Source organism: Pseudomonas sp. URMO17WK12:I11 (assembly GCF_007677725.1).
Taxonomy (GTDB): domain Bacteria; phylum Pseudomonadota; class Gammaproteobacteria; order Pseudomonadales; family Pseudomonadaceae; genus Aquipseudomonas.
The window spans coordinates 112695-167374 of record NZ_VEDF01000009.1; the positions used below are offsets into that span (position 1 = coordinate 112695).

Sequence of the window (54680 nt, forward strand, 5' to 3'; positions counted from 1 at the left end):
CCCGATGCGCCAGCGCCTGGTGATCGGTGAAGAGCGTCCGCCGAAGCTCTACACCTGGAACAGCGACGGCCGCAGCCCGCTCAAGGGCGAGAAACAGCGACTGCCCAGCGACCAACTGGACCTGCGCAACCTGTCGGCCCTGGGGATCGACCCGCGCACCGGCCACCTGCTGGTGCTGTCGGCCGACTCCAACATGCTGCTCGAACTCGACGAGCAAGGCCGGCAGGTCAGCTTCATGACCCTGCTGGGCGGCTTCAACGGCCTGCAAAATACCATTCCCCGCGCCGAAGGCGTGGCCATGGACGAGCAAGGCACGTTGTACATCGTCAGCGAGCCTAACCTGTTCTACCGTTTCAAGAAAAAGCAGTAGCGCGATCGGTCCATGCCGATTTTAAGATTCGCTTCAGTGGCCCATGGTTAGATTCGTCATCTTCTTGTCGAGTCTACCGTGATGCGTCGATTTGTTCGTCTGCCTGTACTGCTGGGGTTGGCTGCGTTGTTGCTTGCCGGGCTGGCCGCCCAGGAGTTTCGCTTGTTCGAACGGGGCTGGTTCAACCTCAAGCAGTGGTGGCAGCCAGCCGCGCAAGGGATCGGCCTCGATCGCTACCGAGTGGTGCTCGAGGCGCAACCTGTCGAGGGGCTGGACGATGATCTCTCCGCGCTGACCTACGACCCGGACCGTAGAACCCTGTTCACCGTCACCAATGCCCGTTCGGAGCTGATCGAGCTGTCGCTGGAGGGGCGCATTCTGCGTCGCGTGCCGCTGACCGGCTTCGGCGATCCGGAGGCGGTGGAGTATGTGGGCCCCAACACCTACGTGATCACCGATGAGCGTCAGCAGCGGCTGATCCTGGTGCGTCTGGAGGACACCACGCCGTTTCTCGATGCCGCCGACGCCGAGCAGTTGAGCCTGGGTATCGGCCTCAACGGCAATAAGGGCTTCGAAGGGCTGGCCTATGACTCGGCCGGGCGCCGTCTGTTCGTGGCCAAGGAGCGCGATCCAATGCTCATCTATCAGATCCACGGGTTTCCCCATCGCGACCCCAAGCAGCCGTATGCGGTGCATGTGGTGCAGGACCGCAAGCGCGATGCGCGGTTGTTCGTGCGCGACCTGTCGAGCTTGCAGTTCGATGAGCGCAGTGGGCACCTGCTGGCGCTTTCTGACGAGTCACGCTTGGTACTGGAGCTGGATGTCGAGGGCAAACCGCTGAGCAGCCTGTCGTTGCGCAAGGGTTATCAGGGTTTGCAGGCGACGGTGCCGCAGGCTGAGGGGATCGCCATGGACGAGCAAGGCACCATCTACATGGTCAGTGAGCCGAACCTGTTCTACGTGTTCAAGCCGCTGGCCGATTGAGCCGCTGCGGGGCAACGCGACTTGCCCCGCAGCAAGCCATCACTGGGCCTTGAGGGTTTTCACGCCTTCGCTGGTGCCCAGCAGCAGCAGATCGGCAGGGCGGGCGGCGAACAGGCCATTGGTGACCACGCCGACGATCGCATTGATCTGCGCTTCGAGCTGCACCGGGTCGGTGATCTGCAGGTTGTGCACATCGAGAATCACGTTGCCGTTGTCGGTGACCACGCCTTCGCGGTACACCGGGTCGCCGCCCAGCTTGACCAACTGACGCGCCACGTGGCTGCGGGCCATTGGAATGACCTCGACCGGCAGCGGGAAGGCACCCAGCACGGGCACCAGCTTGCTACCGTCGGCGATGCAGATGAAGGTCTTGGCCACCGCCGCCACGATCTTCTCGCGCGTCAATGCGGCGCCGCCGCCCTTGATCAGGTTCAGGTGCGCGTCGCTCTCGTCGGCACCATCGACGTAGAACTCCAGCTCACTGACGCTATTGAGCTCATACACCGGGATGCCATGACCCTTCAGACGCTCAGCGGTGGCCTCGGAGCTTGCCACCGCGCCATCGAAGGCGCCCTTGTGCTGGGCTAGCGCGTCGATGAAGAAGTTGGCAGTCGAGCCGGTGCCGACGCCGACGACGCTGTTTTCATCGAGCTTGGGCAGAATGAAGTCGACAGCGGCCTGGGCGACGGCCTGTTTGAGTTGGTCCTGGGTCATGCGGGCTCCGGAAGGGGCAGGGCGGTGTGAAAAGAGCCTAGTATACCGGCTCGGGTGGCTTTGCTGTGGTCGCCCGACGTAGCGCTGCGGTAGACTCGCAGCCCTCGTCCCGCGGCCAGTGATGCTTTCCCGATGCTCGAACAGTACGTCAAGAAGATCCTCACCTCGCGCGTCTACGACGTCGCTGTCGAAACCCCCTTGCACGCTGCCGGGCAGCTGAGCAAGCGGCTGGGCAATCAGATCCTGCTCAAGCGCGAAGACTTGCAGCCGGTGTTCTCGTTCAAGATTCGCGGGGCGTACAACAAGCTCGCGCAACTGACCGAGCAGGAGCTGGCCCGTGGCGTGGTGACCGCTTCGGCCGGCAACCATGCCCAGGGCCTGGCGCTGGCCGCGCGGGAATTGGGCATCAAGGCGACCATCGTGATGCCCAAGACCACACCGGAGATCAAGATCGAAGGCGTGCGCTCGCGTGGCGGCAAGGTCGTGCTGCACGGCGATTCGTTCCCCGAAGCACTGGCCTATTCGCTGAAGCTGGTCGACGAGAAGGGCCTGGTCTATATCCATCCCTACGACGACCCGCACACCATTGCCGGGCAAGGCACCGTGGCCATGGAGATCCTTCGCCAGCACCCTGGCCGTCTGGACGCGATCTTCGTGCCGGTGGGCGGCGGAGGGCTGATTGCCGGCATTGCCGCCTACGTCAAATACCTGCGTCCGGAAATCAAGGTGATCGGCGTCGAGCCGGACGACTCCAACTGCCTGCAGGCGGCCATGGCTGCCGGTGAACGGGTGGTGCTGCCGCAGGTCGGTCTGTTCGCCGACGGCGTGGCGGTGGCGCAGATCGGCCAGCATACCTTCGACATCTGCCGGCATTACGTGGATGACGTGGTGACGGTCAGCACCGATGAGATCTGCGCGGCGATCAAGGACATCTATGACGATACCCGCTCGATCACCGAGCCTGCCGGGGCCTTGGGCGTGGCGGGCATCAAGAAATACGTCGAACTCACCGGCGTCAGTGGCCACACCCTGGTCGCCATCGACTCGGGCGCCAACGTCAACTTCGACCGCCTGCGCCACGTGGCCGAGCGCGCCGAACTGGGCGAGAAACGCGAAGCCATCATCGCGGTGACCATTCCCGAGCGCCCCGGTAGTTTCAAAGCGTTTTGCGAGGCCATCGGCAAGCGCCAGATCACCGAATTCAACTACCGCAAGCACACCTCCGACGAGGCGCACATCTTCGTTGGCGTGCAGACGCATCCGGAAAACGACCCACGTGCTGCGTTGGTGCAGAACCTGATCGAGCAGGGCTTCCCGGTCACCGACCTGACCGACAATGAACTGGCCAAGCTGCACATTCGTCACATGGTCGGCGGCCATTCGGCCGGTGCCAGCGATGAAATGGTGCTGCGTTTCGAGTTTCCCGAGCGGCCGGGGGCACTGTTCAACTTCCTCAACAAGCTGGGCGGGCGCTGGAACATTTCGATGTTCCACTACCGCAATCACGGTGCGGCCGACGGCCGCGTGGTGGCCGGCCTGCAGGTGCCTGCCGAGGAACGCCATCTGGTGCCGGCAGCGCTGGCCAAGATCGGTTACCCCTACTGGGACGAGACCGACAACCCGGCGTACACGCTGTTCCTGGGCTGAGCGGCTAAGCTTGGGCTGATGGCCCGTTCGAGGACACCCCGCGCATGGAACACCTGACCACCCTGAAAATCCTCCACACCGTCGCCGCCGCGCTGCTGCTGCTCGGCGGGCTGGGCCTGGCGATCTGGACCGTGCGCGGCCGTCGCCGGGGTGACGCCCAAGCCTGCGCCAAGCTGCTGCGCTGGCCGTTGCTGTGGGTCTGGCTGGTGATGGTGCTGGCGCTGCTGAGCCTGCCGGTGAGCGGTTGGTGGTTGGTGCATCGGATCGGCTGGCCGCTGGGACAGGCATGGTTACTGGGCTCCAGCATCCTCTACACCCTGGGCGCCGGTGCCGTCTGCTGGTTGCTGGTGCGCTTGAACCGGCTGCGCCAGGCCGAGGCGGTGGGTTTGCGCCTCACGCTGGCCCTGGCCGTGTTCAGCGGCGTTTGCCTGCTTGGCACCGCGGCCCTGATGGGCGCCAAGCCGGTCTGAGCGCGCGCCGGCGCCCCCAAACCCGCGCGATACCTGCAAACATGCCGTGTTCTCTGCGCCGCACATAAGCGTGGCGGGCGCGTTGCTGCGCTCGCAGGCTTTGTGGAACAATGCGGTGACATGCGTTTGCGAGGTTGCTGCCGTGATCGACCCGGATGGTTTTCGCCCCAATGTCGGCATCATTCTGACCAATGATGTCGGGCAGGTGCTATGGGCTCGACGGATCAACCAGGATGCCTGGCAATTCCCACAGGGTGGTATCAACCCTGACGAGACGCCGGAAGATGCCCTGTACCGTGAGCTGAACGAAGAAGTTGGCCTTGAACGCGAAGATGTGGAAATTCTTGCCTGCACCCGCGGCTGGTTGCGTTATCGTTTACCCCAGCGGCTGGTCCGCACCCACAGCCAACCGCTGTGCATCGGCCAGAAGCAGAAATGGTTTTTGCTGCGCCTGGTGAGCAATGAGCAACGGGTGCGGATGGACCTGACCGGCAAGCCTGAGTTCGATGGCTGGCGTTGGGTCAGCTACTGGTATCCGCTGGGCCAGGTGGTGACGTTCAAGCGTGAAGTCTACCGCCGCGCCTTGAAAGAGCTTGCACCGCGTCTTTTGACGCGCGACTGACGACGGAGTTCGACCCCGAGCCATGCTCAATACGCTGCGCAAGATCGTCCAGGAAGTGAACTCCGCCAAAGATCTCAAGACGGCGTTGGGGATCATTGTCTTGCGCGTCAAGGAGGCCATGGGCAGCCAGGTCTGCTCGGTGTATCTGCTCGACCCCGAAACCAATCGCTTCGTACTGATGGCCTCCGAAGGCCTGAACAAGCGCTCCATCGGCAAGGTCAGCATGGCCCCCAACGAAGGCCTGGTTGGCCTGGTCGGTACCCGGGAAGAGCCGCTGAACCTGGAAAACGCCGCCGATCACCCGCGTTACCGCTATTTTGCCGAAACCGGCGAAGAGAAATTCGCCTCCTTCCTCGGTGCGCCGATCATCCACCATCGCCGGGTGGTGGGCGTGCTGGTCATCCAGCAGAAAGAGCGCCGCCAGTTCGACGAGGGCGAAGAAGCCTTCCTGGTGACCATGAGCGCGCAGCTGGCCGGGGTCATCGCCCACGCCGAGGCGACCGGCTCGATCCGTGGCCTCGGCCGCCAGGGCAAGGGCATTCAGGAGGCACGCTTCGTCGGTGTGCCAGGCTCGCCGGGCGCAGCTGTCGGGCGTGCGGTGGTGATGCTGCCACCGGCGGACCTGGAAGTGGTGCCGGACAAGACCGTCGATGACATCGATGCGGAGCTGAAACTGTTCCACAACGCCCTCGAAGGGGTGCGTGCCGACATGCGCAAGCTGTCGGCCAAGCTGGCCACCCAGCTGCGCCCGGAAGAGCGCGCCTTGTTCGATGTCTACCTGATGATGCTCGAAGACGCCGCCCTCGGTGGCGAAGTGATCCAGGTCATCAAGACCGGCCAATGGGCCCAGGGCGCGTTGCGCCAGGTGGTTGGCGAGCACGTCAACCGCTTCGAGCTGATGGATGACGACTACCTGCGCGAGCGCGCCTCCGACGTCAAGGACCTGGGCCGGCGCTTGCTGGCGTATTTGCAGGAGGCCCGCTCGCAGTCGCTGGTGTATGCCGAGAACACCATCCTGGTCAGTGAAGAACTGACCCCGGCGATGCTCGGCGAAGTGCCCGAGGGCAAGTTGGTCGGCCTGGTGTCGGTGTTGGGTTCGGGTAACTCCCATGTTGCCATCCTGGCCCGCGCCATGGGCATTCCCACGGTGATGGGCCTGGTCGACCTGCCGTACTCCAAGGTCGATGGCATCGAAATGATCGTCGACGGCTACAAGGGCGAGGTGTTCACCAACCCCAGCGATGTGCTGCGCAAGCAATACAGCGACGTGGTCGAAGAGGAACGCCAGCTGGCCCAGGGCCTCGATGCCCTGCGCGAACTGCCCTGCGTCACCCCTGATGGCCATCGCATGCCGCTGTGGGTCAACACCGGCTTGCTCGCGGATGTCGCCCGTGCTCAGCAGCGCGGCGCCGAGGGTGTCGGGCTGTACCGCACCGAAGTGCCGTTCATGATCAACCAACGCTTCCCCAGCGAGAAAGAGCAGCTGGCGATCTATCGTGAACAACTGGCAGCGTTTCACCCCTTGCCAGTGACCATGCGTACCCTCGACATCGGCGGTGACAAGGCGCTTTCGTACTTCCCGATCAAGGAAGAAAACCCGTTTCTGGGCTGGCGCGGCATTCGCGTCACCCTCGATCACCCGGAAATCTTCCTGGTCCAGACCCGCGCCATGCTCAAGGCCAGCGAGGGGCTGAACAACCTGCGGATTCTGCTGCCGATGATCTCCGGCATCCACGAGTTGGAAGAAGCATTGCACCTGATCCACCGCGCCTGGGGCGAGGTGCGCGACGAGGGCACCGACGTGCCCATGCCGCCAGTGGGCGTGATGGTGGAGATCCCCGCTGCCGTGTACCAGACCAAGGAACTGGCGCGTCAGGTGGATTTCCTCTCGGTTGGCTCCAACGACCTGACGCAATACCTGCTGGCAGTCGACCGCAACAACCCGCGGGTTGCCGACCTGTACGATTACCTGCACCCGGCCGTGCTTCAGGCGCTCAACACCGTGGTGCGAGATGCCCACGGCGAGGGCAAGCCGGTGAGCATCTGTGGCGAGATGGCGGGCGACCCGGCGGCAGCGATCCTGCTCATGGCCATGGGCTTCGACAGCCTGTCGATGAACGCCACCAACCTGCCGAAGGTGAAGTGGATGTTGCGTCAGGTGAACATGAGCCGCGCCAAGGAGCTTCTGGAAGAAGCGCTGAGTCACGACAACCCGCAAGTTATCCACAGCTCGCTGCAGCTGGCGCTGAAGAACCTTGGCCTGGCACGCATGATCGGGCCAGGCGCCAACAAGCCCCTCTGATTGGCGTAGGTTGCCTGGCGGGCTATTGGCCCGCCAGGCAGGCAGGCTCATACCTCCAGGCTGACCTCCCGCAGTTGCCCGCCGAAGGGGCCGAAACTGCGCTCGACCAGTCGCCTTGTTCCCTGATCATCGACCATTAACACGGTGCTGGCCCGGGTGCCGTAGGTCTGGCTGGCGATGAACACACTCGAGAGCAGTTTCTCTGTCGCCATGCCCTCCCCCGTCTCTGGCAACTCCGCGTCCGCCGCTGGCGCGTCATCGGCCAGCAGCTCCAGCAAACGCTGTGGATCTGCTGCGTCCAGCAGGCGCTCAAGACCGCTGCGTGCCTTGATCAGCTTCGGCCATGGCGTATCCAGGCCGGCATTGGACAGCCCGTAGGTCCCGGGCTGGAGCAAACGTGGCATGCCCTGCCGGGCGTTCAGGTAAGCCAATTGGTGATGATCGCCAGCCAGCAGATTGAAGCCGCTATAGAGCCCTCGACGGCTGGCCACCTGTTCAAGGTAAGCCGTTACGCTGAGCGTGCCTTGCAGGTAGGCGGCCACCAGTTCGCCACGCGAGCGCGAGCCAAGCGGCTGGCCTGGCTCCCGGATATTGGTAAGGGCCGCAAAACGTCCCTGCGGACCGACGCCCAGCCAGGTACCGCCCGCTTCCAGGTCACGCCCTGCGTACACCCCAGGTGCATCTTCCCAAGCTGCCAGGACCTGAGTGGGGCGAGCATAGAATTCATCGCGGTTGGCGGCAACGATCAGCGGCAGGGCATGCCCCGGCCGCCAGGCGAAAACGATCAGGCACATCGCTTGTGGCCTCCGTGTGTTTTGCCCACTGTACCCACTGAACAGGCAGCGATCCATCCTGTCACAGAGTTCACTAGAGGCCCGGGGTCGGCTTCCGTTACCATGCCGGATCGTTTTCTCGGGGAAGCCGAATGGAATTCGTGCTCTATCTGCTCTTGGGCGCTTGCGCCGGCGTGCTGGCCGGCCTGTTCGGTGTGGGTGGCGGCATCATCATCGTGCCGGTGCTCGTGTACAGCTTCACCTTGCAAGGTTTCGATGCCTCGGTGCTGACCCACCTGGCGGTGGGCACTTCGCTGGCGACCATCGTCTTCACGTCGATCAATGCCGTGCGCGAGCACCACCGCAAAGGGGCGGTGCAATGGCCGATGTTCGCCTGGATGACGCTGGGCATCCTCATCGGTGCCGGTATCGGCGCCAAGACCGCATCGTTGATACAGGGGCCGCAGTTGCAGAAGATCATCGGCGTCTTTGCCTTGATCGTCGCTGCGCAAATGGCGCTGGATCTCAGACCCAAGGCCAGCGGCGGCAAGCCTGGCAAGCCTGCGCTGATGGGGGCTGGCGCAGTGATCGGCTGGGCTTCGGCAATCTTCGGTATCGGCGGCGGCTCGCTGACCGTGCCATTTCTGACCTGGCGCAGCCTGCCGATGCAGCAGGCGGTCGCTACATCTTCGGCCTGTGGCCTGCCGATCGCGGTGGCCAGCGCCTTGAGTTTCATGCTGTTGGGTTGGCACGATGCCGATCTGCCGCCCCACAGCCTGGGTTACGTGTACTTGCCGGCGTTGATCGGCATCGCCGTGACCAGCATGTTTTTCGCCCGCTTCGGCGCACGCCTGGCACACCGGTTGTCGCCACGGCTGTTGAAACGCCTGTTCGCAGCCTTGCTGTTCTGCGTAGGCCTCAGCTTTCTGATTTGAACCAAGAGGACGTTCCATGCTGCCTTACCCGCAGATAGACCCCGTTGCCGTAGCGCTCGGGCCCCTGAAAATCCACTGGTACGGCCTGATGTACCTGGTCGGCATCGGCGGTGCCTGGCTGCTGGCCTCGCGTCGGCTGCATCGCTTCGATCCCACCTGGAACCGCGAAAAGCTGTCCGACCTGGTGTTCTGGTTATCGATGGGGGTGATCGTTGGCGGGCGCCTGGGCTATGTACTGTTCTACGACCTGCACGCCTACCTGGCCAACCCGACGCTGATCTTCGAGGTATGGAAAGGTGGCATGTCGTTCCACGGTGGCTTCATCGGCGTGATGCTGGCTGCCTTGTGGTTCGGCAAACGCAATAACAAGTCGTTCTTCGAGCTGATGGACTTCGTCGCGCCGCTGGTGCCGATCGGCCTGGGGGCAGGGCGCATCGGCAACTTCATCAATGCCGAGCTGTGGGGCAAAGCCACTGACGTGCCGTGGGCGATGGTATTCCCACCGTTCAGCGATCCGGCGCAACTGCCGCGTCACCCCTCGCAGTTGTATCAATTCGCCCTGGAAGGCGTGGCGCTGTTCGTCATCTTGTGGCTGTACTCGCGCAAGCCGCGGCCAACCATGGCGGTGTCCGGCATGTTCGCGCTGTTCTACGGGATCTTCCGTTTCGTCGTCGAGTTCGTCCGCGTACCCGATGCGCAGCTGGGCTACATCGCCTGGGGTTGGTTGACCATGGGTCAGATTCTCTGCGTGCCGATGATCCTCGCTGGCCTTGGCCTGATCTGGTGGGCTTATAATCGCAAACCCACGGCGAAAACCGCCTGATTTTTTCCACGGCAGGGGTGATCCCTCTGCCGTTTTCGTTACAGGTAAGCCATGAAACAGTATCTGGACCTGGTCCGCGACGTCATCGACAACGGTACGCTGCAGGAAAACCGTACCGGCATCCGCACCATCAGTCTGCCGGGCGCCATGCTGCGTTTCGACCTGCAGAAGGGCTTTCCGGCCATTACCACGCGCAAGCTGGCCTTCAAGTCGGCGATCGGCGAAATGGTCGGTTTTCTGCGTGGCGTAAAGAACGCCGGCGAATTCCGCGACCTGGGGTGCAAGGTCTGGGACCAGAACGCCAACGAAAACGCCCAGTGGCTGGCCAACCCGTTCCGCCAGGGGCATGACGATCTCGGCGAGATCTACGGTGTACAGTGGCGCCAATGGCCCGGCTACAAGCGCATCGCGCTGAGCAACCCGGCCGCCATCGAGATGGCCGAGCAGGCAGGTTTTCGTCGCATCGCCCAGGATGAGGAGCACGGCGAAGCCTTCGTCGTGATGTACAAGGCGATCGACCAGGTACGCCAGTGCCTGGACACCATCGTCAACGACCCAGGCAGCCGACGCATCCTGTTCCACGGCTGGAACTGCGCCCAGCTCGATGAAATGGCCCTGCCGCCCTGCCATCTGCTGTACCAGTTCCATCCAAATGTGCAGACCAGGGAAATTTCCCTGACCCTCTACATTCGCTCCAATGACCTGGGCCTGGGCACGCCGTTCAACCTCACCGAAGGCGCGGCGCTGCTGTCGCTGTTCGGTCGCCTGACGGGCTACACCCCGCGCTGGTTCACCTACTTCATTGGCGATGCCCACGTCTATGAAAACCACCTGGAGATGCTCAACGAGCAGCTCAAGCGCGAGCCGCTGGAGGCACCCAAGCTGGTAATCAGTGACCGCGTGCCGGCATTCGCCACGACCGGCAAGTACGAGCCGCAATGGCTGGAGCTGATCGAGCCGAGTGATTTCAGCCTGCAAGGCTATGAACATCACGCGCCGATGACGGCGCCGATGGCGGTTTGACGGGCCTGTACGCCTGGAGGTGAGCCTCTGCGGGCTCGCTTCAATGCCCATGACTCCTGCCGACATGGGAGTGTTCCACGTCGGGCATCGATACTGCACCGTTGGTTTCCAGTTGCTGCAAGATCGCGCATTCGTTTCCCTGGGCGTTGCAGCGCCTGCGCAATTCCACCAGTTGCGCCTGCAGGGCCACCAGCCCATCGATCCTGGCTTGAACGTGCTCGATATGCTCATCGATCAGCGCATTGACGCTGCCGCATGCGCCCTCCGGGCTGTCGCGCAGGCGCAGCAGGCTGCGGATTTCGTCCAGGGTCATGTCGAGGGTGCGGCAGTTGCGAATGAAGGTCAGGCGCTCGACGTGGGCCTGGTTGTACTGTCGATAATTGCCCTCGGTGCGCGCGGGCGCCGGCAGCAACTGCTCGCGCTCGTAGTAGCGAATGGTTTCCACGGCGCAATCAGTCGCTTTGGCCAATTCTCCGATCTTCATCACGGCATCTCCACAACATGGCTTGACCCTATAGTGGCTACAGGGTGTTCACTTGGCAACAGGCTCATTTTAAGGATGTCCCATGAACTCGCCTGTCAGCCATGACCACACGCATGACCATCACGCCCATCGCTGCTGCAGCGCTGCGCCGGCCCCTGCTACCGTGCAACTGCGCGAGCAGACCAGCGCTCACGCCCGGCTCAGCCGTTTCCGCATCGACGCCATGGACTGTCCCACCGAGCAAAGCCTGATTCAGGACAAGCTCGGCAAGCTGGCGGGTATCGAGCAGCTGGAATTCAACCTGATCAATCGCGTGCTTGGCGTGCATCACACCCTGGCCGATACGGGCGATATCGAGCGGGCGATCGCCAGCCTCGGCATGCACGCCGAACCGCTCGACGGCGCCGACGCGGCCTCGACCCCGGCAGCTGCGCCGCCGCGCCGCTGGTGGCCACTGGCGCTGTCGGGTGTGGCCGCCCTCGCCGCCGAGATAGTCCATTTCGCCGCATTAGGCCCTGAATGGCTGGTCGCCCTGCTGGCGTTGCTGGCAATCATCGGCTGCGGTTTGGGCACCTACAAAAAGGGCTGGATCGCCCTGAAAAACCTCAATCTCAACATCAACGCGCTGATGAGCATCGCCGTCACCGGTGCGGTGCTGATCGGCCAATGGCCCGAGGCGGCCATGGTCATGGTGCTGTTCACCGTGGCCGAGCTGATCGAGGCGCGCTCGCTGGACCGGGCGCGCAATGCCATTGGCGGGCTGATGCGACTGGCGCCGGACATGGCCACCGTGCAGCAGGCCGATGGCACGTGGCAAGAGGTGGCGGTCGGCGCGGTGGCACTGGGTGCCTTGGTGCGGGTGCGCCCGGGCGAACGCATCGGGCTGGATGGCGACGTGGTGCAAGGGCAGTCCAGCGTTGACCAGGCGCCGATCACTGGCGAAAGCTTGCCTGTGGAAAAGAGCATTGGTGACAAGCTGTTCGCCGGCACCATCAACCAGGCCGGCGCGTTGCACTATCGCGTCACTGCCGCCGCCGGTCAGTCGACCCTGGCACGCATCATCAAGGCAGTCGAAGACGCCCAGGGCGCGCGAGCGCCAACTCAACGCTTCGTCGACCGTTTCTCGCGCATCTATACCCCGGCAGTATTCCTCGTCGCCCTGGCAGTAGCGGTGCTGCCGCCGCTGTTCATGGCGGGCGCCTGGTTCGACTGGGTCTATCGCGCCTTGGTGCTGCTGGTGGTGGCGTGCCCCTGCGCGCTGGTGATCTCTACGCCGGTAACCATCGTCAGCGGCCTGGCGGCGGCCGCGCGCAAGGGCATTCTGATCAAGGGCGGTGTGTACCTGGAGGGTGGGCGCAAACTGGATTATCTGGCGTTGGACAAGACCGCCACGCTGACCCACGGCAAACCCGTGCAAACCGACATGAAGGTGCTCGATCCGGCGTTCGAGGGGCGTGCCCAAGCGCTGGCGGCAAGCCTGGCCGAACGCTCCGACCACCCGGTTTCGGGCGCTATTGCCCAGCTGGCCAAGGCGCAGCGCTTGCCGTTGAGTGAGGTGAGTGACTTTGTCGCCTTGGCCGGCCGTGGCGTGCGTGGCGAAATTGCAGGGCAGACCTACCACCTGGGCAACCACCGCCTGGTGGAAGAGCTAGGTTTGTGCTCCCCGGCACTCGAAGCGCAGCTCGAGACCTTGGAGCGTCAAGGCAAGTCCGTGGTCCTGCTGCTTGACCAGGGTGGGCCGCTGGCTGTGTTCGCGGTGGCTGACACGGTCAAGGACAGCAGTCGTCAAGCCATCGCCGAGCTGCACGCGCTGGGGATCAAGACCGTCATGCTGACCGGGGACAATCCGCATACTGCCCAGGCGATCGCAGAGCAAGTTGGCATTGATCGCGCCGAGGGCAACCTGCTGCCGGCCGACAAGCTGCAACGCATCGAACAGCTCTACGGCGCAGGTCACCGTGTCGGCATGGTGGGCGATGGCATCAACGATGCGCCCGCTCTGGCCCGCGCTGAGATTGGCTTTGCCATGGCGGCAGCCGGTACCGACACCGCCATCGAGACTGCCGATGTGGCACTGATGGATGACGACCTGCGCAAGATTCCGGCCTTCGTCAGGCTGTCGCGGCAAAGCGCAACGATCCTGACGCAGAACATCGTGTTGGCGCTGGGCATCAAGGCGATTTTCCTGGCAATTACCTTCGCTGGCATGGCTACCATGTGGATGGCTGTGTTCGCCGACATGGGTGTAAGCCTCTTGGTGGTATTCAACGGCTTGCGTCTTCTGCGCAAATAAGGCCACCCCCGGCGGTTGCTGGATCAGATCTGTGCAACCAGCGCCTCGAGCTGCGCTTGGCGCTCAGCCTGATTGAGCTTCGCCCCTGGGTTGAGCGTGGACCACTGTGGATGTGCACGCGCCTTGTGCAGGGCTTCCGGTAGCTTGCCCTCGCGCCAGGCCTTTTCGTCCAGCGCGTCCAGGCGGATGCGTTCCTGGGCCGCATGCCCGCGGTTGTCCAGTGCCGCCATCAGCCGTTGCTGGCGCAGTGCCAGCAGGCGCAACACCGGATCGTCTACGGTCAGCTCACGCTGACCTTTGAATTTGCCCATCAGCCGCGAACCATAGTTGCGCGCGGTCTGCAGTGCCCCACCGGCAATCGCCCCGGCCAAGGCGGCTGCGCCCATTGTCAGTCCACCGACCAGCAGATCGACACTGGCGCCTGCCGCGGCGCCTGCCGCCACCCCGCTGCCCAGCCGCACGCCCAGCAACTTCAGGGTTTCAGGGTTGAACAGATCATCGCCCCAGCGGCCGTCCAACAGCGGTAGCTCATCGGCATTGGCATCTTCACGGCGGAACGCATACAGCTTGAGCAAAGCTTCGACACAGCGCTGCTCGCGCTGGCGTATTTGCTGGCGCAGCGCTTCGATGGCCGCTGCCTGCGCCGCTGGCTCGGTTGCCACACTACGGCGGCAAGCGGCGCAGTCGAGCAGCAATTCGGCTATCAGGCGCTTGCCGCTGTGCTGGCGCGCCAGGCGCTGCGCTTGCTGATCGTCGATCAACCGCTGCAGAGCGGGGCGTGCATCCTCCAACAGCAGCGCGAGGCTTTCATACAGGCGTCGCTCACCATCTTCGGGAGGGGCCACGCTGTCGAACCGCACCAGGGCGTGCAGGCCAAGCCGAGCAAGGGCTTCACGCCACTGCGGCTCGCGGTGCTGGTCGCTGGCGACGAAGTTGAGCACCGGCAGCAAGGGTTTACCGCAGCTGGCCAGCACTTCCAACTCGTCACGGTATTTGGCCAGCACCGGCTCGCGGGCATCGATGACGTACAGGCCGGCGTCGCTGGCAAGCAGCTGGCGCAGCACCTTGGCTTCCTGCTCGAGGCGCTGGCGAGCCTCGCTGCCCTGCAGGAAACGCTCGAGGCGCGCTGGCCCGTCCAGGCGTTCGCCAGGGCGCTCGAGGCGCTCGAGATGATCGAGCAAGGCGATGGCGTCTTCCAGACCGGGCGTGTCGTACAGTTCGAGCAACGCTTGGCCGTCGACCGATAGCCGTGCCCCTTCGACGTGACGGGTGGTGCTGGGGCGGTGCGATACCTCGCCAAAGCCGACATCGCGCGTCAGCGTGCGCAGCAGTGAAGTCTTGCCGACGTTGGTGTGGCCAACCACGGCCAGTTTCAGCGGCTCAGTCATGGCCATGCTCCAACCAGTTCAGAGGCAGGGTATCGACGTGGACCAGACCCAGGCGATCAAGTGCCGCATGCCAGTCCCCTAGGCGCTCGGCATCCAGGGTCTGGCCCGTATCTGCCTGGAGCAGCCAGATGCGGGTGGCGCCGGCATTGCGTGAAAGCTCCGCAAGCAGCGCCAGGCTGCCACGGTCAGGCGAGCGCTGCGGGTCGCAGGCGATGGCCAGGCGGGCGGGGGCGAAGCGGCTGAGCTGCTCGAGCAATTTGTTGCGAGATTCGCGGCTATCGAGGATCCCGGCATCGGCCACCCCTGCAGGCAAAGCAGGAGGCCAAGGGCGCTGGTCATCCAGTTCCAGGCCTACCAACAGCGCGCCGCTGCTGCTGGGTGCGTGCTGATCAGCGCAAAAGTGCGGCAGCGCATCGGGAGCGGCGTCGTGCACGCCAATCCGTTCGCTGCGGGGCATCAAGGCATCGCGTAGTTGCGCATAACCCGGCAGGCTGAGGTCCAGGCTCAGGCGCGCCCGACCCTGGCGCCAGCGCCACAGGCACAGTGCCGCCAGCAGCAGGCGCGGCAGTACGCCATACACCAGCACTATGCCCAGCAACCAACTGGCCCAGGCTTGCCGAGCGCTATCCACAGCCGTCAGCGTGTCGCCGCTGGCGCGGATCATTGCCTCGTCAGGCACGGCGAAACCCAGCAGCGCAGGCAGTGCGCCCAGCCCTTGGGTGAGGGTGATGAACGGCTCGGCGGCGAGCAGGGTCGTCTCCCACACAAAGCCGTAACGGCGCGTAGCCAGCAAGGCCACTAGCATTGCCAGCGCCGCGGCCATCGCCAGCAGCCACAGGCTGTGCACCAGCAGGCCGAGCAGCCAGCGGCTCAGGCGCTCGCGCTGCAACAGCACCAGCAGGGCAGGCGCCAGATGCGCGGCCTTGGCATCGCGGGCCAGACGCTCGCTCAACCACAACCACAGGCGCCCGAGGATGGCGCCGTGCTCGCCACTCAGGGCAAACCCGACGGCCCAGCCGAGCAGCATCAGCAGGTTCAGCCCCAACAAACTGCCCAACGCCCAGAACACATTGACCGGGCGCAGGCCATCGCCCAGGGCGGCGAACGCAAGCCCCGCGCCGCTGCCAAGGGCCAGCAGCAACAACACCAGCAATGCCAGCCGAGCGCCTTGCTGCCAATGGCGCAGGGCACCAGTGGTGCCGTCGCGTTCGGCAAGAAACAGTGCGCGCGTCTGAATCCGCGCGGCCAGGTCGCCGCCGTGCTGGCGGGCGTGGCGGTTGGCCTCCTGATCGTCGAGCAGGCCCGCGTGTTCTTCGCGCAGGCGTATCGCTTCGGTGAGCCAGCGCTTGTCCAGTGCAGTCAGTGCAGTCACAGGGTCTTCCAGTACGTGGTTCAGTGCAGAAGCATAACCCAGACGCCCGGTGCTATCCTCGCGGCTATGAATACATCACTTCCCCTCAGCCTGATCGCGGCTCACGCCGAGAACCGCGTGATCGGCATCGACAATTCCATGCCCTGGCACTTGCCTGGGGACTTCAAGTACTTCAAGGCCACCACCTTGGGCAAGCCGATCATCATGGGGCGCAAGACCTGGGATTCGCTTGGCCGACCCCTGCCCGGACGGTTGAACCTGGTCGTCAGCCGCCAGCCGGGTCTGCAGCTGGCAGGTGCCGAGGTGTTCGCGTCCTTGGAAGCTGCCGTGGCGCGGGCCGAGCAGTGGGCGTTGGAGCAGGGCGTCGGCGAGCTGATGCTGATCGGTGGGGCGCAGCTCTATGGGCAAGCGCTGCAGAAGGGGCTGGTCAGCCGGATGTACCTGACCCGGGTGGAGTCATCACCGCCAGGCGATGCCTGGTTTCCCGAGTTCGACAAAGGCCAGTGGACCTTGAGCGCGAGCCAGGCACAAGCGGAAGAGGGCAAGCCTGTCTACCATTTCGAGGTGTGGGACAAGCGCTGAGTGAAAGGGGCTGCAAGTTACCTAGCAGCCCCTTTGCCGTCAGGTACGGCTCAGCTCGGCATGCTCGTCTTCGGCCATGACCTGCTTGTCGGTTTCCTTGAGCAACTGGCTGGTGACCACGCCTGCGGTCATCGAGCCATTGACGTTCAACGCGGTGCGGCCCATGTCGATCAGCGGCTCCACGGAAATCAGCAGCGCCACCAGTTCCACCGGCAGACCCATGGCCGGTAGCACGATCAGCGCGGCGAAGGTCGCACCCCCACCCACGCCGGCAACACCTGCCGAACTCAGCGTGACGATCGCAACCAAGGTGGCGATCCACAGCGGGTCGAAGGTATCGATGCCCACCGCTGGCGCGACCATCACCGCCAACATGGCCGGATAAAGGCCGGCGCAGCCATTCTGGCCGATGGTAGTGCCGAAGGATGCGCTGAAACTGGCGATCGACTGGGGTACGCCCAGGCGCCGGGTTTGCGCCTCGATGTTCAGCGGGATGCTGGCCGCGCTCGACCGGCTGGTGAAGGCAAACGTAAGCACCGGCCAGACCTTGCGCAGAAAGCGCAGCGGATTCACGCCGGTACCGGCCAGGATCAAGCCGTGCACAACGAACATCAACGCCAGGCCCAGATATGACACCAGCACGAAGCTGCCGAGCTTGAGAATGTCCTGCAGGTTCGAGCTGGCCACGACCTTGGCCATCAACGCCAGAACGCCATAGGGCGTGAGCTTCATCACCACCCGCACCAGGCGCATGACCCAGGCTTGCAAGGTGTCGATGGCCGACAGCGCGCGCGCGCCCTTGTCGGCGTCGTCTTTGATCAACTGCAACGCGGCGAGGCCGACGAAGACGGCGAAGATCACCACGCTGATGATCGAGGTCGGCTTGGCTTTGGCAAGGTCGCCAACCGGGTTGCTCGGGATGAACGAGAGCAGCAACTGCGGGACATTGAGGTCGGCGACCTTGCCCGCGTAATCACTGTGGATCACCTGCATGCGTGCGCTTTCCTGAGCGCCCGCCACCAGGCCCTCGGCGCTCAGGCCGAACAGGTTGGTGAGGAGGATGCCGATCAGTGCGGCGATGGCGGTGGTGAGCAGCAACGTGCCGATGCTCAGGACGCTGATCCGGCCCAGCGACGAGGCATTGTGCAAGCGCGCCACGGCGCTGAGGATAGAGGCGAAGATCAGCGGCATGACGATCATCTGCAACAGACCAACGTAGCCGTTGCCGACCAGGTCGAGCCAGCCGATGGTGGCCTTGAGCACCGGATGGCCGGCGCCATAGACGCTGTGCAGGGCCAGACCGAAGGCCACGCCCAGGGCCAGCCCCAACAGGACCTTCTTGGCCAGGCTCCAGTCGGTGTGGCGGGTTCGCGCCAGGCCCAGCAGCAGGACCAGAAATGCCAACAGGTTGAGAGACAACGGCAGATTCATTGAAGCTCCAGGTAAAAGCAGAAGAGGCATCGCCTCTGTGAGCGATTGCGAACGGAAATGCTAACAGCCTGAAAACAAACGAATTTATATCTAAAGGTTATTTGCTTAGTCGCTTATGGAATAACAGGTTGTCGGTTTTGGCAATGAACACGTCGTTTACAACTGTTTCCACGTCGTTGTGAGCGACCGCAAGCGGCCAAAGTTGCACTAGCGTTGATGGGTCAACCCAGGAGAATCGAACATGAACGTCAGGCGCAATGCTGTCGCGCTGGGGCTGTCGCTGTTGTTTACGAGCACAAGCTTCGCCACCGAACTCAAGCACTGGCCTGCCGATGCGGCCAGGCAGCTCGATGCCATGATTGCCGCCAATGCGCACAAGGGTAACTACGCGGTGTTCGACATGGACAACACCAGCTATCGCTACGATCTTGAAGAGGCGCTGCTGCCGTTCATGGAGAACGAAGGCTTGCTTACCCGCGACAAGCTCGATCCCTCGCTCAAGCTGATCCCTTTCAAGGACACCGCCGAGCACAAGGAAAGCCTGTTCAGCTATTACTACCGCCTGTGCGAAATCGACGACATGGTCTGCTACCCCTGGGTAGCGCAGGTGTTCGCAGGCTTCACCCTCAAGGAACTGAAGGTTCAGGTCGATGCCTTGATGGCCAGCAGCAAACCCATTCCCAGCACCTACTTCGAGGGCGATCAAGTCAAGGCCATCGAGGTGCAACCGCCGAAGGTCTTCACTGGCCAGGCCGAGTTGTACAACAAGCTGATGGAGAACGGCATCGAGGTCTACGTGATTTCGGCAGCATCCGAAGAACTGGTACGCATGGTCGCTTCCGATCCCAAGTACGGTTACAACGTCAAGCCGCAGAACGTGATTGGCGTCAGCCTGCTGCTCAAGGACCGCGCCAGCGGGCAACTCACCACCGCGCGCAAGCAGATCGCCGCCGGACAGTACGATGCCCAGGCCAACCAAGACCTGGAGCTGACGCCCTATTTATGGACCCCGGCAACCTGGATGGCCGGCAAGCAGGCGGCGATTCTCACCTATATCGACGAATGGAAAAAACCGCTGCTGGTGGGGGGCGATACCCCAACCAGTGATGGCTACATGCAGTTTCACGGCGTGGACGTGAACAAGGGCGGCATCCACCTGTGGATAAACCGCAAGGCCAAGTACATGGATCAGCTGAACGGCATGATCGCCAAGAACGCAGCGGCCCAGTCCAGGGCAGGGTTGCCGGTGACGGCAGACAAGAACTGGGTGATCGTGACGCCCGAGCAGATTCAGTAGGCCGCAGGTCTGTGCCGCTCGGCATGAATGTGACAGGCATAAAAAAACCGGCGCTCAAGGCGCCGGTTCTGTTCAACACGCCCAAGAAAGCCTCACAGCCCTTCGAGCATCGCCTTGTTACGCACCGCACCTTTATCGGCGCTGGTGGCCAACAGGGCATAGGCTTTCAGCGCGGTGGTCACTTTGCGCGGGCGCACTTCAGCCGGTTTCCAGCCTTTCTGGTCCTGCTCGATGCGCCGCTGGGCCAGTTCTTCATCGCTGACCAGCAGGTTGATCGAACGGTTGGGGATGTCGATCAGCACTTTGTCGCCGTCGCGCACCAGGCCAATGGCGCCGCCAGCGGCAGCTTCCGGCGAGGCGTGACCGATCGACAGACCCGAGGTGCCGCCCGAGAAGCGACCGTCGGTAAGCAGGGCGCAGGCTTTGCCCAGGCCTTTGGACTTCAGGTACGAGGTCGGGTAGAGCATCTCTTGCATGCCCGGCCCGCCTTTCGGACCTTCGTAACGAATGATCACGATGTCGCCGGCCTTCACTTCGTCAGCGAGGATGCCGCGTACCGCGCTGTCCTGGCTTTCGAAGATCTTCGCAGTGCCTTCGAACACGTGGATCGACTCGTCGACACCTGCGGTTTTCACCACGCAACCGTCCAGGGCGATATTGCCGTACAGCACGGCCAGGCCGCCTTCCTGCGAGTAGGCGTGCTCGAAGCTGCGGATGCAGCCGTTTTCACGGTCGTCGTCGAGGGTTTCCCAGCGGGTCGACTGGCTGAACGCGGTCTGCGTCGGGATGCCGGCCGGGCCTGCCTTGAAGAACGTATGCACGGCTTCGTCGTCGGTCTGGGTGATGTCCCACTTGGCGATGGCTTCTTCCATGCTGCGGCTGTGCACGGTCGGCAGGTCGGTGTGCAGCAAGCCGCCGCGAGCCAGCGACCCGAGGATGCTGAAGATGCCGCCAGCGCGGTGCACATCCTCCATGTGGTACTTCTGGATATTCGGCGCCACCTTGCACAGCTGCGGCACTTTGCGCGACAGCCGGTCGATGTCGCGCAGGTCGAAGGCCACCTCGCCTTCCTGGGCCGCAGCCAGCAGGTGCAGGATGGTGTTGGTCGAGCCGCCCATGGCGATGTCGAGCATCATGGCATTTTCGAACGCCTTGAAGTTGGCGATGCTGCGCGGCAGCACCGACTCGTCGTTGTCCTGGTAGTAGCGTTTGCACAGCTCGACGATGGTGCGACCGGCAGTGAGGAACAGCTGCTCGCGGTCGGCGTGGGTAGCCAGGGTCGAGCCGTTGCCCGGCAATGCCAGGCCCAGGGCCTCGGTCAGGCAGTTCATCGAGTTGGCGGTGAACATGCCAGAGCACGAGCCGCAGGTCGGGCATGCGCTGCGTTCGTACTCGGCGACTTTCTCGTCGGAGGCGGTAGAGTCAGCGGCAATGACCATGGCGTCGACCAGGTCCAGGCCGTGGCTGGCCAATTTGGTCTTGCCGGCTTCCATCGGCCCGCCAGAGACGAAGATCACCGGAATGTTCAGGCGCAGGGCGGCCATCAGCATGCCAGGGGTGATCTTGTCGCAGTTGGAGATACAGACGATGGCATCGGCGCAATGGGCGTTGACCATGTACTCGACGGCGTCGGCGATGATCTCGCGGCTGGGCAGCGAATACAGCATGCCATCGTGGCCCATGGCGATGCCATCGTCGACCGCGATGGTGTTGAATTCCTTGGCCACGCCACCGGCGCGTTCGATCTCGCGGGCAACCAGCTGGCCCAGGTCCTTGAGGTGCACATGCCCCGGGACGAACTGGGTGAACGAGTTGGCGATGGCGATGATCGGTTTCTTGAAATCTTCGTCCTTCATCCCGGTGGCGCGCCACAGGGCACGCGCGCCGGCCATGTTGCGGCCTTGGGTGGAGGTCTTGGAACGATAATCAGGCATGAAACACTCCTGGCGGCTTAATCAGGTCACAAAAAGGGAGTGAGCTTCTCTTGTCCTCTGCGCCGCAGGTCGGTTGCCACTGGCACGGATGGGGCCGAAGACCGCGCGGGATCGCCGCGTGCTTGGCCAGAGCTCATAAACCCGCCGGGGATGACTGGCGATGAATAGGCCGATTCTACACCGCTCTGGCGGTGAGGGAATGAAGATGTGTCTGGACGGTGCCTTGGGGCGAATTCCCGGTTGGCTGTAAGGGGCTTCCGAAAAGCCGTTCAAGGGGCAGACCTGATCCGCGCTGCTGTCTATCATCCGCCGCGCCGCATGAGCGGTTTGACGAGAAAACCCATCCATGGACCTTCCCAGTTTCAGTTCATCGCGAACCTGCAAATTGGCACTGAACGCGTCGACGTCAGCGCCTGCGGCGGCCTGAACGCTTCAGTTCGAGTCTCGTGGGCGCCAGCGTTGGCGCCTGGAGACTCACATGCTGTCTGACTGCACAACCTGCACCCACTGCAAACAAACCCTGACGCCTGAACAGACCAGCGCGGCGCTGGAACGGCAACGGCAGGAAGCCACCGAAGACTTCCACAAGGGCGCATCGATCACCAATCACGTGGGCAACCTGCGCCAGGCTACTGTTGGCCTGCTGTACCGCAAGCGCGTCCTGTGGTTGGTGCTGTTGGTGTTCGGCAACCTGTTTTCCGGCGCAGGCATTGCCGCCTTCGAGGAAACCATCGCTGCACATATCGTCCTGGTGTTCTTCCTGCCGCTGCTGGTAGACAGCGGTGGCAATGCCGGCGCGCAATCCGCGACGTTGATGGTGCGGGCGCTGGCGACCGGCGAAGTGGTCATGCGTGACTGGCTGCGAATGCTGGGACGCGAGTGCGGGGTGGCCCTGGCGCTCGGGGGCACCATGGCCCTCGCGGTGGCGTCGTTGGGGGCACTGCGTGGTGGGCCTGAAATCGCCGTGATCGTGGCCAGCAGCATGCTGGTGATCGTCTTGATCGGCAGCCTCATCGGCATGAGCCTGCCTTTTTTGTTCACCCGCCTGAAGCTCGACCCAGCCACCGCCAGTGGCCCGCTGGTGACCTCGATTGCCGATGCGGCGGGGGTGCTGGTGTATTTCGGGATCGCCTCGCAGGTACTGGACATCTGATACCGGCCGGGGCGCAGGGCGCCCCAGCCGCAGGCGTCAGCTGTTGGGCAGCAGGCGGCAGGTGATGCTCTTGATGTAGCGGGTTTCGGCAATGGCCGGGTGTACCGGATGGTCAGGGCCCTGGCCGCCGCGTTCGAGCAATTGCAGGTTGCGGTCCAGGTGGCGTGCGCTGGTCAGCAGGATGTTGTGCAAGTCATCTTCGGGCAGGTGCATCGAGCACGACGCGCTGACCAGGATGCCATCCTTGTTCAGCATGCGCATGGCCTGTTCGTTGAGGCGGCGGTAGGCGCCTTCGCCGTTTTTCAGGTCTTTCTTGCGCTTGATGAACGCGGGTGGGTCGGCAATGATCACATCGAAGCGCTCTTCAGCGGCCTTGAGCTCGCGCAGGGCCTCGAACACGTCGCCTTCGATACAGGTCAGCTTCTCACCGATACCGTTGAGCGCGGCGTTGCGCTCGACGCCATCTAAGGCAAAGCCTGAGGCATCGACGCAGAAGACTTCGCTGGCGCCGAACGCCCCAGCCTGCACGCCCCAGCCACCGATGTAGCTGAACAGGTCGAGCACGCGCTTACCTTTGACGTAAGGCGCCAGGCGCGCGCGATTCATGCGGTGGTCGTAGAACCAGCCGGTTTTCTGACCTTCACGCACCGGGGCTTCGAACTTCACGCCATTTTCTTCCAGTGCGACCCAGTCCGGCACCTCGCCATAGACCGTCTCCACATAACGCTGCAGGCCCTCGGCGTCGCGCGCTGCGGAGTCGTTCTTGAACAGAATGCCGCTGGGTTTGACCACCTGCACCAGGGCGGCGATTACCTCATCCTTGTGCGCTTCCATGGTGGCCGAAGCCAGTTGCACCACCAGGATGTCGAAGAAACGGTCGACCACCAGCCCCGGCAGCAGGTCGGAATCGCCGTAGACCAGGCGATAGCACGGCTGCTCGAACAGGCGCTGGCGCAGCGACAGGGCGACGTTCAGGCGGTGTACCAACAGCGACTTGTCCAGCGCCAGCTTGCTGTCGCGCGACAGCAGGCGGGCACAGATGAGGTTGTTCGGGCTCAGGGCGACGATGCCCAGCGGTTTGCCGTTGGCAGCTTCGAGCACTGCCTGCTGGCCGGCCTGCAAGCCCTGCAACGGCGTCGCGGCCACGTCGACCTCGTTGCTGTAGACCCACAGGTGGCCGGCGCGCAAGCGGCGGTCGGCATTGGCTTTGAGGCGAAGGCTGGGCAGGGACATGAAGTCGCTCCGGGAAAAAAGAGCGGAATTATAACGCGTTGGCCCAGGCCACGCTGCATGCCATGACCGCGACACGGCCACGCTGGACACCAATTGTCTGAATTTTCTACTGCACTCATTGATCCCAGCAATTGGTATGCCGGCGGACTACGGCGTTAGAATTCCCCGTCCTTCACGAGTATGTACGCATGTCCCAAGAACTCAGCGCCGAACAGATCCAGCAAGCCTTGCAGGGCATCACCATTCCGCCGCAGCCGCAGATTATGGTCGACCTGCAGTTCGAGCAGTACATGCCAGACCCCGACCTGGAAACCATCGCCAAGCTGATCGCCCAGGACCCGGGCCTGGCCGGTGCCCTGCTCAAGTTGGTCAATTCGCCGCATTTCGGCCTGTCCAACAAGATCGGTTCGATCCAGCGGGCGGTGAACCTGCTGGGCAGTCGCTCGATCATCAACCTGATCAACGCCCAATCGATCAAGGGTGAGATGAGCGACGAAACCATCGTCACCCTCAACCGTTTCTGGGACACCGCGCAGGACGTGGCCATGACCTGCCTGACCCTGGCCAAGCGCACCGGCATCCAGCCGGCCGATGAGGCCTACACGCTCGGGCTGTTTCATGATTGCGGTGTGCCGCTGATGCTCAAGCGCTTTCCTGAGTACATGCAAGTGCTGGAAGAGGCCTATGCCAAGGCAGACGAGCAGACCCGGGTGGTGGACACCGAGAACCGCGCGTTCAACACCAATCACTCGGTGGTGGGCTATTTCACCGCCAAGTCATGGCGCCTGCCGGAACACATCAGCGCCGCGATCGCCAATCACCATAACGCCTTGGCGATCTTCCGCGAGGAGTCCTCACGCAACACCCAAAGCCAGCTCAAGAACCTCCTGGCGGTGCTGAAAATGGCCGAACATATCTGCGCCTCCTACCGCGTGCTGGGCAACCAGAGCGTTGACCACGAATGGCTGGCCGTCGGGCCAATGGTGCTGGACTACATCGGTCTGTCGGAGTACGACTTCGATAACCTCAAGCAGAATATTCGCGAGATGGGCGGGCACTGATCGATGCCGGAACTTCCTGAAGTAGAAACCACCCGCCGCGGCATTGCCCCGCATCTCGAAGGTCAGCGCGTCAGTCGGGTGGTGGTGCGCGACCGGCGCTTGCGCTGGCCGATCCCGGAAGACCTCGACGTGCGTCTATCCGGGCAGCGCATCGTCAGCGTCGAGCGACGCGCCAAGTACCTGCTGATCAACGCCGAGATCGGCACCTTGATCAGCCACCTGGGGATGTCCGGCAACCTGCGCCTGGTCGAGATGGGCCTGCCCGCCGCCAAGCATGAGCACGTGGATATCGAGTTGGAGTCAGGCCTGGTGCTGCGCTATACCGATCCACGGCGCTTTGGCGCCATGCTCTGGAGCCACGACCCACTCAATCATGAGTTGCTGTTACGCCTGGGCCCAGAGCCGTTGACCGAGTTGTTCGATGGCGAGCGCTTGTTCCAGCAGTCACGTGGCCGTTCGATGGCAGTCAAACCGTTCATCATGGACAACGCCGTGGTCGTGGGTGTCGGCAACATCTACGCAACCGAGGCGCTGTTCGCAGCCGGCATCGACCCTCGTCGGGAGGCAGGGGGAATTTCGCGGGCGCGTTACCTGAAGCTTGCTGTCGAGATCAAGCGCGTGCTGGCAGCCGCGATCGAGCGCGGGGGCACTACCCTACGCGACTTCATCGGTGGTGATGGCCAGCCAGGCTATTTCCAGCAGGAATTATTCGCCTACGGCCGTGCCGGGCTGCCCTGCAAAGTGTGCGGCACGCTCTTGCGCGAGGTGAAGCTCGGCCAACGTGCAAGCGTGTTCTGTCCGCGCTGCCAACGCTGAAGCAGGCTGTAGCGCTGCCGCTGGGCAGCGCTGGCCCGAGCGACTTCAGGCTTTGCCAGTGATCCGGCGGTACTTGGCCATCAGTTGCTCTTCGGTTTCCGGGTGCGCTTCATCCAGTGGGATGCAGTCGACCGGGCACACCTGCTGGCATTGCGGCTCGTCGTAATGACCCACGCACTGGGTGCACAGGTTCGGGTCGATCACGTAGATCTCTTCGCCTTGGGAGATGGCCTCGTTCGGGCACTCGGGTTCGCAGACGTCGCAGTTGATGCAATCGTCGGTGATGATCAGGGACATGGGGGCTCCGGCCAGGGCTCTGCGCCCAGGCATGTTCAACGCTGTGGGCACAATTGTGCCGCATTCGCGTCCGCAGTGCACGCGGGCGCGACGTTCAGCTGCGCGAGGTCACTTCTTGAAACGTTCGGTCAAGGCCGCGGCCACCGCCGGGTGGACGAACTTGCTGATATCGCCGCCCAATGCCGCTATTTCACGGACCAGAGTCGAGGAAATGAACGAGTAGCGCTCGGACGGTGTGAGGAACAGGCTTTCGACGTCTGGGGCCAACTGCCGGTTCATGTTCGCCAGCTGGAATTCGTACTCGAAGTCCGACACAGCGCGCAGGCCGCGCAGGAACACGTTCGCGCCCTGCTCCTTGGCAAAATGCGCCAGCAGCGACGAGAAGCCGATGACCTCGACATTGGGCAGGTGCCGGGTGACCTCACGGGCCAGCTCGACCCGTTGTTCCAGCGGGAACAGGGGGTTTTTCTTCGGGCTGGCCGCCACCGCGATGATCACGTGGTCGAACAGGCGCGAAGCGCGCTCGACCAGGTCGCCGTGACCTTTGGTAATGGGGTCGAAAGTACCCGGGTACAACACTCGGTTCATCGCGTCATCCTGGCTGGAGTGCGTTGGGGAGTCGGATGGTAGCGCAGCGACTGCTGCCCGGCCAAGTCATGCGGCCGGCCGATGGCACTATAGACAGAGGGGCGATTCCTTGTCATCAACGGATGAACAGCTTGTAGACCAAGCGTTGCAGGGCTTTGCCATACGGTGGGTAGATCAACTTCGCCGCGTTGAAACGCTGTTTGGCCAGCACCGCCTTGGCCTTGCTGAAGGTCAGAAACCCTTCGCGTCCGTGATAGTGGCCCATTCCAGAGGGGCCGACACCGCCAAACGGCAGATCATGCTGGGCCACATGGACCAAAGTGTCGTTCAGGCATACCCCTCCGGAGTGGCTGTGCTGCAACACGTGCTGCTGCTCGTCGCGGTCATAGCCAAAATAATAGAGCGCCAGGGGGCGGGGTCGCTGATTGACGTAGGCCAGGGCATCGTCGAGCTTCCTGTAGGGCACCAGCGGCAACAGGGGGCCGAAGATCTCATCCTGCATCACCTGCATGCTGTCGTCAGTGTGGGTCAGCAGGTGCGGTGGTAGGCGTCGACCCTGGCGCGGCTCATGGGCATACAGGTCAAGCACTTGCGCACCTTTGCCGCGGGCGTCGTCGAGCAAGTGCTGCAGGCGCTGCAGCTGCCGTGCGTTGATGATCGCACTGTAGTCGGGATTGGCGGCGATGCGCGGGTACAGGCGGCGCATCGCTTTGCCGTATTCATGGGCAAATTCGTTCAGGCGCTCCTGGGGCACCAGGACGTAATCAGGTGCAACGCAGGTCTGGCCGGCGTTGAGGGCCTTGCCGAAGGCGATACGCTCGGCGGCAGTGGCCAGGGGCACGCTGGCCGAAACGATGGCCGGCGACTTGCCGCCCAGCTCGAGGGTCACCGGGGTGAGATTGTGCGCCGCTGCCTGCATCACCTGACGCCCCACGCTGGTGGCACCGGTGAACAACAGATGATCGAAAGGCAAACGGGCGAAGGCCTGCCCCACTTCGACTTCGCCCAGGACTACGCTGACCAGGTCGTCAGGGAAAACCCGTTGCAGCAGCGCCTTGAGCGTCTTGGCGCTGGCCGGGGCAGCTTCGCTGAGTTTGAGCATGACCCGGTTGCCGGCGGCCAGTGCGCAGGTCAACGGACCGATGGCCAGAAACAACGGGTAGTTCCACGGCACCATGATCCCGACCACCCCCAGTGGCTGGTATACCACCTTGGCGCTGGCCGGTTGGAAGGCCAGCCCTGCGCGGCGTCTGGCGGGGCGCATCCAGCGCTGCAGATGACGCTGGGCATGGCGAATGCCTTGCATGCAGGGCAGCAGCTCGGCCAGCAGCGTTTCATCGGCACTGCGCCCGGCAAAGTCCTGGTCGACGGCGGCGATCAATGCCTGCTGATCGCCAAGCAGCGCCTCGCGCAGGCTGTGCAGCCATTGCTGGCGCTGCGCCGCAGGCGGCATGGGGTTGCTGGCGAAGGCCAGGCGTTGGGCGGCGAAGGTTGTCTCAAGGTACGTGTCGCTGCTCACGGCAGGCAGAGTGATTGGCGAGGTCAAGGCAGGGCTTCCGGCTGGGCTGCAATGCCTAGAGCCTATACGCAAAGCGCGCGCACGGTGAGGGTTTTGCATCGCTATCCGAAGGTGCATCGGCGGGCGCATTCGCCGTAAGATGAGGTCATTGCAAAGAACGCAGACTGGAAGCCGAGCATGGCCCCGCGCAGCAAAACCCGAGAGCGCATCGTGCAGAACAGCCTGGAGCTGTTCAACCTGCAGGGCGAGCGCAGCGTCAGTACCAACCATATTGCCGCGCATATGGAGATCTCGCCCGGCAACCTGTATTACCACTTCCCCAACAAGCAGGCGATCATCGCCCAGTTGTTCAACCAGTACGAAGAACTGGTGGACAGCTTCCTGCGCCCGCCCCAGGGGCGGCCTGCTACCGTGCAGGACAAGCGCTTCTACCTCAAGGCATTGCTCGCGGCGATGTGGAACTACCGCTTCTTGCACCGCGATCTCGAACATCTGCTGGACAGCGACCCGGACCTCGCGGCGCGCTATCGGCGCTTCTCCAGGCGTTGCCTGCAGCAGGGGCAGGCGATCTATCGCGGCTTCGTCGATGCCGGGATCCTGAGCCTGGACGCTGCCCAGGTGGAGTCGCTGACCATCAATGCCTGGATCGTGCTCACCGCCTGGGTGCGTTTTCTCAGCACCACCCGCGAACATGCCGCGCACTTGAGTGAAGAAGCGTTCAAGCGCGGTGTTTATCAGGTGCTGGTGCTGGAATCGGGTTTCGTCACGCCTACCGCGCGCGCCGCGGTGGATGCCCTGTGCGAAGAATTTCATGTCTCGTTCAACCAGGCCCTGGAGCAGTGACCGGGGTCATCGTGTCATCGATCAGGAGATTGTCATGCCGCTTGCGCAATTGATCACCCCGCAGCAGTTGGCCGAGCGCCAGGGCTCACCCAAGCTGGTGATCCTCGACTGCCGGTTTGCCTTGGAAGATGTCGATTATGGCCAGCGCAGCTATGCCGAAGGGCATATTGCCGGGGCGCACTTCGCCGACCTGGAGCGTGACCTCAGTGGCCCGGTGCACAAAGGCCAGACCGGCCGCCACCCACTGCCGGATCCGCAGCGGTTGGTCGAGCGCCTGCGTGAGTGGGGCATGGATAACGACAGCCAGGTGGTGCTGTACGATGATGGTCCGGGGGCTTTCGCCGCGCGGGCATGGTGGTTGCTGGCCTGGTTGGGCAAACGCAGCGATGTCGCCATCCTCGACGGTGGCCTCAAAGCCTGGCATGCCGCGCATCTTCCGCTGAGTCTGGATGCACCACCCAAGCGCGAAGGGGCCTTCAGCGGTGAAGCCGACCCGCAGTTGCTGATCGATGCCGAACAGTTGGCCAAGCGCCTGAAGGATCCGACGCTGACCTTGCTCGATGCGCGGGCGCAGCCGCGTTTTCGCGGTGAGGTGGAGCCCATCGATCCCGTGGCCGGTCACATACCTGGCGCGCAGTGTGCGGCATTCAGCGAAAACCTCGATGACGAAGGCCGCTTTCTGTCGCCGCAGGCGCTCAAGCAACGGTTCGCCAAGCAACTGGCCGGACGCTCGCCTGAGCAGGTGGTCGCCTATTGCGGTTCGGGGGTCACCGCATGCCATAACCTGTTTGCCCTGGCCTTGGCCGGTTATCCGATGGGTACCTTGTATGCCGGGTCCTGGAGCGAGTGGATCAACGATCCCCAGCGTGCTGTCGCCACGGGCGATTGAACGACAACCGAGCGTCGAGGCAGCACTTGGGGTGCGCTCATTGGCCGTTGGTCAGCCACTGCGGAATTCTGCGCTCCAGGTAATACCGCGGGTTGCGCAGGCTGCCCTCGACGAAGCCTACGTGGCCCCCCTGCGCATGGAGTTCCAGGTGCGTTTGCGGCGCCAGCTCGTCGGCAGTTGGCAGGCTCTGAGTGCATACGAAGGGATCATCATGGGCGTGGATGATCAGCGTCGGGGTGCGATTCTGGCCAAGGTAATAGCGGCTCGAGGCACGGCGATAGTAATCGTGCACATCGGCGAAGCCGTTGAGCGGCGCAGTGACCTTGCCATCGAAGTCCCAGAACGTCTTCAACTTGCCCAGTGGCCCCAGACGCTGCAACTGCGCCAGCCCTTCATGCTGGCCATGCGCTTGGAAATGACGTTGCTTGAGCTGCACATAAGCCGTCATTTCCCGCATGAAATGCGCTTGATAGACCTTGGAGAAACCTCGGCCAATGCGGTCGGCGCACTGGTCCAGGCGAAATGGCACCGACACCGCTACCGCCGCTTGCAGCTCACTGGCCGCCGCGCTTTCGCCCAGGTACTTGAGAAGTATGTTACCGCCTAGCGAATAGCCAACGGCGTATAGCGCGGCCAGGGGGCGTCGGGCGCGAACGTGGGCGATCACTTCGGCAAGGTCTTCGCTGGAGCCGGAATGGTAGCTGCGCGGCAGCAGGTTCGGCTCGCCTGAGCAACCCCGCCAGTTCACCGCCACGCTAGCCCAATCAACGGCCTGCAAGGCTTGCTGAAGACCTTTGACATAAGGTGAATCCGACGAACCGGTCAGCCCGTGCAGCACCAGTACCACCGGCGCGTCGATGCGCTGCGGGCCATGCCAGTCGAGGTCGAGAAAGTCGCCATCGGCGAGCCACAGGCGCTCCCGCTTGCGCGGCAGCGCCGGCAGTTTGCGCCACAGCGGCCCCCATAACGTCTGCAAGTGGGGGTTGGAGAGGCCGATGGCCGGGCGGAAGCTGACAGGAAGGCTAGGCATGCTGGGCAACTCATGAAGTACCGGCCTAGAGTGCCATGAAACCGCTCGGCTGTGTCTGCGCTATCGGTCGGTCGTGGGCGGGGTGGGCAAGGGCGCTTGTGGCGCCGCTGGCCCTACGCTGATCTTCACCAGGCCTTCGAGGTCGAGGCGGCGTCGGAGGGTCTCGCGTACGGCCTGCGGCGTAAGGCTGGCCAGGCGCTCGGTAAACGTGTTGAGGTAATCGGCAGGCTGCTGTTGATGCGCCAGCTGTGCCAGCAACCCGGCCAGGCTTTTGTTGCGGGCCACGCTGCGCAGCAGTTGCCCAGCGAGTTGTTGACGCGCCAGTTGCAGTTCGGCCGCTGTCGGGCCTTGGTCGATGAAGTCGGCGAGCAGCGTCTGCACCAGCTCCTGCGCTGCCTCTACATAGGCTGAGGCGATATCCCACTCGATGAGAAACACACCGCCTGCCCGTAGCGGCGACAGGCTCGAATGCACACCGTAGGTCAGCCCCCGGCGCTTGCGCAGTTCGGCGTTCAACCTCGATTGCAAACCCGCACTCAACACATGGTTGGCCAAGCGCAGGGCCAGATACTGGGGATCATCGGCGGGAACCGCCACAGGCATCGCCAGGCAGACTGCAGTACTGGCGCCTGGCCGTTCGACATGAATCTTCGCCGCCCCGGCTGTGGTCGCCGCGGTTGGCTGCGCGGCGGCCCAGCCTTGGGGCAGAGCTTGACTGAGCTGGTCTGTGAGACTGCGTGCTCGTTCCAGGTCCAGGTCGCCAACCAGGCTGATCTGCAGGTTGCTGGCGCTGTAGGCGATGCGGTGAAAGGCGCGAAGGTCTTCAACGGTGACGGCATCCATGCCTGCGGCCGTACTGCCCAGCAGATTGCCGTACGGGTGTTCGGCGAACAGCTGGCGGTAAGCGGCAATCCGTCCGGCCACCGCTGCGATGGCCTGCTGCGAGCGATTGTGGGTGTGCAGCTGTTGCTTGAGCCGAGCCAAGGCAGGGGCCGGAAAATCGGGCTTGGCCAGCATGCTGGCGAACAGTGCCAGCGCTGGCTCGAGCAGCGCCGGGTCGCTCAGGCTGCGCAGGCTGAGGGTGGAATAGTCCATATGAACGCTTTTTGTCAGCACCACACCCAGGCCTTCGACGCGCTCGGCCTGTTCAGCGGCGTTCCGGCCGTCGGTGCCTTCATCGAGCATGTACAGGGTCAGGGCGGCCAGGCCGGACTTGGCAGTGTCCTGCGCGAAGCCTGCGCCGAAGCGCAGCACCAGATCGACGATCGGCAGGCCGCTGGCCTCGACGAACCGCACGTCGGTGCCCGAGGCGTTGGTCCAGCTGTGAACCTGGGTCTGCGCGCTTTCCAGCAGATCCAGATCAAGCCCCTGCAGCGAAGTCAGCCCGGAAGGGCGGGTCGATGTGTCAGCCATGGTTGCTCTCCTGATCGTGCATCAACGTCGTGCTGAGGCGGCTTTGCTGCAGATAGTCATGGGCAGCCTGTTGTAGCTGCTGGCCGGTGACGGATTCGATGGCCTTGGCTTGGTCAACCAGCGTCAGCGGGTCGAGACCGCAGGCGGCAAAGCGCCCAATGGCGGCGGCCTGCTCGGCGATGTCATCGCGCGCAAAGGCTCGGCTGGCGCGCAGTCGGGCCTTGGCACGTTCGATTTCGCTGCTGCTGGGCGGCGCCTGGCGCAACAGTTCCAGCTGCTGCATGATCTGCTGCGCGGCCTGCTGTGGGCTGGCGTGAGCCGGATTGCTGAAGGCGTAGATGCGCAGCAGGCTGTCGCCTCGCAGGTAAGGCTGGTAGTCGGCTCTGAGCGCTTGCAGGATGGGTTGTTCTTGTATCAGTGCGCAGCGCAGCCGCGATGCCGTGCCTGCGCTGAGCAGTTCAGGGATCAGTTGCAGGGCGTGCGCCTGGGTCGGGTCATTCGCGGTGACCAGGCTCGGTACGTTGAAACTCATGATCACGCCTTCGCGCAGGCCGGCGATGCTCAGCCGCTCGGTGCGCTGGGCAAGTGCCGTCGGCCTTAGCGGCCCCAGTGGATCGGGCAAACGGTTGGCCGCAATGGCGGCAAAATGGCGCTCGACCAGCGTGCGCAGCCGTTGCAGGTCGGTAGAGCCTGCAATCACCAAGGTGGCATTGTTGGGGTGATACCAGCTTCGGTACCAGGTACGGGCCGCCGCAGCGGTCATGTGCTGCAAGTCCTGCTGGTGGCCGATCACCGGCGTTGCATACCGGCTCTGGCCATGCGCCAGGATCAGGTTGCGTTCAAGCGCCAAGGCTAGCGGGTAGTTGTCGACGTTCGCTCGGCGCTCTGCCATGACCACAGCCAGTTCGCGCGCATAGGGCGCATCGTCCAATGTTGCGCTTGCCATCGCATCGGCCATGGCCTCGAGCGCCACTTCCATGCGGCTGGCCATGAGCGTGATGGGGTAGACCGTGGCGTCTTCGCCGGTGTAGGCATTGGGTGCGCCACCCAGGCGGGTCATCAGCGTCACGTATTCGCCGGGTGCCAGCTTGCTGCTGCCCTCGAACATCAAGTGCTCGAGCGCGTGGGACAGGCCCGAATGGCCATCGGGCTCATAGCTGGAGCCGACGTGGTACCACAGCTGTACGCTGACCAGCGGCGCCCGGTGGTCTTCATGAAGGAATACGCGCAGGCCATTGGCAAGCGTGAAGTGTTGCAGGGAGGAAGGTAGGTCAGGGCCGTCGAGCATGGCTGAAACGCTCCTAGGGGGAGGAGGGAGCAGCTTCAACCATCTCGAGGGGTGGGTCGGGGTACTTAGTTGATACCGGTCAGCCCCGTTGCCATAGGGCGTAGTGCACCTGGCCGGTTTTCTTCTCGCGGTGCAGGCGCCAGTTGCCTGGCAAGGTCAACGTCGAAGGAGCCGCCTCGCTTTCGGTGTAGATCCAGGCCTGGTCGCGCAGCCACTGGTTCTGCTCCAGCAGGTTGCAGGCATTGGCCAGCAGGTCCTGGTGAAATGGCGGGTCCAGGAACACCAGGTCGAACTGTTGCTTGGCCGGGGCATTCAAGTAGCGCAAGGCGTCGGTCTGCAGGATCTGCCCGCGAGGGCAGCGCAGGATCTCGAGGTTGTTCTTCAGGTTGGCGATGGCCGCAGGGTTGCTGTCCAGCGCCACCGCATCTTCGGCCCCGCGCGACAGGGCTTCGAGTACCAGGGCGCCGCTGCCGCTGAAGGCATCGAGGACATGCGCACCCTCGATGTACGGCGCCAACCAGTTGAACACGGTCTCGCGCACGCGATCAGGGGTGGGCCGCAGGCCTTCGCCATCGGGGACCGCCAGGCGGCGACTACGCCACTCGCCGGCGATGATGCGCAGGTGACCCTGGCCCTTGCTTTGGCCCTGAGCAGAGCGGGCGGGAGGGGTGGATCTAGGCATTAATGCTCCGGTACGCCGAGCGGCTGCTCGGACGGTTTGTCAGTAGGCGCCGGCAACGGCTTTTGCGGCACTTTCGGGCCGACGGTAACGATCACCAGTTTATCCGACGCCAGATGCTTGTTCATCGCCGCCTTGACCTGCTCGACGGTCAGGGCCTGGGATTGCTGCATGAAGTCTTCGAGCCAGGTCAGCGGCAGATTGTAGAAGCCGATCGCCCCCAGTTGTCCGACGATGCTGGCGTTGCTGGCATTGGACAATGGGAAGCTGCCGGCCAGCTCGCGCTTGGCATCGTCCAGTTCCTGCTGGGTCGGGCCACCCTTGAGGTAGTCGGCAAGGATACCCTGCACCAGTTTGAGCGTGCCTTCGCTGAGCTCGGCACGGGTCTGCAGGTTGATCATGAACGGACCACGGACCTGCATCGGGCTGAATGACGAGTAGACGCCATAAGTCAGGCCACGCTTTTCGCGCACCTCGCTCATCAACCGGGTGCCGAAGGCGCCGCCACCGAGGATCTGGTTACCCAGCGACAGTGCCGGCCAGTCCGGGTCCTGGCGATCGATACCGAGCTCGGCGAGCATCAGGTGGGTCTGGTTGCTCGGGAACTCGATGTGCGTGCTGCCGGCCTTGGGCTCAACCGGTTGCGCCGGTGCGGCCAGCGCTGGCCCCTTGGGCAGCGCGGCGGATACCTGGGCTGCGATGGCTTCGGCTTCGTCTCGGCCCAGGTCGCCCACCAGCGCGATCACCGCGTTACCCGCGGTATACGCCTTGGCATGGAAGGCGCGCAGCTGCTCGGCGGTGATCCCCGGGATGCTTTCAGGGGTGCCATCGCTCGGCTGGGCATAGGGGTGGTTGCCGTAGAGCTTGGCGTACAAGGCCTTGCCCGCGATCTTTGCAGGGTTCTGCTTTTCGTATTCGAAGCCCGCCAGGATCTGGTTCTTGATGCGTTTGAGCGCATCCTGCGGGAATGTCGGTTTCCCGGTGACTTCGGCGAACAGCTTGAGCGCCGGCTCGCGTTTGTCCTTGGCGCTGAGGCTGCGCAGCGAGGTGACCGCCATGTCGCGGTACGAACCGTTGCCAAAATCGGCGCCCAGGCCTTCGAAACCTTCGGCGATGGCAGTGACGTCCTTGCCGGTGACGCCTTCGTTGAGCATGGCGTTGGTCAAGGTGGCCACGCCCGGCGTCTTGCCATCTTGACTGCTGCCGGCGGCGAACGTCACGCGCAGGTCGAACATCGGCAGTTCGCGGGCTTCGACGAAGAGCACCCGTGCGCCTTCGGCAGTGGTCCAGTTGTGGATGTTCAGCGTGCGCCGGCTGGGCGCCTTGCCGTCGAGCTCTGCCAGCGACTGCAAGGTGTTGGCCGGGCGGGCGGCACTGCTTTCGGCCTCGGCGTGCGCCAGCTGTGGCAGCACGGCGGTCAGGGCGACAGCCAGGCCTAGGATGCCGGCGCCGAGCAGGCTATGACGTGGTGCGCTGCGATCACTCATCGGCGGACTCCTCGGGCAGTACATGGGCAACGCTCAGGCGTTCGCGGGTGAAATAGGTCTTGGCGGCGTTCTGCACATCCTGCGCGGTGACCTGCTTGAGTTCGTCCAGTTCGCTGTCGATCAGTTTCCAGGACAGACCGACGGTTTCCAGCTGGCCAATGGTGGTGGCCTGGCTGCTGATCGAATCGCGGTCGTAGACCAGGCCGGCGATGACCTGGGCGCGCACGCGCTCGAGTTCTTCGGCGCTGGGCGGGGTGCTCTTGAGCTCATCGAGCAACTGCCAGACGCCTTTCTCGACGTCGGCCAAGGTCTTGTGCTGCTGCACATTGGGCGTGGCTGAAATCAGGAACAAGCTGTCGCCGCGGGTGAAGGCGTTGTAGCTCGACGATGCCCCGGCCACCAATTCCTGGCCACGCTCCAGGCGTGCCGGCATGCGGGCGCTGTAGCCACCGTCGAGCAGGGCCGATATCAGGCGCAGGGCATGTGCAGTGCGTGGGTCCTTGGCCGTGGCCAGGCCTGGCACGTTGAAGCCGTAGATCAAGCTTGGCAGCTGTGTGCGCACATGCAGCGTGAGCTGGCGTTGGCCGGGTTCGGCAAGCTCCAGCGGTAGCTTGGCGGGCGGCACGCTACGCTTGGGAATGTTGCCGAAGTACTTCTGGGCCAGATGCTTGACTTCATCGGCGGTGACATCGCCGACCACCACCAGCGTCGCGTTGTTCGGGGCGTACCAGGACTCGTACCAGTGGCGCAGTTCCTCGACCTTCATGCGCTCGAGATCGGCCATCCAGCCGATGGTCGGGGTGTGATAGCCGCTGGCCGGATAAGCCATGGCGCGGAACAGCTCGAAGGCCTTGGACGTCGGCTGGTCATCGGTGCGCAGGCGGCGTTCTTCCTTGATCACCTCGATCTCGCGGGCGAATTCGTCGGCCGGCAGGCGCAGGCTGCCCAGGCGATCGGCTTCAAGCTCCAGTGCCACCGGCAGGCGGTCACGGGCCAGCACTTGATAGTAGGCGGTGTAGTCGTCGCTGGTGAAGGCGTTTTCTTCCGCGCCAAGGTCGCGCAGGATGCGCGACGCTTCGCCTGGGCCGATCTTGGCGCTGCCCTTGAACATCATGTGTTCCAGGGCATGGGACAAACCGGTCTGGCCTGGGGTTTCGTAGCTGGAGCCGACCTTGTACCAGATCTGCGACACCACTACCGGCGCACGATGGTCTTCGCGCACCACCACCTTGAGGCCGTTGTCGAGGATGAATTCGTGAGTGGGTTGCACATCGGCGGCGAAAGCTGCCAGTGGCAGGCAGAGCGTGCTGAGCAACAGGCCAGCGGCGCGGCGGGCTAGAGCATTCATACGGTGATTAACCTGTTCGGCGGCCTGCTGGTTTAGCGTCGGCGGGCCAGGAGGTGCTAGGATACTGATCCGGTTGCCTGGCGACCATGCCTGTCGCCGTTCTGGCCCACAGGTCCATTAAGACAAAACATTGCGCATGAACCAGCCGGCTTCAAAATAGTCTGTTCTGCGTTGAGAGAATTCCCGATGCGCCAGTTGCTGGCCCATCGCTACCCTGAGATAGCCGTCTTCCATGTTTGGTTCCAACGACGACAAAAAAGCGCCGGCTGAGGCTGGCGAGAAAAAAGGCCTGTTCAGCTGGTTTCGCAAGAAGCCGCAGCCACCTGTGCAAGCGGATTCGCCCGCCGAAGAAGCCCCTGCCGTCGAGCAACCTGCAGCCCCTGTTGTCGAGGAGTCTGCAGGCCATGCGCCACAGGTCGCTGAACCCGTCCGGGCCCCGCAACCCCTGCCGGCCGCTGAAGCAGCAGCGGCGCACGAACCGCAGGCAGCGCCCGAGCCAGTTGCCAGCGTACCTGTGCCAGCCACACCGGCAGAGCCTGCTGCACCCGTAAGCAACCTGGTGCTGCCGGTGGCCGAGGAGCCTGTGGCGCTGGTACCGGACCTGGAGCCGACGCCGCCGCCTGCGATCCCGGTGCGCCCAGCACCAGAGCCTGCCGTGGCCGCGCCTGTGGTACCTGCGCCGGTCGCAGCGCCCGCATCGCAGCCCGCCGCTGAACCTGTCGCGGCGCCTGAAGCCACTCCTGAAGTCGTTGCGCAGCCTGAGCCAGCGCCAGTGGCGGCCGCTGTCGAGCCAGCCAAGCCGGGCTTCTTCGCCCGCCTCAAGCAGGGTCTGTCCAAGACCAGCGCGAGCATCGGCGAGGGCATGGCCAGCTTGTTCATGGGCAAGAAGGTCATCGATGACGACCTGCTCGACGAAATCGAAACTCGCCTGCTGACCGCCGACGTTGGCGTCGAGGCGACCTCGGCCATCGTGCAGAACCTGACGCAGAAGGTTGCCCGCAAGCAACTGGCCGATGCCGACGCCCTCTACAAGTCGCTGCAGGAAGAACTCGCCGCGTTGCTGCGCCCTGTCGAGCAACCGTTGCAGGTCCAGGCGCAGAACAAGCCGTACGTCATCCTCGTGGTCGGCGTGAATGGCGCAGGCAAGACCACCACCATCGGCAAGCTGGCCAAGAAGCTGCAGCAGGAAGGCAAGAAAGTCATGCTGGCTGCTGGCGACACCTTCCGCGCCGCGGCAGTGGAGCAGCTGCAGGTGTGGGGCGAGCGCAATCAGATCCCGGTGATCGCCCAGCATACGGGCGCCGATTCCGCCTCGGTGATCTTCGATGCGGTGCAGGCTGCCAAGGCCCGTGGTGTCGATGTGCTGATCGCCGATACCGCCGGGCGCCTGCATACCAAAGACAACCTGATGGAAGAACTGAAAAAGGTCCGCCGGGTGATCGGCAAGCTCGATGCCGAGGCGCCGCACGAAGTGCTGTTGGTGCTCGACGCGGGCACCGGGCAGAACGCGATCAGCCAGGCCAAGTACTTCAATCAGAGTGTGGCGCTGACAGGCCTGGCGCTGACCAAGCTCGATGGCACCGCCAAGGGCGGGGTGATCTTCGCCCTGGCCAAGCAGTTCAAGCTGCCGATCCGCTTCATTGGGGTCGGCGAAGGCATCGACGACCTGCGTACCTTCGAAGCAGAGCCGTTCGTCAAGGCCCTGTTCGCCGAGCGAGACTGACCATGATCCGATTCGAGCAGGTTGCCAAGCGCTACCCCAATGGCCATGTCGGCTTGCATGAGCTCAGTTTTCGGGCGCGGCGGGGTGAGTTCCTGTTCGTCACCGGGCACTCGGGGGCAGGCAAGAGCACCTTGCTGCGTCTGCTGCTGGCCATGGAGCGCCCAACCAGCGGCAAGTTGATGCTGGCCGGACAGGACCTTGGCCAGATCAGCACCGCGCAGATTCCGTTCCTGCGTCGCCAGATTGGCGTGGTGTTCCAGAATCACCAGCTGCTGTTCGATCGCACGGTATTCAATAACATCGCCCTGCCGCTGCAGATTCTTGGCCTGTCCAAGGCCGAGATCGCCAAGCGCGTCGACTCGGCACTCGAGCGGGTGTCGCTGTCCGACAAGGGCGAGCTGTTCCCGGCCGACCTGTCGACCGGGCAGCAGCAGCGCGTTGGCATTGCCCGGGCCATCGTCCATCAGCCAGCGCTGTTGTTGGCGGACGAACCGACCGGCAACCTCGACCCGCGCCTGGCCGCCGAGATCATGGGCGTGTTCGAGGACATCAACCGGCTGGGCACCACGGTGCTCATCGCCAGCCACGACCTGGCATTGATTGCGCGTATGCGCCACCGCATGTTGACGCTGCAGCGCGGTCGTCTGATCGGCGACGGGGAGGCCGGGCAATGAGCACCACACGTACACCCAAGGTTTCCGAGCGCGTGGCGCCCAAGGCTGCCGATCCGCAGCCCGGTAAAAAGAAACGCGGCGATCACGACGACGACGGTCCGGATTTTCGCACCCTGCTGCATGCCTGGCTGGAAAGTCACCGTGCCAGTCTGGCCGACAGCTTGCGGCGCCTGGGCAAGCAGCCGATTGGCAGCTTCTTCACCTGCCTGGTGATGGCGGTGGCGCTGAGCATGCCCATGGGCCTTTCGCTGCTGCTCAAGAACGTCGAGAAGCTCGGCGGCTCCTGGCAGCGGGCGGCGCAGATCTCGCTGTACCTCAAGCTCGATGCCGCTGACCAGCAAGGCCAAGCCCTGCGCGATGAAATCCTGCGCATGCCGGGTGTCGCCGAAGCGCAGTACATCAGCCCCGTACAGGCGCTGGAAGAGTTCCAGCAGCAGTCCGGGCTGGGCGAAGCCCTGCGCGAACTGCCCGACAACCCATTGCCTGGTGTGGTGGTGGTAACCCCGACCGAGGTCGACAAGCCTGCTCTGGAGGCCTTGCGTCAGCGCCTTGCCGAGCTGCCGCGGGTGGAAAATGCCCAGCTCGACCTGGTCTGGGTCGAGCGCCTGGCAGCCATCCTGAAGCTGGGTGACCGTTTTGTGTTCGGTTTGGCGGTGATGCTTATTTCGGCACTGCTGTTAGTAATCGGTAACACAATTCGTCTACATATCGAGAACCGGCGCATCGAGATCGAGGTGATCAAGTTGGTCGGGGGCACCGACAGCTACGTACGCCGGCCTTTCCTCTACATGGGGGCCCTGTATGGCTTGGGTGCTGGAGTGCTGGCGTGGGGCATCCTGGCGTTCGGCCTGAACTGGCTGAACGATGCCGTGGTAGGGCTCTCGGGCTTGTACGGCAGCGATTTCGCCCTTGCAGGCGTGCCGGCATCAGATGGGTTCTCGCTCTTGATCGGGGCGGTATTGTTAGGGTATATCGGTGCCTGGATTGCGGTCGCACGCCACCTGAACGAGCTGGCACCGCGATAGTTTTTACTCGCCAGTATTGACAAATCATTCACAAGGGAACTTGTATAGTGGTTCCCTGGTCAATGTTGGTAGCGCTCACAAGGCGCGAATCTAGCAAGTCGGAGGTTCTTGAATGACCACATCGTTGCAACCTGCCTATGCCCTGGTGCCTGGTGCAAACCTGGAAGCCTACGTGCACACGGTCAACAGCATCCCGCTGCTGTCTGTCGAGCAGGAGCGAGATCTGGCCGAGCGTCTCTACTACGAGCAGGATCTTGAGGCCGCTCGGCAAATGGTGATGGCCCACCTGCGCTTCGTCGTGCACATCGCGCGCAGCTACGCAGGCTATGGCCTGGCCCAGGCTGACCTGATCCAGGAAGGCAACGTTGGCCTGATGAAGGCGGTCAAGCGTTTCAACCCTGAAATGGGTGTGCGGCTGGTGTCGTTCGCCGTGCACTGGATCAAGGCCGAGATTCACGAGTTCATCCTGCGCAACTGGCGCATCGTCAAGGTCGCGACCACCAAGGCGCAACGCAAGTTGTTCTTCAACCTGCGCAGCCAGAAAAAACGCCTGGCCTGGCTCAATAACGAAGAGGTGCATCGCGTTGCCGAAAGCCTCGGCGTCGAGCCACGTGAAGTGCGCGAGATGGAAAGCCGTCTGAGTGGCCAGGACATGGCCTTCGACCCGGCCGCCGAAGCGGACGACGACAGCGCCTTCCAGTCGCCGGCACACTACCTTGAAGACCACCGCTACGATCCGGCGGTACAGCTCGAAGACGCTGACTGGAGCGACAACTCCACCAGCAACCTGCATGAAGCCTTGCAGGGTCTGGATGAACGTAGCCGCGATATCCTCTACCAGCGTTGGCTGGCAGAGGAGAAAGCGACGCTGCATGAGCTGGCAGACAAGTACAGTGTCTCGGCGGAGCGCATTCGTCAGCTTGAGAAAAACGCCATGAACAAGGTCAAGGCGCTGATCGCCGCCTGATCGACCTTGGTTGCAAAAGAGCCGCTCGCCCTCATGGGTAAGCGGCTTTTTTTATTGCTCGTGACCTCAGACGGGCCGTTATAGCTTGCGCGAGGTATCCAGCTGCATGAGATAGCCGGGGCCGCCAAGCTGGCTCATCTGCCGGCGAATCCACCCGGCCCGGCTGGCCACATAGGCGCTGGGTCGGCCGGCGCTCCATTTGATCGGGCTGGGCAAAACCGCCGCCAGCTGTGCTGCCTGCTGGCGACTCAGGCGGCTGGCGTCGGTGCCGAAGTGATAACGTGCTGCAGCCTCGGCACCGAAGACGCCCGGGCCCCATTCGGCGCTGTTGAGGTAGACCTCGAGAATGCGCTCCTTGGACCAGAACAGCTCAATCAGCGCCGTGAACCAGGCTTCCAGCCCCTTACGCAACCAACTGCGGCCGGACCATAGGAACAGGTTCTTGGCCACCTGCTGGGTCAGCGTACTGGCCCCGCGGATGTTGCCGCCGCGTTCGTTGTAAGCCAACGCAGCCTGGATCGCGGGAATATCGAAGCCCCAGTGGCTGGCGAACTTCTGGTCTTCACCGGCGATTACCGCGACCTTGAGTTCATCCGAGATGTTTTCCCAGGGCTGCCAGTCTCGCTGCAGGTCGATGGCTTCGCCGCTGAGCCAGGATTGCACCTTGCGCTCGACCATCAGGGCCGTACCTGGCGGCGGCACCCAGCGAAACACCAGAACCAGCACGATACTGGCGGCAGCGAACCAGAGCAGGGCACGTACGAGGCGGCGCAGAAGGGATGACAGCATGGCGATGACTTGGCCGGACCGTTGGAACGGGCCATTATACAGACCCGATACAAGGAGTCGTCCCATGCTTCGCAGCTTCCTCATGCTTGCTGCCTTCTTCGGCTTTACCGGCGTCGCCCTCGGCGCATTCGCCGCACATGGGCTGAAAAACCGCCTGAGCGCCGATTACCTGGCGATCTTCCACACCGGCGTGACCTATCAACTGGTGCACGCCTTGGCCATCTTTGGCGTCGCGCTGTTGGCCGCGCACTTGCCGGGTCGGCTGGTCGGCTACGCCGGGGGGCTGTTCGCCTTGGGGATCGTGCTGTTCTCCGGCAGCCTTTACCTGCTCACCCTCAGTGGCCTGGGCAAGCTGGGCATCATCACGCCGATCGGTGGCCTGTGCTTTCTCGCCGGTTGGCTGTGCCTGGGCCTGGCGGCCTGGCGTTTAGGCTGACCAAGCGGTCCACAATCGCGACTAATGGCGCGCAGCACCCTTGGGTTCGGATGTTGATCGGCGCTAGAATGCGGGCCCCAAAGCACAATGGTGGCCGTGCACATGCGCATTCAACTGAACGGTGAGCCTTATGAATTGCCTGCTGGCGAGAGCGTCGCGGCCCTGCTGACGCGCCTTGAACTTGCCGGGCGCCGGGTGGCGGTAGAGCTCAACCTGGATATCGTGCCGCGCAGCCAGCACGACAGCACCCAGCTTAACGAAGGCGATCAGGTCGAAGTGGTTCACGCCATCGGTGGCGGCTGAGCCGTCTGCCGCGATTCACCTGCGTGATTCACCTGATAGCCCCGTAACCTTTGCAGAGGAACATCGATGAGCAACGTTCGCAGCGACAAGCCTTTCGTCCTGGCCGGGCGCACTTTCCAGTCGCGCCTGCTGGTGGGCACCGGCAAATACCGCGACATGGAAGAAACCCGCCTGGCGACCGAAGCGTCTGGCGCGGAGATCGTCACCGTGGCCGTGCGCCGGACCAACCTGGGCCAGAACGCTGGCGAGCCGAACCTGCTCGACGTGCTGTCGCCCGACAAGTACACCATCCTGCCGAACACGGCTGGTTGCTTCGACGCCGTCGAAGCCGTGCGTACCTGCCGCCTGGCCCGTGAACTGCTCGATGGCCGCAAGTCGCACGAGTCGCGAACCTTGGTGAAGCTGGAAGTGCTGGCCGACCAGAAAACCCTGTTCCCCAATGTCATCGAAACCCTCAAGGCTGCCGAAGTGCTGGTCAAGGATGGCTTCGACGTGATGGTCTATACCAGTGACGACCCGATCATCGCCCGGCAACTGGCCGAGGCAGGCTGTATCGCGGTCATGCCATTGGCTGGGCTGATCGGCACTGGCCTGGGCATCTGCAACCCCTACAACCTGCAAATCATTCTGGAAGAATCCAAGGTCCCGGTCCTGGTCGATGCCGGTGTCGGTACCGCTTCCGATGCCACCATCGCCATGGAAATGGGCTGCGAAGCGGTGTTGATGAACTCCGCCATCGCCCACGCCCAGCAACCGGTGCTCATGGCCGAAGCCATGAAACACGCCATTGTCGCCGGCCGCATGGCCTACCTGGCCGGCCGCATGCCGAAAAAACTCTATGCCAGCGCTTCCTCGCCGCTGGATGGTCTGATCAAGTAAGAGCTCCCGATGACTGATTCGCAAGATACGCCGATCGCCGCCGACGGCGACCAGCGCCCGCACCGCCGCATCAAGAGCTTCGTGATGCGTGCTGGGCGCATGACCGAAGGCCAGCAACGCGGCCTCGACCAGGGCGGCCCGCTGTATATTCTGCCGCTGGCCGAAGCCCCGGTGGACTACGACCAGGTATTTGGCCGTTCGGCGCCGCGTACCCTGGAAATCGGTTTCGGCATGGGCCACTCCCTGCTGGAGATGGCTGCGGCTGCCCCTGAGCAGGATTTCATCGGTGTCGAAGTGCACCGTCCGGGTGTCGGCGCGCTGCTCAATGGCGTGTTGACCCAGGGCCTGACCAACCTGCGGGTCTACGATTGCGACGCCATCGAAGTACTCAACCGCTGCGTTGCCGACAACAGCCTCGACCGCCTGATGCTGTTCTTCCCCGACCCATGGCACAAGGCGCGCCATCACAAGCGCCGCATCGTCCAGCTGGAATTCGCTGAACTGGTGCGCCGCAAGCTCAAGCCGGGTGGTGTATTCCACATGGCGACCGACTGGGAACCGTACGCCGAGTACATGCTGGAAGTGATGAGCGCAGCGCCGGGCTACCGTAACCGCGCCGAGGATGGTGCCTACGTGCCACGACCGCCGGAGCGGCCGATCACCAAGTTCGAGCGTCGCGGCGAGCGGCTCGGGCATGGCGTATGGGATCTGAAGTTCGAGAAGGTCGATTGAGCGACCGACCGCATCGTTCGCGATGAGCCAAAAAAACCGCTCTGAGAAGAGCGGTTTTTTTATGGGATCTACATCAGCCGCGGCGGTCCGCCACCACCCCTATCAGCACCAGCACCACCACCAACACGGGCGCCAGCGCATAGTTGTTGAACTGGCCAAGACCCTTGATCACCCAAGGTGTGGCGTAGATCAGTGCGGCGCCGCTGCCAAGCATCACCAGCAGGGCCATGAACGGGACGCGCAGCGCCCCGGCCAGGCCGCCCAGGCGTTGCTCCACCCAGCCCTTGATATCAGTACCAAACAGCACCAGCAGGCAACCCACCAGCGCCAGCGAAATCTCCGAGAGGTTGCTGCGGCTCCAGCGCGAAACCGTGGCGAGCAGGTCGAGTACCAGGTCCATGGATCATCCTTAGGTCAAGAAATACTGCAGCAGGTCATTGAGGAACAGCTGGCCGCGCGCGGTGGCCGCCAGACGACCCGGTTCGACCTGCAAAAGGCCTTTTTGTTCGGCAGCGCGGCGCGCTTCGGCCAGCTGCGCCAACGGCAGCCCGGTGCGCTGGGTGAACAACTCGGCTTCAACGCCCTCCGTCAGGCGCAGGGCGTTCATTAGAAATTCGAACGGCAACTCATCCACCGGCAACGGTTTCTCGCCGGCCTTGAAGGGCTTGGCCAGGTTCAGGTAGTCCTTGGGCAGCCGGGTCTTCCAGGTACGCACGATACGACCGTCGGTGAATGTCAGCTTGCCGTGCGCACCGGCGCCAATGCCGATGAAGTCACCAAAGCGCCAGTAGTTGAGGTTATGGCGCGCCGCGCGATCGGCCTGGGCGTAGGCTGAAACCTCGTACTGCTGTAAGCCATTGGCCGCCATCAGCGCCTGGCCGGCTTCCTGGATGTCCCACAGGATGTCATCTTCCGGCAGCTCCGGTGGCTGGTTCCAAAACACCGTGTTGGGCTCGACCGTCAGCTGATACCACGACAGGTGCGTTGGCCCAAGGTCAATGGCCTGACGCAGATCGGCAAGGGCGTCATCGAGGGACTGCTCGGGCAGGCCATGCATCAGGTCCATGTTGAAGTTGTCGAAGCCTGCCGCACGCGCCATGCCAGCGGCGCGGATCGCTTCGTCACCGTTGTGGATCCGGCCGAGCGCCTCCAGCTTGGCTGGCTGGAAGCTTTGCACGCCGATGGACAGGCGGTTGATGCCGGTTTGCCGGTACGCTTTGAATTTGTCTTGCTCGAATGTACCGGGGTTGGCCTCCAGGGTGATTTCGATATCCGCAGCGAACCCTATGCGCTGCTCCACACCGCGCAGCAGGCGGCCCAGGGCTTGGGCGCTGAACAAGCTAGGCGTGCCGCCGCCAAAGAAGATCGACGACAGCTGACGGCCCTGCACCGCAGGCATCTCAAGGTCGAGGTCGGTCAGCAGCGCGTCGACGTAGGCCTCTTCCGGCAACGCTGGCCCGGCAGCGTGAGAATTGAAGTCGCAGTACGGGCATTTGCGTACGCACCACGGAATATGGATGTACAGCGCCAAGGGCGGCAGGCCTGCTAGCGCCTGCGCACCGTTCTGGGGCAGCGTGGCGATCATGCTAGGCCCAGACGTTGGCGCAGCAGGGCCATGGCCCGGGCGCGGTGGCTGAGCTGATTCTTGTCGGCCGGCGCGAGGTCGGCGCTCGAACACTTGCGCTCCGGTACCCAGAACAGTGGGTCGTAGCCAAACCCATGCTCACCACTGGCCTCGAACAGGATGCTGCCATGCCACAGGCCTTCGCAGAGGATCGGCAATGGGTCATCGGCGTGGCGCACCAGGGCCAGCACGCAAACGAATTGCGCGCCGCGCTCTTGTTGCGGAACATCTTTCAAGGCATCGAGCAGCTTGGCGTTGTTCGCCGCATCGCCCTTGCCATCGGCATAACGCGCCGAATAGATGCCCGGTGCCCCACCGAGGAAGTCGACGGCAAGACCTGAATCGTCCGCCAGCGCTGGCAGGCCGGAAATGCGCGCGGCGTTGCGGGCCTTGAGGATGGCATTCTCGACGAAGGACAAACCGGTTTCTTCAGGTTCGACCTGACTGAACTCGCCAATCGAGCGCAATTGCACCGATTGGCCAAGCATGGCTTGAAGTTCCTTGAGTTTGCCGGCGTTGTGGCTGGCCAATACGAGCTGCTGGAAATTCATCATTCTCCGGGGAACACTTGCTGGTTGAAACTCAGTGGATGGCTGACGCCACCGGTTTCGACGTTGAGGTCGAAGATCAGGGTCTGGGCCTGATCGATCTTGAATTGGGCAATGTAGTACACCGAGCCTTGATCGATGATCTGCCGGAACGACAGCGGGCTGGCGCGACCGGTGAGGTCTTTGACCGTACCGCTGACTACCGCCATGGCGGGCTTGCCGGTCTTGATCACCGCCACATTGAGCACCCCCTGGTTCTTGCTGCGGTCAAGTCCGGTGCTGGCGGCGATGGCCGGTTGCAGCATGCTCGAAGTGAAGGCGCTGTAGTGCACCGTGACATCACCGAACACCGCCTTGCGCTCGCCGCTGGCGGCATCGGCCGCCAGCACGGGGAAGCTCAGGCACAGGCACATCAGCAGCAGGGCTAGGCGACGCATGGTGCAATTCCTCGAGTAGGCGTCAAACGGCCAGTTTGTGCTCCTGCAAACCTGGGCTGCTGACACGGTAGATGCCGATTTCACCCAGAAGATTAGGCCAAAGCCGACCGCCCCACCCGTTGCGGTGCAGATGGTCGACGGCCAGGCGGTCCAGCACCTTGGCCTGACGCTCATGGCACAGCTCTTCGAAGTCGGCGAAGGTGCAGAAGTGAATGTTCGGCGTGTTGTACCAGGTGTAGGGCATGAAGTCCGACACCGGCATGCGGCCCTTGGTCGCCAGGTACCAACGGCAGCGCCAGTGACCGAAGTTGGGGAAGGTGATGATGCACTGGCGGCCCACCCGCAGCATTTCGTCGAGAATGCGGTCGGGGTATTCCACCGCCTGCAGGGCCTGGGTCATCACCACCACGTCGAAGCTGTTGCTGGCGAAGTTGCCAAGACCCTTGTCCAGGTCCTGCTCGATGACGTTGACGCCCTTGGCCACACACGCGGCGATATTGTCGGCATCGATTTCCAGGCCATAGCCGGTGACTTGCTTGCGATCACGCAGCGAAGCCAGCAGCTCGCCGCTGCCGCAGCCAAGGTCGAGGACCCGGCTGCCGGCAGGGATCCACTCGTGGATGATTTCCAGGTCGGCTCTCATGCTGTCCTCAAATGGCGATGCGATTCATGTAGTTCGCGAAACCTTGCATGTAGCGAGGTGTGGGGATCAGGAAGGCATCGTGCCCATAGGGCGAATCGATCTCCAGGTAACAGACGTTCTTGCGCGCGGCCATCAGCGCGTCGACAATTTCCCGCGAGCGTGCCGGGGAGAAACGCCAGTCGGTGGTGAACGACATGATGCAGTAGTCTGCAGTTACATGCGCCAGGGTGGCTGCCAGATCGCCGCCATTGGCCGCTGCCGGGTCGAAGTAGTCCAGGGCCTTGGTCATCAGCAGGTAGGTGTTGGCGTCGAAGCGACCGGAAAACTCTTCGCCCTGATAGCGCAGGTAGCTCTCGACCTGGAACTCGACGCTGTGGAAGTCGTAGTTGAGTTTGTCGCTCTTGAGCTCACGGCCGAATTTCTCACCCATCGAGTCGTCGGACAGGTAGGTGATGTGACCGACCATGCGCGCCAGCATCAACCCTCGCTTGGGAATCACGCCTTGGTCCTGGAACGAGCCACCGTGGAATTCGGGGTCGGTCAAGATGGCCTGGCGCGCCACTTCGTTGAACGCGATGTTCTGGGCCGAGAGCTTGGGTGCCGAAGCGATGTCGACACAGTGACGCACGCGCTCTGGATAGGTCATGGTCCACTGCAGGGCCTGCATGCCGCCGAGGCTGCCGCCGACGATGGCGGCCCACTGGGCGATGCCCAGGCGATCGGCCAGGCGCGCCTGGCTGTGTACCCAGTCTTCCACGGTCAGGATCGGAAACTCGGCGCCGTAGGGCTTGCCAGTGGCGGGGTTGATGCTGCTTGGGCCGGTGCTGCCGTTGCAGCCGCCGAGGTTGTTCAGGCTCACCACGTAAAAGCGGTTGGTGTCGATCGGCTTGCCTGGGCCGATGCAGCTGTCCCACCAGCCCGGCTTGCGGTCGGTGACGGCGTGATAGCCAGCAGCGTGGTGATGGCCGGAGAGGGCATGGCAGATCAGCACGGCGTTGCTCGCGCTGGCGTTCAGGGTGCCGTAGGTTTCGTAGACCAGCTCGTAGCTGTGCAGCGACCGGCCGCAGGCCAGGGCCAGGGGCTCGTCGAACCTGGCAATTTGCGGTGTAACCAGACCGACGGAATCTTCGGGAAGGACAGTGGACATCGACCCTGCTCACGCTTGACGGAGGCGTAAGTCTAAAGAGCACTCCCCCCAGCGGCAAGCGCAGGCTTGCCGCGGCGGGCTACAAGGGTCAGATCATGCGCCACAGTTCCTGGGGCATGCCGGCGTAGGCGGCCAGCGGAGGCATGACGAACGACTGGATCACCTGGATGGCGAGGAAGGCGAAGATCGGCGAGATGTCCATGCCGCCCAGGTTGGGCACGATGCGACGGAACGGCGCCAACACCGGCTCGCTGATCTGCCAGGCCAGCTCGGCGGCCGGATTGTTGCTGTTGGGCGCGACCCAGGAAACGATCACCATGACGATCATCGCCACCCAGAAGATCTTCAGGAACAGCGAGGTGATGCCGATGATGGCCCACATCAGCAGGTGCAGCACGTCACCGAAGGTGCCGTAGGTGACCATCAACACGAAGCCCATGAGCAGGGCCTGGATGACGATCGCCAGCAGCAAGGACGAGGTGTCCAGGCCGCCGATGCTCGGAATTACCCGGCGAATGGGCTTGAGCAGCGGCTGGGTCGCACGTACGGCGAACTGGCTCAGCGGGTTGTAGAAGTTGGCCTTGACCAGTTGCAGCACGAAGCGCAGCAGGACGATCACCAGGTACAGGCTGACCAGGGTTTGCACCACGAAAATCGCGGCGCCGGACAGTGCATTCATTGACAGCTCCTTATTTGCCCAGTTGTTCGGCCAGCTCGGCGGAGCGCGTGGACGCCGCTTGCAGCGCCTGCTCGACGATGGCTTCGAAACCATTGCCCTGGAAAGACTTGATCGCAGCTTCGGTGGTACCGGCTGGCGAGGTGACCCGGCGCCGCAGCTCGGCGGCATCGACATCGCTGGCCGCGGCCATGTGCGCGGCGCCCAGCGCGGTTTGCAGGGTCAGCTGCGAGGCGGTTTCGCGCGGCAGGCCGAGCTTTTCGCCGGCGGCGGTCATCGCTTCGATCAGCAGGAAGAAATACGCAGGACCACTGCCGGAAACCGCGGTCACGGCGTCCAGTTGCTGCTCCTGTTCCAGCCACAGCGCAGTGCCGACAGCCGACAGCAGCTGCTGCGCCTGTTGCCGTTGCGTATCGCTGACCTCGGCGGTGCCGTACAGGCCGCTGACGCCCTGGCGCAGCAGCGCTGGCGTGTTGGGCATGCAGCGTACCACCGGGATCGCCCCGAGCCACTGCTGCAGGCTGGCGCAGGTGATGCCGGCCGCGATCGAGACGATCAGCTGGCCGTCCTTGAGGGTCGGCTGCAGGCTCTGGCACACCGCCTTCATGACCTGCGGCTTGACCGCCAGCACCACCACGTCAGCGCCGTCGATGGCCTGGGCGTTGTCCTCGAAGGCTTCGATGCCGTGTTCGGCCTGGATCCGGCTGCGGGTGTCGGCGCCGGGGTCGCTGGCGCGGATCTGCGCCGCGTCCATCCCTTGCGCACGCAGCCCGCCGATCAGGCTGGCGGCCATGTTGCCGGCGCCGATAAAGGCAATACGCGTTTTGCTCATGTCAGGTCCTTGAGGGAAAGAGTGAGTAAAGCATGGAATCAAAGCGGCCCGTAGTCGCGAGCGCCGAACAAGGCGGTACCGATGCGCACCCAGGTCGCTCCCTGGGCAATGGCTGCTTCCAGGTCATGGCTCATGCCCATCGACAAGGTGTCCAGGGGCAAATCCAAGCCGTGCTGCAACTGGCGCAGGGTGGCGAACGCAGCTTCCTGGCTGGCGCGGTCATCGCTCGGCTCGGGGATCGCCATCAAACCGCGCAGACGCAGGTTGGGCAGCGCCGCAACAGCGTTGGCCAGTGAGGCCAGGTCGGCCGGTGCGCAGCCGGATTTGCTGTCCTCGCCGCTGACATTGACTTGCAGGCAGATGTTCAGCGGTGCCAGGTGCGCAGGGCGCTGCTCGGACAGGCGTTGGGCGATCTTCAAACGGTCCACGGAGTGCACCCAGTCGAAATGTTCGGCAATGGCCTTGGTCTTGTTCGACTGAATAGGGCCGATGAAGTGCCAGATCAAGGGCAGTTCAGCGAGTTCGAGCTGTTTGGCCAAGGCCTCTTGCAGGTAGTTCTCGCCGACGTCGAGCACGCCGGCAGCGTGGGCCTCGCGAATGGCGCTGGCCGGTTTGGTCTTGCTCACCGCCAGCAGGCGGACGCTCGCCGGATCGCGCCCGGCTGCCAGTGCGGCGCGCTCGATGCGGGCGGCGAGGGCGCTTAGGTTGTCTGCTATGGTGGACATGGATCGCTGCCGTCGGCTCTGAAGGTCTGCGGCATTCTACCTGCTTGATGGCCTTTGGGGAGTCTCATGGACGTGACCGACCTGTTGGCCCGGGCCGCTGATGCAGGGGCGAGTGACCTGCATCTGGCTGCGGGCGATGTACCCATGCTGCGCATCGATGGCGCACTGCAGCGCATGGCGCAGCCGCGCGTGAGCACGCCGGCGCTGCGCGACGCCCTGGCGCCACTGCTTGAGCGGCACCACTGTCAGCAGTGGTTGCAAGGTTACGAACTGGACCTGGCGCTCGATCTGGACGGGCTTGGGCGTTTTCGCGTCAATTTGTTTCGGCAGCACAATGGTCTGGCCGCCGCGTTCAGGCTGATAGCGCCGCGCATTGCCAGTGTCACAGAGCTGGATCTTGACCAGGTATACCAGGCTGTTGCTGCGCAGGCAGACGGCCTGGTGCTGATCGGCGGGCCCACCGGCAGTGGCAAGTCCAGCACCCTGGCCGCGTTGATCGACCGACTCAATCGGGAACGTGCACTGCATATCGTCACCCTCGAAGACCCTGTGGAAGTTATCCACAGCGGCCATCGCAGCCTGGTCAACCAGCGTGAAATCGGCCGGCATTGCCGGGATGTGGCCCAAGGCCTGCGCAGCGCCCTGCGCCAGGACCCCGATGTCATCATGGTTGGCGAACTGCGTGACCTCGAAGCCATTCGCCTGGCCCTGCGCGCGGCGCAGACCGGTCACCTGGTACTGGCCACCGTGCATACACGCTCGGCTGCCGGCAGCATCGATCGCCTGGTGGAGGTATTCGCTGCCGAAGAAAAACCGCTGGTGCGGACCCTGCTGGCAGACTCGCTGCGTTTGGTCGTGGTGCAGCGCCTGATCAAACGCGTGGGGCCCGGGCGGGTAGCGGCGCGCGAGGTGCTGGTAGCGACGCCAGCGGTGCGCAACCTGATTCGCGAGGGGCGGGTCGCGCAGCTGTGCTCGGTGATGCAGGCGGGCGCGGCGCAGGGTATGCGCACCATGGAGAGCGCGCTGCAGGTGTTACGGGAGCAAGGTCAGATCAGTGCTGGCTAGTGCCGTTTCCCACGCCTTTGCCGGCGCTGTCGCAAAGACGCGGGAATCGACTCAACGCTTGGCGAGGTTCAGCTGCTGCGACGCTTTGGGCAGTACCCGCTTGGCGACCACGTAGTGCTTCTGCCAGTAAGCTTTGCTCAGGTTGTCGATGCTCACCCGCTTGCCGCGGCGCGGGGCATGAATGAAGCGGTCGTTACCCAGGTAGATGGCAACATGGTTGACCCGCCGACTCTTGATGTTGAAAAAGATCAGGTCGCCGGGTTTGAGGTCGTTTTTCGCCACCTTGACGCCGTGGCCCTGGGCCATGGCATTGGAAGTACGCGGCAAATCGACATCTGCCACGTCGTTGAAGGCGTATTTGACCAGGCCACTGCAGTCGAAGCCTTTTTTCGGGCTGCTGCCGCCCCAAACATAAGGGGTACCGAGGACGTTGACCGCGCGGCTGAGCACGTCGCTGCTCTGCTTGGGCGACATTGCCGCCACGGCAGGCAGCTTGTGACCCTTGCCAGCGGCGCTGGTGCGTGCCTCGAGGGTCGCATGCTTGACGGGGGCGCGTTTCACCGAGGCGTTGGTGGTGTAGCCGGTGAAACCGTTGGGAAGACGTTGCTCACGATTGGTGGCGTGGGCGGCCAGGGGCAATAATAGGCAGAGGGTCAGCCATGTCTTGATCAAAGGCGGCATAGTTGAAGCTCTTATGAAAGTTGTGTGTATTGGCGCGCAACTTTATAACAGCTTTTTGATCAGTTTCTGAGCCGTTGGTCGATTGTCATGCTGCCGTATGTCGGCCTTGGACAGAAAAGTCACATTTTTGTTTAGAAAATTTTTGGATAAGCCACGAGGGCAATCGATGAATACCTACCAGCACGGGGCTCCGTCCCACGACACCCACAGCAAAGTCATCGGCTACCTGTTGTGGATTTTCGGCTTCACCGGCTCGCACCGTTTTTACTACGGCAAGCCGATCACCGGGACCATCTGGTTCTTCACGTTGGGCTTGCTGGGCATCGGTTGGCTGATCGACCTGTTTCTGATCCCGGCGATGGACCGCGAAGCCGACCTGCGTTTTCAGTCCGGGCGCACCGACTACAACATTGCGTGGATCCTGCTGACATTCCTTGGGATCTTCGGGGCCCACCGCCTGTACCAGGGCAAATGGATCACGGCGGTCATCTACTTCTTCACCGGCGGCCTGTTCCTGGTCGGCGTGCTGTATGACTTCTGGACCCTGAACGGGCAGATTTCCGAAGCCAACGCGCGTCGTCGCTAAACCCGCGTCGGGAGCGAAAAAAGCCTTGCCGCGCAATGCGGCAAGGCCTCTTTCGTCACTGGCGGGTCTGTCGCTGCTGCAGCAGCAAGTTGCTGAAGCCTGCGCCGGCCAGTTGCTTCTGGGCGCCGGTCAGCTGCTCGCGATTGCTGAACGGGCCAACCAGGACCCGGTACCAGGTTTCTTCCTTGACGGTGCCTGATTCGACTTTGACCACCTGGCCAAGCAGGATGATCTGCGCGCGGACCTTGTCGGCATCGGCCTGCTTGCGGAACGAGCCTGCCTGCAGGAAGTACTGCGTGGTCGCTGCGGGCTTGATCACCGGTGGCGCAGGCGGTGGGGTTTGCCCCAGCAAGGCGGCCTGGGCACGGGCGGTGTCGATTTTTGCCGCCTCTGCTGGCGTGACCGGGGTAACCGGCTGCGCCGGAACCGGTGGGGTCTTCTCAGGCACTGCTTCGGGCGGCACGATCACTTCCGACTCAGGCAGCAGCGTGTAGAAGTCGTACTTGGGCTTGATTGGCTGTTGCGCTGTCGCGGTGGCCGTCGACTTGCTCGCTTCGGCGACCTTTTCCGGCTTCTGCTGCTCAGGCTTGGTGCGTTTGATATCTCCCCCGCCTGGCTCGAGCTTCATCAGAAAGACGATGAAAGCACCGACCGTCAGCCCGACCGCCAGCCACACCCAGCCTGGGATCGGCTGCTTGGCAGGGGCACTTTGACGGCTGGCACCGCGTTTGGGAGCAGGTTTTTTCTTGGCAGCCAACTTACATGCGCTCCAGGGTTTCCAGGCCCAGCAGCTCCAGACCTTGCTTGAGGGTGCGGCCGGTCAGAGCAGCCAGGCGCAGACGGCTTTGCTGCTGCTCCGAGGTGTCGGCGGCGAGGATCGGGCAGTTTTCGTAGAAGCTCGAGAACAGCCCGGCGAGGTCGTACAGATAGCTGCACAGCACGTGCGGCGTGCCCTTCTCGGCGACGTTGTTGAGAATCTCGCCGAACTGCGCCAGACGCGCAGCCAGGTCCTGCTCGTGCGCCGCTTGCAGCACGATGTGGCCATCGATTTCATCGAAGCCCTTGCCCAGCTTGCGGAACACGCCGGCGACGCGGGTGTA

57 protein-coding genes (2 of these 57 cut by a window edge) are annotated in these 54680 nt (G+C 63.4%); 27 read left to right on the top strand and 30 right to left on the bottom strand.

The annotated features are described in order from the left end of the window. A protein-coding gene (locus FS665_RS17615; RefSeq protein WP_145191138.1) for an SdiA-regulated domain-containing protein crosses the window boundary here: on the top strand, positions 1-370 show its end. Its footprint begins 554 nt before the window's first position; the window shows 370 of its 924 coding nt (coding positions 555-924); the start codon falls outside the window, past its left edge; its stop codon occupies positions 368-370. A gap of 81 nt (positions 371-451) precedes the next feature. After that, complete coding sequence (locus FS665_RS17620) at positions 452-1354, top strand: SdiA-regulated domain-containing protein (RefSeq protein WP_145191142.1); 903 nt, start codon at positions 452-454, stop codon at positions 1352-1354. A gap of 39 nt (positions 1355-1393) precedes the next feature. On the opposite strand, the gene rpiA is transcribed toward FS665_RS17620, so the two are convergent. Further along, complete coding sequence (gene rpiA, locus FS665_RS17625; RefSeq protein ID WP_145191146.1) at positions 1394-2068, bottom strand: ribose-5-phosphate isomerase RpiA; 675 nt, start codon at positions 2066-2068, stop codon at positions 1394-1396. 132 nt (positions 2069-2200) lie between these two features. On the opposite strand from rpiA, the gene ilvA reads away from it, so the two are divergent. From ilvA to ptsP, 4 genes are all read left to right on the top strand, one after another. Next, positions 2201-3715 (top strand): threonine ammonia-lyase, biosynthetic, encoded by a 1515-nt coding sequence (gene ilvA, locus FS665_RS17630; RefSeq protein ID WP_145191149.1) that lies wholly within the window; start codon positions 2201-2203, stop codon positions 3713-3715. Between the two features lie 44 nt (positions 3716-3759). Next, positions 3760-4185, top strand: coding sequence for a DUF2269 family protein (locus FS665_RS17635; RefSeq protein WP_145191151.1), 426 nt, complete (start codon positions 3760-3762; stop codon positions 4183-4185). Positions 4186-4327: 142 nt separating this feature from the next. Beyond that, positions 4328-4807: an RNA pyrophosphohydrolase gene (locus tag FS665_RS17640; protein WP_145191153.1), complete on the top strand. Its 480-nt coding sequence runs from the start codon at positions 4328-4330 to the stop codon at positions 4805-4807. 22 nt (positions 4808-4829) lie between these two features. Next, a complete protein-coding gene (gene ptsP, locus FS665_RS17645; protein WP_145191156.1) occupies positions 4830-7109 on the top strand; it encodes a phosphoenolpyruvate--protein phosphotransferase in 2280 nt (759 codons plus the stop codon). A gap of 47 nt (positions 7110-7156) precedes the next feature. Here ptsP and FS665_RS17650 read toward each other — a convergent pair whose 3' ends face one another. Beyond that, a complete protein-coding gene (locus FS665_RS17650; RefSeq protein ID WP_145191159.1) occupies positions 7157-7903 on the bottom strand; it encodes an NRDE family protein in 747 nt (248 codons plus the stop codon). 131 nt (positions 7904-8034) lie between these two features. Here FS665_RS17650 and FS665_RS17655 point away from each other — a divergent pair, with 131 nt between their 5' ends. Genes FS665_RS17655 through FS665_RS17665 form a run of 3 tightly spaced genes read left to right on the top strand, consistent with a single transcriptional unit; the run spans position 8035 to position 10663 of the window. Continuing rightward, a complete protein-coding gene (locus tag FS665_RS17655; RefSeq protein ID WP_145191162.1) occupies positions 8035-8817 on the top strand; it encodes a sulfite exporter TauE/SafE family protein in 783 nt (260 codons plus the stop codon). Between the two features lie 16 nt (positions 8818-8833). Then, positions 8834-9640 carry a prolipoprotein diacylglyceryl transferase gene (lgt, locus tag FS665_RS17660; protein WP_145191165.1) on the top strand — a complete coding sequence of 269 codons (807 nt, stop codon included), beginning with the start codon at positions 8834-8836 and terminating at the stop codon, positions 9638-9640. A 51-nt stretch (positions 9641-9691) separates the two neighbouring features. Continuing rightward, on the top strand, positions 9692-10663 hold the full coding sequence (locus tag FS665_RS17665) for a thymidylate synthase (RefSeq protein WP_145191168.1): 972 nt from the start codon (positions 9692-9694) through the stop codon (positions 10661-10663). 40 nt (positions 10664-10703) lie between these two features. Here the strand turns inward: FS665_RS17665 and cadR are convergent, their stop codons facing one another. Beyond that, entirely contained in the window at positions 10704-11147 is a 444-nt protein-coding gene (gene cadR / locus FS665_RS17670) for a Cd(II)/Pb(II)-responsive transcriptional regulator (RefSeq protein WP_145191171.1), read from the bottom strand. An 82-nt stretch (positions 11148-11229) separates the two neighbouring features. Between cadR and FS665_RS17675 the strand changes: the two genes are divergently transcribed. Then, a complete protein-coding gene (locus tag FS665_RS17675; protein ID WP_145191174.1) occupies positions 11230-13440 on the top strand; it encodes a heavy metal translocating P-type ATPase in 2211 nt (736 codons plus the stop codon). Between the two features lie 23 nt (positions 13441-13463). Here the strand turns inward: FS665_RS17675 and FS665_RS17680 are convergent, their stop codons facing one another. Together FS665_RS17680 and FS665_RS17685 are read right to left on the bottom strand one after the other, a co-directional pair. Then, positions 13464-14828: a GTPase/DUF3482 domain-containing protein gene (locus tag FS665_RS17680; protein WP_145191177.1), complete on the bottom strand. Its 1365-nt coding sequence runs from the start codon at positions 14826-14828 to the stop codon at positions 13464-13466. Then, complete coding sequence (locus tag FS665_RS17685) at positions 14821-16212, bottom strand: DUF2868 domain-containing protein (protein WP_178108365.1); 1392 nt, start codon at positions 16210-16212, stop codon at positions 14821-14823. The genes FS665_RS17680 and FS665_RS17685 overlap by 8 nt, the downstream gene beginning before the upstream one ends. A gap of 54 nt (positions 16213-16266) precedes the next feature. On the opposite strand from FS665_RS17685, the gene FS665_RS17690 reads away from it, so the two are divergent. Further along, complete coding sequence (locus tag FS665_RS17690) at positions 16267-16782, top strand: dihydrofolate reductase (RefSeq protein ID WP_145191183.1); 516 nt, start codon at positions 16267-16269, stop codon at positions 16780-16782. Between the two features lie 39 nt (positions 16783-16821). Here the strand turns inward: FS665_RS17690 and FS665_RS17695 are convergent, their stop codons facing one another. Continuing rightward, complete coding sequence (locus FS665_RS17695) at positions 16822-18213, bottom strand: L-cystine transporter (protein WP_145191186.1); 1392 nt, start codon at positions 18211-18213, stop codon at positions 16822-16824. A 241-nt stretch (positions 18214-18454) separates the two neighbouring features. Here FS665_RS17695 and FS665_RS17700 point away from each other — a divergent pair, with 241 nt between their 5' ends. After that, positions 18455-19510: a haloacid dehalogenase-like hydrolase gene (locus tag FS665_RS17700; RefSeq protein WP_145191189.1), complete on the top strand. Its 1056-nt coding sequence runs from the start codon at positions 18455-18457 to the stop codon at positions 19508-19510. A 92-nt stretch (positions 19511-19602) separates the two neighbouring features. Here the strand turns inward: FS665_RS17700 and ilvD are convergent, their stop codons facing one another. After that, the gene (ilvD, locus tag FS665_RS17705) at positions 19603-21444 is read right to left on the bottom strand and encodes a dihydroxy-acid dehydratase (protein ID WP_145191192.1); all 1842 of its coding nucleotides are present in this window, start codon (positions 21442-21444) and stop codon (positions 19603-19605) included. 478 nt (positions 21445-21922) lie between these two features. Between ilvD and FS665_RS17710 the strand changes: the two genes are divergently transcribed. Beyond that, entirely contained in the window at positions 21923-22597 is a 675-nt protein-coding gene (locus tag FS665_RS17710; RefSeq protein ID WP_256675107.1) for a magnesium transporter, read from the top strand. A 36-nt stretch (positions 22598-22633) separates the two neighbouring features. Here the strand turns inward: FS665_RS17710 and FS665_RS17715 are convergent, their stop codons facing one another. Then, positions 22634-23830, bottom strand: a complete 1197-nt coding sequence (locus tag FS665_RS17715) for a class I SAM-dependent rRNA methyltransferase (protein ID WP_145191195.1) — start codon at positions 23828-23830, stop codon at positions 22634-22636. 242 nt (positions 23831-24072) lie between these two features. On the opposite strand from FS665_RS17715, the gene FS665_RS17720 reads away from it, so the two are divergent. Next, positions 24073-24891, top strand: coding sequence for an HDOD domain-containing protein (locus FS665_RS17720; protein ID WP_178108366.1), 819 nt, complete (start codon positions 24073-24075; stop codon positions 24889-24891). Positions 24892-24894: 3 nt separating this feature from the next. Beyond that, positions 24895-25707, top strand: a complete 813-nt coding sequence (gene mutM / locus FS665_RS17725) for a bifunctional DNA-formamidopyrimidine glycosylase/DNA-(apurinic or apyrimidinic site) lyase (protein ID WP_145191201.1) — start codon at positions 24895-24897, stop codon at positions 25705-25707. A 45-nt stretch (positions 25708-25752) separates the two neighbouring features. On the opposite strand, the gene FS665_RS17730 is transcribed toward mutM, so the two are convergent. The 3 genes from FS665_RS17730 to FS665_RS17740 all read right to left on the bottom strand — a co-directional run bounded on the left by FS665_RS17730 (position 25753) and on the right by FS665_RS17740 (position 28138). After that, a complete protein-coding gene (locus FS665_RS17730; protein ID WP_009683359.1) occupies positions 25753-26004 on the bottom strand; it encodes a YfhL family 4Fe-4S dicluster ferredoxin in 252 nt (83 codons plus the stop codon). A gap of 108 nt (positions 26005-26112) precedes the next feature. Beyond that, positions 26113-26592 carry a pantetheine-phosphate adenylyltransferase gene (gene coaD, locus FS665_RS17735; protein ID WP_145191204.1) on the bottom strand — a complete coding sequence of 160 codons (480 nt, stop codon included), beginning with the start codon at positions 26590-26592 and terminating at the stop codon, positions 26113-26115. Positions 26593-26707: 115 nt separating this feature from the next. After that, complete coding sequence (locus tag FS665_RS17740) at positions 26708-28138, bottom strand: coniferyl aldehyde dehydrogenase (RefSeq protein ID WP_256675108.1); 1431 nt, start codon at positions 28136-28138, stop codon at positions 26708-26710. Positions 28139-28288: 150 nt separating this feature from the next. Between FS665_RS17740 and FS665_RS17745 the strand changes: the two genes are divergently transcribed. Further along, a complete protein-coding gene (locus tag FS665_RS17745; protein ID WP_145191208.1) occupies positions 28289-28954 on the top strand; it encodes a TetR/AcrR family transcriptional regulator in 666 nt (221 codons plus the stop codon). A 34-nt stretch (positions 28955-28988) separates the two neighbouring features. Further along, positions 28989-29843: a sulfurtransferase gene (locus FS665_RS17750; RefSeq protein WP_145191211.1), complete on the top strand. Its 855-nt coding sequence runs from the start codon at positions 28989-28991 to the stop codon at positions 29841-29843. A gap of 37 nt (positions 29844-29880) precedes the next feature. Here FS665_RS17750 and FS665_RS17755 read toward each other — a convergent pair whose 3' ends face one another. The 6 genes from FS665_RS17755 to FS665_RS17780 all read right to left on the bottom strand — a co-directional run bounded on the left by FS665_RS17755 (position 29881) and on the right by FS665_RS17780 (position 37088). Continuing rightward, the gene (locus FS665_RS17755) at positions 29881-30873 is read right to left on the bottom strand and encodes a hydrolase (RefSeq protein WP_145191214.1); all 993 of its coding nucleotides are present in this window, start codon (positions 30871-30873) and stop codon (positions 29881-29883) included. Positions 30874-30933: 60 nt separating this feature from the next. After that, positions 30934-32286 (bottom strand): pitrilysin family protein, encoded by a 1353-nt coding sequence (locus tag FS665_RS17760; protein WP_145191217.1) that lies wholly within the window; start codon positions 32284-32286, stop codon positions 30934-30936. Further along, positions 32279-33574: a pitrilysin family protein gene (locus FS665_RS17765; RefSeq protein WP_145191219.1), complete on the bottom strand. Its 1296-nt coding sequence runs from the start codon at positions 33572-33574 to the stop codon at positions 32279-32281. Before FS665_RS17765 ends, FS665_RS17760 begins: the two co-directional genes overlap by 8 nt. Positions 33575-33653: 79 nt before the next feature. Then, on the bottom strand, positions 33654-34256 hold the full coding sequence (rsmD, locus tag FS665_RS17770) for a 16S rRNA (guanine(966)-N(2))-methyltransferase RsmD (protein WP_145191222.1): 603 nt from the start codon (positions 34254-34256) through the stop codon (positions 33654-33656). Then, on the bottom strand, positions 34256-35740 hold the full coding sequence (locus FS665_RS17775; RefSeq protein ID WP_145191225.1) for a pitrilysin family protein: 1485 nt from the start codon (positions 35738-35740) through the stop codon (positions 34256-34258). Before FS665_RS17775 ends, rsmD begins: the two co-directional genes overlap by 1 nt. Continuing rightward, the gene (locus FS665_RS17780; protein WP_145191227.1) at positions 35733-37088 is read right to left on the bottom strand and encodes a pitrilysin family protein; all 1356 of its coding nucleotides are present in this window, start codon (positions 37086-37088) and stop codon (positions 35733-35735) included. Before FS665_RS17780 ends, FS665_RS17775 begins: the two co-directional genes overlap by 8 nt. 232 nt (positions 37089-37320) lie before the next feature. Between FS665_RS17780 and ftsY the strand changes: the two genes are divergently transcribed. The 4 genes from ftsY to rpoH all read left to right on the top strand — a co-directional run bounded on the left by ftsY (position 37321) and on the right by rpoH (position 41477). Continuing rightward, complete coding sequence (gene ftsY, locus FS665_RS17790; RefSeq protein WP_145191230.1) at positions 37321-38811, top strand: signal recognition particle-docking protein FtsY; 1491 nt, start codon at positions 37321-37323, stop codon at positions 38809-38811. A gap of 2 nt (positions 38812-38813) precedes the next feature. Beyond that, entirely contained in the window at positions 38814-39485 is a 672-nt protein-coding gene (gene ftsE / locus FS665_RS17795; protein WP_145191232.1) for a cell division ATP-binding protein FtsE, read from the top strand. Further along, a complete protein-coding gene (ftsX, locus tag FS665_RS17800; RefSeq protein ID WP_145191235.1) occupies positions 39482-40510 on the top strand; it encodes a permease-like cell division protein FtsX in 1029 nt (342 codons plus the stop codon). Before ftsE ends, ftsX begins: the two co-directional genes overlap by 4 nt. Before the next feature lie 112 nt (positions 40511-40622). Further along, entirely contained in the window at positions 40623-41477 is an 855-nt protein-coding gene (gene rpoH / locus FS665_RS17805) for an RNA polymerase sigma factor RpoH (protein WP_145191238.1), read from the top strand. A gap of 78 nt (positions 41478-41555) precedes the next feature. Here the strand turns inward: rpoH and mtgA are convergent, their stop codons facing one another. Continuing rightward, positions 41556-42266: a monofunctional biosynthetic peptidoglycan transglycosylase gene (gene mtgA, locus FS665_RS17810; RefSeq protein WP_145191241.1), complete on the bottom strand. Its 711-nt coding sequence runs from the start codon at positions 42264-42266 to the stop codon at positions 41556-41558. A 64-nt stretch (positions 42267-42330) separates the two neighbouring features. On the opposite strand from mtgA, the gene FS665_RS17815 reads away from it, so the two are divergent. The 4 genes from FS665_RS17815 (at position 42331) to trmB (ending at position 44616) form a co-directional block, all read left to right on the top strand. Next, positions 42331-42702, top strand: coding sequence for a DUF423 domain-containing protein (locus FS665_RS17815; protein ID WP_145191244.1), 372 nt, complete (start codon positions 42331-42333; stop codon positions 42700-42702). A 102-nt stretch (positions 42703-42804) separates the two neighbouring features. Continuing rightward, a complete protein-coding gene (gene thiS / locus FS665_RS17820; protein ID WP_060513567.1) occupies positions 42805-43005 on the top strand; it encodes a sulfur carrier protein ThiS in 201 nt (66 codons plus the stop codon). Positions 43006-43071: 66 nt separating this feature from the next. Beyond that, complete coding sequence (locus tag FS665_RS17825; protein ID WP_145191247.1) at positions 43072-43884, top strand: thiazole synthase; 813 nt, start codon at positions 43072-43074, stop codon at positions 43882-43884. 9 nt (positions 43885-43893) lie between these two features. Further along, positions 43894-44616 carry a tRNA (guanosine(46)-N7)-methyltransferase TrmB gene (gene trmB / locus FS665_RS17830; RefSeq protein ID WP_145191250.1) on the top strand — a complete coding sequence of 241 codons (723 nt, stop codon included), beginning with the start codon at positions 43894-43896 and terminating at the stop codon, positions 44614-44616. Positions 44617-44689: 73 nt separating this feature from the next. Here the strand turns inward: trmB and FS665_RS17835 are convergent, their stop codons facing one another. The 9 genes from FS665_RS17835 to FS665_RS17875 all read right to left on the bottom strand — a co-directional run bounded on the left by FS665_RS17835 (position 44690) and on the right by FS665_RS17875 (position 51248). Beyond that, positions 44690-45016: a DUF3392 family protein gene (locus FS665_RS17835; RefSeq protein WP_145191253.1), complete on the bottom strand. Its 327-nt coding sequence runs from the start codon at positions 45014-45016 to the stop codon at positions 44690-44692. A gap of 9 nt (positions 45017-45025) precedes the next feature. After that, a complete protein-coding gene (hemW, locus tag FS665_RS17840; protein WP_145191256.1) occupies positions 45026-46201 on the bottom strand; it encodes a radical SAM family heme chaperone HemW in 1176 nt (391 codons plus the stop codon). Further along, positions 46198-46794 (bottom strand): RdgB/HAM1 family non-canonical purine NTP pyrophosphatase, encoded by a 597-nt coding sequence (rdgB, locus tag FS665_RS17845; protein WP_145191259.1) that lies wholly within the window; start codon positions 46792-46794, stop codon positions 46198-46200. The genes hemW and rdgB overlap by 4 nt, the downstream gene beginning before the upstream one ends. Continuing rightward, a complete protein-coding gene (locus FS665_RS17850; protein ID WP_145191262.1) occupies positions 46791-47225 on the bottom strand; it encodes a DUF4426 domain-containing protein in 435 nt (144 codons plus the stop codon). The genes rdgB and FS665_RS17850 overlap by 4 nt, the downstream gene beginning before the upstream one ends. Before the next feature lie 22 nt (positions 47226-47247). Then, complete coding sequence (metW, locus tag FS665_RS17855) at positions 47248-47868, bottom strand: methionine biosynthesis protein MetW (RefSeq protein WP_145191265.1); 621 nt, start codon at positions 47866-47868, stop codon at positions 47248-47250. Between the two features lie 7 nt (positions 47869-47875). Then, complete coding sequence (locus FS665_RS17860) at positions 47876-49015, bottom strand: homoserine O-acetyltransferase (protein ID WP_145191268.1); 1140 nt, start codon at positions 49013-49015, stop codon at positions 47876-47878. 88 nt (positions 49016-49103) lie between these two features. Beyond that, on the bottom strand, positions 49104-49694 hold the full coding sequence (locus tag FS665_RS17865; protein WP_145191271.1) for a YggT family protein: 591 nt from the start codon (positions 49692-49694) through the stop codon (positions 49104-49106). A 10-nt stretch (positions 49695-49704) separates the two neighbouring features. Continuing rightward, a complete protein-coding gene (proC, locus tag FS665_RS17870) occupies positions 49705-50523 on the bottom strand; it encodes a pyrroline-5-carboxylate reductase (protein WP_145191274.1) in 819 nt (272 codons plus the stop codon). Between the two features lie 38 nt (positions 50524-50561). After that, the gene (locus FS665_RS17875) at positions 50562-51248 is read right to left on the bottom strand and encodes a YggS family pyridoxal phosphate-dependent enzyme (protein ID WP_145191277.1); all 687 of its coding nucleotides are present in this window, start codon (positions 51246-51248) and stop codon (positions 50562-50564) included. Between the two features lie 66 nt (positions 51249-51314). On the opposite strand from FS665_RS17875, the gene FS665_RS17880 reads away from it, so the two are divergent. Next, entirely contained in the window at positions 51315-52313 is a 999-nt protein-coding gene (locus FS665_RS17880; RefSeq protein WP_145191280.1) for a type IV pilus twitching motility protein PilT, read from the top strand. Positions 52314-52364: 51 nt separating this feature from the next. On the opposite strand, the gene FS665_RS17885 is transcribed toward FS665_RS17880, so the two are convergent. Beyond that, a complete protein-coding gene (locus FS665_RS17885) occupies positions 52365-52994 on the bottom strand; it encodes a C40 family peptidase (protein WP_145191283.1) in 630 nt (209 codons plus the stop codon). A 166-nt stretch (positions 52995-53160) separates the two neighbouring features. On the opposite strand from FS665_RS17885, the gene FS665_RS17890 reads away from it, so the two are divergent. Then, complete coding sequence (locus FS665_RS17890; protein WP_145191286.1) at positions 53161-53580, top strand: TM2 domain-containing protein; 420 nt, start codon at positions 53161-53163, stop codon at positions 53578-53580. A 55-nt stretch (positions 53581-53635) separates the two neighbouring features. Here the strand turns inward: FS665_RS17890 and FS665_RS17895 are convergent, their stop codons facing one another. Continuing rightward, a complete protein-coding gene (locus FS665_RS17895) occupies positions 53636-54337 on the bottom strand; it encodes an SPOR domain-containing protein (RefSeq protein WP_145191289.1) in 702 nt (233 codons plus the stop codon). Position 54338: 1 nt separating this feature from the next. Next, on the bottom strand, positions 54339-54680 hold the final stretch of the coding sequence (gene argS / locus FS665_RS17900) for an arginine--tRNA ligase (RefSeq protein WP_145191292.1). It continues 1395 nt past the right edge of the window; only the last 342 of its 1737 coding nucleotides appear in the window; its start codon lies off the right edge, out of view; it ends in the stop codon at positions 54339-54341.

Bases quoted from the DNA above. Each gene is read 5' to 3' on its own strand.
- FS665_RS17620 (WP_145191142.1), top strand. From the start codon at position 452: ATGCGTCGATTTGTTCGTCTGCCTGTACTGCTGGGGTTGGCTGCGTTG.
- rpiA (WP_145191146.1), bottom strand. From the start codon at position 2,068: ATGACCCAGGACCAACTCAAACAGGCCGTCGCCCAGGCCGCTGTCGAC.
- ilvA (WP_145191149.1), top strand. From the start codon at position 2,201: ATGCTCGAACAGTACGTCAAGAAGATCCTCACCTCGCGCGTCTACGAC.
- FS665_RS17635 (WP_145191151.1), top strand. From the start codon at position 3,760: ATGGAACACCTGACCACCCTGAAAATCCTCCACACCGTCGCCGCCGCG.
- ptsP (WP_145191156.1), top strand. From the start codon at position 4,830: ATGCTCAATACGCTGCGCAAGATCGTCCAGGAAGTGAACTCCGCCAAA.
- FS665_RS17650 (WP_145191159.1), bottom strand. From the start codon at position 7,903: ATGTGCCTGATCGTTTTCGCCTGGCGGCCGGGGCATGCCCTGCCGCTG.
- FS665_RS17655 (WP_145191162.1), top strand. From the start codon at position 8,035: ATGGAATTCGTGCTCTATCTGCTCTTGGGCGCTTGCGCCGGCGTGCTG.
- lgt (WP_145191165.1), top strand. From the start codon at position 8,834: ATGCTGCCTTACCCGCAGATAGACCCCGTTGCCGTAGCGCTCGGGCCC.
- FS665_RS17665 (WP_145191168.1), top strand. From the start codon at position 9,692: ATGAAACAGTATCTGGACCTGGTCCGCGACGTCATCGACAACGGTACG.
- cadR (WP_145191171.1), bottom strand. From the start codon at position 11,147: ATGAAGATCGGAGAATTGGCCAAAGCGACTGATTGCGCCGTGGAAACC.
- FS665_RS17675 (WP_145191174.1), top strand. From the start codon at position 11,230: ATGAACTCGCCTGTCAGCCATGACCACACGCATGACCATCACGCCCAT.
- FS665_RS17680 (WP_145191177.1), bottom strand. From the start codon at position 14,828: ATGACTGAGCCGCTGAAACTGGCCGTGGTTGGCCACACCAACGTCGGC.
- FS665_RS17690 (WP_145191183.1), top strand. From the start codon at position 16,267: ATGAATACATCACTTCCCCTCAGCCTGATCGCGGCTCACGCCGAGAAC.
- FS665_RS17695 (WP_145191186.1), bottom strand. From the start codon at position 18,213: ATGAATCTGCCGTTGTCTCTCAACCTGTTGGCATTTCTGGTCCTGCTG.
- FS665_RS17700 (WP_145191189.1), top strand. From the start codon at position 18,455: ATGAACGTCAGGCGCAATGCTGTCGCGCTGGGGCTGTCGCTGTTGTTT.
- ilvD (WP_145191192.1), bottom strand. From the start codon at position 21,444: ATGCCTGATTATCGTTCCAAGACCTCCACCCAAGGCCGCAACATGGCC.
- FS665_RS17710 (WP_256675107.1), top strand. From the start codon at position 21,923: ATGCTGTCTGACTGCACAACCTGCACCCACTGCAAACAAACCCTGACG.
- FS665_RS17715 (WP_145191195.1), bottom strand. From the start codon at position 23,830: ATGTCCCTGCCCAGCCTTCGCCTCAAAGCCAATGCCGACCGCCGCTTG.
- mutM (WP_145191201.1), top strand. From the start codon at position 24,895: ATGCCGGAACTTCCTGAAGTAGAAACCACCCGCCGCGGCATTGCCCCG.
- FS665_RS17730 (WP_009683359.1), bottom strand. From the start codon at position 26,004: ATGTCCCTGATCATCACCGACGATTGCATCAACTGCGACGTCTGCGAA.
- coaD (WP_145191204.1), bottom strand. From the start codon at position 26,592: ATGAACCGAGTGTTGTACCCGGGTACTTTCGACCCCATTACCAAAGGT.
- FS665_RS17745 (WP_145191208.1), top strand. From the start codon at position 28,289: ATGGCCCCGCGCAGCAAAACCCGAGAGCGCATCGTGCAGAACAGCCTG.
- FS665_RS17750 (WP_145191211.1), top strand. From the start codon at position 28,989: ATGCCGCTTGCGCAATTGATCACCCCGCAGCAGTTGGCCGAGCGCCAG.
- FS665_RS17755 (WP_145191214.1), bottom strand. From the start codon at position 30,873: ATGCCTAGCCTTCCTGTCAGCTTCCGCCCGGCCATCGGCCTCTCCAAC.
- FS665_RS17760 (WP_145191217.1), bottom strand. From the start codon at position 32,286: ATGGCTGACACATCGACCCGCCCTTCCGGGCTGACTTCGCTGCAGGGG.
- FS665_RS17765 (WP_145191219.1), bottom strand. From the start codon at position 33,574: ATGCTCGACGGCCCTGACCTACCTTCCTCCCTGCAACACTTCACGCTT.
- rsmD (WP_145191222.1), bottom strand. From the start codon at position 34,256: ATGCCTAGATCCACCCCTCCCGCCCGCTCTGCTCAGGGCCAAAGCAAG.
- FS665_RS17775 (WP_145191225.1), bottom strand. From the start codon at position 35,740: ATGAGTGATCGCAGCGCACCACGTCATAGCCTGCTCGGCGCCGGCATC.
- FS665_RS17780 (WP_145191227.1), bottom strand. From the start codon at position 37,088: ATGAATGCTCTAGCCCGCCGCGCCGCTGGCCTGTTGCTCAGCACGCTC.
- ftsY (WP_145191230.1), top strand. From the start codon at position 37,321: ATGTTTGGTTCCAACGACGACAAAAAAGCGCCGGCTGAGGCTGGCGAG.
- ftsE (WP_145191232.1), top strand. From the start codon at position 38,814: ATGATCCGATTCGAGCAGGTTGCCAAGCGCTACCCCAATGGCCATGTC.
- ftsX (WP_145191235.1), top strand. From the start codon at position 39,482: ATGAGCACCACACGTACACCCAAGGTTTCCGAGCGCGTGGCGCCCAAG.
- rpoH (WP_145191238.1), top strand. From the start codon at position 40,623: ATGACCACATCGTTGCAACCTGCCTATGCCCTGGTGCCTGGTGCAAAC.
- mtgA (WP_145191241.1), bottom strand. From the start codon at position 42,266: ATGCTGTCATCCCTTCTGCGCCGCCTCGTACGTGCCCTGCTCTGGTTC.
- FS665_RS17815 (WP_145191244.1), top strand. From the start codon at position 42,331: ATGCTTCGCAGCTTCCTCATGCTTGCTGCCTTCTTCGGCTTTACCGGC.
- thiS (WP_060513567.1), top strand. From the start codon at position 42,805: ATGCGCATTCAACTGAACGGTGAGCCTTATGAATTGCCTGCTGGCGAG.
- FS665_RS17825 (WP_145191247.1), top strand. From the start codon at position 43,072: ATGAGCAACGTTCGCAGCGACAAGCCTTTCGTCCTGGCCGGGCGCACT.
- trmB (WP_145191250.1), top strand. From the start codon at position 43,894: ATGACTGATTCGCAAGATACGCCGATCGCCGCCGACGGCGACCAGCGC.
- FS665_RS17835 (WP_145191253.1), bottom strand. From the start codon at position 45,016: ATGGACCTGGTACTCGACCTGCTCGCCACGGTTTCGCGCTGGAGCCGC.
- hemW (WP_145191256.1), bottom strand. From the start codon at position 46,201: ATGATCGCCACGCTGCCCCAGAACGGTGCGCAGGCGCTAGCAGGCCTG.
- rdgB (WP_145191259.1), bottom strand. From the start codon at position 46,794: ATGATGAATTTCCAGCAGCTCGTATTGGCCAGCCACAACGCCGGCAAA.
- FS665_RS17850 (WP_145191262.1), bottom strand. From the start codon at position 47,225: ATGCGTCGCCTAGCCCTGCTGCTGATGTGCCTGTGCCTGAGCTTCCCC.
- metW (WP_145191265.1), bottom strand. From the start codon at position 47,868: ATGAGAGCCGACCTGGAAATCATCCACGAGTGGATCCCTGCCGGCAGC.
- FS665_RS17860 (WP_145191268.1), bottom strand. From the start codon at position 49,015: ATGTCCACTGTCCTTCCCGAAGATTCCGTCGGTCTGGTTACACCGCAA.
- FS665_RS17865 (WP_145191271.1), bottom strand. From the start codon at position 49,694: ATGAATGCACTGTCCGGCGCCGCGATTTTCGTGGTGCAAACCCTGGTC.
- proC (WP_145191274.1), bottom strand. From the start codon at position 50,523: ATGAGCAAAACGCGTATTGCCTTTATCGGCGCCGGCAACATGGCCGCC.
- FS665_RS17875 (WP_145191277.1), bottom strand. From the start codon at position 51,248: ATGTCCACCATAGCAGACAACCTAAGCGCCCTCGCCGCCCGCATCGAG.
- FS665_RS17880 (WP_145191280.1), top strand. From the start codon at position 51,315: ATGGACGTGACCGACCTGTTGGCCCGGGCCGCTGATGCAGGGGCGAGT.
- FS665_RS17885 (WP_145191283.1), bottom strand. From the start codon at position 52,994: ATGCCGCCTTTGATCAAGACATGGCTGACCCTCTGCCTATTATTGCCC.
- FS665_RS17890 (WP_145191286.1), top strand. From the start codon at position 53,161: ATGAATACCTACCAGCACGGGGCTCCGTCCCACGACACCCACAGCAAA.